This is a genomic window from Ectothiorhodospira haloalkaliphila ATCC 51935 (genome assembly GCF_000633935.1).
Classification (GTDB): Bacteria; Pseudomonadota; Gammaproteobacteria; order Ectothiorhodospirales; family Ectothiorhodospiraceae; genus Ectothiorhodospira; species Ectothiorhodospira haloalkaliphila.
In genome coordinates this window covers 94,356-152,026 of sequence record NZ_KK214996.1, presented here as the reverse complement: position 1 = coordinate 152,026, position 57,671 = coordinate 94,356, and the positions used below count along the sequence as shown (strand labels likewise).

The window sequence follows — 57,671 nt, the reverse complement described above, 5'->3', positions numbered from 1 at the left end:
GTAGACTGTGATGAATCACCCGTTACGTGCCGGCGGTGCCATGAACTCAGGCCCTACCGGGTCGGTGATGTGGGTGTCGAGGATGCGATCGATCTGATCGCGGTCTTCCCCGGTCAGCGCGATGTCCATGACCCGATGCACGGGGGCGCCCTGCTCGGGGCGGCGGGCACCCCACAGGGCGCTCGTGCCCCTCAGTCCCTGTCCTCTTCCCGGTCATCGCCAGGACAGTATGGTACCCACCGTCGCTGAGTCGACACACGGTCGACGTTACTTTTGTGCGGCTGTGTAGGAGGCTTGCAGCATGGCGCGCTCCCGACTGATCCGATGCCAATGGTCAAGGGCGTGCGAGCACGACGATCAGCATGGGGGTGCACGGTGGCGAAGAACGATCCGTTGGGGCAATTGTGCCGGTTCACTGCGGTCGGTTTGTTGAGCCTGATGGTGCTGTTTGGGCACTCGGCGATCCCGGCTTTGGCGGCGGGGAATGGCACCGCTGACGATTCGATTGAATCGCTGTCGGATGACCAGGTCCATGAGATGGCAGCGCTCTATGTCGAGGGTCGACTCACCCTGCGAGCGCTGCGCGCCTGGGGCGCATTGCCACCGCGTTTTGATCGTCTCGCCCTGGAGCTTCGCGACCAGGGCGTGGATCTGATGGGGGCGGATCCCGAACAGGTGCTGGCCTGGTTCTGGCAGGCCCATACCGGCGAATCCGATGCCCTGAGCCGGCGGGTGGGTGACCTCGAGGAGCTGACGGCCTTTGTCGATGCCCTGGTGGAAAGACTCGTCAAGGCCGATGCCGACGTGCCCGTCGATCCCGAATTGGCAGCGCTTTGGAAGGCCGCGGTGGTACATGAGCCGGTGTTCCCGGAATACCCGGAGCCGGCTCCCGAGCGGGTACATCTGGGCCAGGAGGCAACCGAACTGCTCACTGACCCCTGTCGGGGCCTGGAACTGGCGGAAGAGGACCGTGAAGCGGACTCCTCACAATGGCCGGAGCATCCACACGACCTGCTGCACACGCCCCTGGCTCAACAGGTGCAAGGCCTCAGTCAGGTACAGCTGGATGCCACGGTGAGCGTTACCCGCGAGGTCATGCGCCAGTTCATGCCTCCCATGGATCCCTCACAGGCCATGGCCTACGAAGAGTCCTGGGCGCAGGTGATGGACTTTCCATCCATGGCACTGCTGCACTGGCTGGACCGCATGAACCCGCTGCTGGTGGAAGCCCTGGCTCATGCACGGGCCCTGGATGTGCTCTTTGAGATGTTCGAGGAGGCCCTGTTCGAGGCCGAGATGGCAGCGGCGTACGATGCCGACGAAACAGTGGAAAGCCACATGAGGGTGATCGGCGCCATCCACCAGCGTGTGCAGTCCCACGGGCAGCGCCTGACAACCCTGGGGGATCACATGGAAGCCCTGGGGCCCCCGCCGGATCCGCGCATGGACGCCTGCGCCGCTCAGCAGCGTTTTGCTCGCCGGCTCAATGACCTGATGCCATCCCATGAACTGGAAGGGGCCTACATGCAGGCACCCATCTCCATCCGACTGGAAGAGAGCGAGGAGCACCCTGACGGCTGGACGCGGCACCGGCGCGCTGAGCGGCATGCCATTCATCAGGTCTATGAGCGCTTGAGTACCGAGCCCGATGGCGTTGTCATGTTTTACCGTTTTGAAGAACGTGAACGCGATCGTTATGCCTCCCATGACGAAGACGTGATGCCCGAACTGCAGGGCGTGATCGACCAGGTGGGTGAGCGCATCCGGGCCGATATGGGCAGGGACCGTGACTGGTGGGAGGTGATTCATGCCGATCCCCTGCCGGATGGCTGGGTGACTTACGACTACGACGAAGACAGGGGCCAGAGGCTCGGGGTGACCTTTTATCGACCCACCCCGGAACGCTTGTTCGTGGATCACTATCGGGTGGTGGGAGGTGAGGTCACCAGCGCACGGCGCACGGTGCATCAGCGCCAGCCGGAAGGGCTGGTCGTGCAGCGCTACGTGACCGGTGAGTCCCGGGCAAGCATTCAGCAGGCAATCCAGGAGAACCGTGAAGAACTTCGGGAAGCCCTCGCCCAGCATCGCCGGAGTCGACAGGCCTATTAGGACTTCCCGCGCGCGGGCGGGGAACTGCCGCCACTGCCGGATCCCGAGGAGCTGCACTGGGTGCTGGTGGACGTTTCCCATGATCAGGATATGGAGCGTCGTGAACTGACCGGTCAGCCCTGGGGGTACCCGGAAATGAACCCCAACCTGGAAAGGCATTGCGTACCCGTGGACCTGGAGTATTCCCTGGGGCGCATGAGTCTGGATTGGCAGGTGGAGACCACCCGACGGGAGACCCATTACCAGGCACCAACGGTGAGCGTGCCGGCCTGCGTGCAGGATGGCTCGTGCGTCCAGGTGTACAATCCGCGTGCTGGCGAGCCTGGCAGCGGCCCGCGGGTCGAGACCGAGACCGTTACCGTGGAGGAAGAATCTCGAAGGACCGGGATGAATTGGGCGTTCCCCCCTGCTGTGATGGCCGATGGCAGTGAGTGGCGACCGCGCGTGGGAGGGGAAGGAGAGTGGCGGTGGCGGGTGTACCGCACACCTTCGGGGCAGCGTCACACCAGCCTTTCCGCAGCCATGACCCAAGCCATGGCGGCGCCGCGACTGCCGGGCATGGAATATGTAGCTGGCACCGGTCCCGCAGGGCAAACACCGGTGATCCCCTTCCATAGTGGCGAGATTCGCCAGTCACAGCACGACCATGTGATGGCCGTGATTGCGCACACCGACTGTGGCAACGTTCAGGCCCGGTTTCATTATCGGCTCACCGAGCTGTCTGCCGACGAAGCCCGGCACCTGACGCGTCGCATCGAGTCACGTCTCCTGAGTGACGCACCGTTGGAGGGCGATCTGCTCATGGCGGACCACGCCGACGCAGCCGATGCCCCGCCTGAAGAAGTGCCCGAGGTGGACCCGATTGCCGCACGCATCGCCCACCATGAGAACAATATCGACCTGTTGCGCGATGACCTCGGCCATTATCGTTCCATGCTGTCGCAGGCGACCGACGCGAAAGCCCGCGAGGATCTGTCGTGGATGATTCTCGCCAAGCAGGCTGACCTGCAAGGGGAGATCGACGCCATCGCCACCCTGCAGACCGGGCAATTCACACGCACCCGCACCGGCTGGGACGACATGCTTCAGCTCCAGGCGGAGAACAACACCAGAGAGCTGGCCAAGAAGATCGCCCAGGAAACCCGGGTGGTGGACAGCTACGAGCGCGCATTCGAGCTGATGCCGGAGCAGGATCGCCTGGACGCCCGGGCTTGGGCGGAGGCCACCCTGGGCACGGATTACGACCTGGATCAGCTACGGGAGGTCACCCACGGCCTTCTGGAGCGAGCCCAGCAGGGGCAGTTGGCCGAGTTCGACCGGCATCAGGCCGACGCCGAGTGGTATGAGTGGTACGAGGATCGCCTGGAAACGGTCAAGACCGCCAGCGAGTACACCATGCTGGCGGCACCCTTCATCACCGGGGGTGGCACGGTGGCACTGGCTTACAGTCTGAGTTCGGGTTCGGTGGATGGCTATCAGACCGGCGGTGTGCTGGGCGAGGACTATCAGGGTGCCACGGGAATGATCGCCGGACTGGGAACCACCATGGTGCGCCAGTACTCCTCCAGGGCCAACCACGTCATCACCTTTTACGAGGGCTATCAGACCGGTGGGATCACGGGTGGCGCCAGCCATTGGGCCCGTTCGTACGTGCGTCAGCAGGCCATCGGTTATGCCACCAATGTCGGTCTGCACTACCAGAACAAGTACATCCGGGGGCGCGAGCAGGCGCGGCTGGGGGCCTGGCGTGAGGCACAAAGGGAGGTGGAGTTCCGCCAGCAGCGGCAATACGGCAAGGCGATGGTGCAGCGTCATCATGATCTTTACCAGGAACATCGTCACCTCAAGCGCAGTGGCGCCCCGGCCTCCCAGGTTCGGGCGATGGAGCGCCGCCTCATGGACAGCACTGCGGCCATCAAGCATGCCCCCCACGCCAAGGGCTACCTGAAGTTCGGCGATCCGGACATGACTCCGGCCCAACGCGCCCAGCACCGGCAAATGCAACGCGAGTACAACGCCACCGATCGGCTGCACACCCGGCGAGTGGTGCGGGATTATCGCAACGAACTGGCCCGCGCCGGTTACGACACCGAACAGTTATCGTTTCGACCCATTCGCAATGCGGGCAACACCTCTCCGGGCATGGATCTGGATCTGGCCGTGACGGTCAGGGATGGCCAGAACATCCGCTATCGCGACCCGGTGACGGGCCAGACCCAGGCATTGGGGCTTTACGAGGCCAATGGGCGGCTGAACAAGATATTCGAGGGGGTATATGGTCGCCACGCCGGAGGCCGATCGGCCAGTGAGTCGTTTCAGATGGTCACCACGGACGCGCATCTGGAGGCCTATCGCACCGAAGGCGGGCACACCAGTCCCTGGATACGTTTCCCCGAGATCATTGGGCGTGGGGACGTGCTGGGGGCGCAGGGTAGCGCCCTGCAGGCCATTGATCCGCGCCACGCCGCTGACGCTGGCCGCATCACCGAGTTCAAGGCCCAGCACATGGCGTCACACTACGCCCACATGGGGCGCGACAACGTCACCTGGGAGGTCTACCGGGGAACCGCCAAGGACATCAACACCAAGGTGCGCCCCTTGCTGCGGGAAAGGCTGCGCAACACACCAGATCCGGAGCACCGTGCCAAGCTGCGCGCGGATTATGACTTTTTCACCCAGTTGGCCCAAAGTATGGAGCTGGCCAATCATAACCCGGTGGAAGCGGACCGTCAGGTGCGGCGACTCACCGGCTATCACGGGTTGGACGTGGTCGACAGGATTGGGCTGACCATCACGGCCCTGGGGCAGTTTCGTTAAAGGCCACCTTTCGGAGCTTCATCATTTTTGCCGCTCTTTTGCCGACGAGGCCCGCGCGCACATAATACAGCACACTTCGGTCTGGCTCAGTCGCTTCGTGGGCAATGTCCTCGCTCGAGTCCTGAGCTCTCGGGGTGACGGTCCCCTCAAAGCAACCCGGACGACTGTCAGGCTCCGTCCCAGGCCGGCATGATGGTGAGCCTGGGAGGCGGGCAATTGCTGCACGAAGCTGGCGTATTGCCGGATGGGCCCCAATACGAGGGCGTGGTGATGCGGGCCGGGCAGGCCGGTCAACCTGGCGATCTGGGCCAGCATAGCCTGGCGGTGTGTGGGATTGAGAAGGGTCTGGGCATCCTGGATTGGTATCAGGCGCGCTGGCGATCCAATCGCGTCCGTGCCGGGCAGGCTTCGGCCTGGCTTATGGCCCAGCGAGCGCGTGATCCAGGAGGTCAGAGCGTTCATGGGGGCATGGTAGGGCGGGGGCGGGAGGTGTCCAAGAGTTTATGGTCTATTGGGAGGATGAAGGTTTTCGGATATTCCTGCGCGCCAGGAAGGTTGAGGTACCTGGTGCGTTGATGGAGAATCGGCGGGTTCCTGATGGTCTTCGAGAGCCGTGTCCTCGCGGATGGGCTGCCGCTTGGGGTCCACTTCAATAAGCTGGTTCGTATGCGGTAGGAAATCGCGTGATGATGCACCCAATCGAGGATCTGCTTGCCCAGCCGGAAGGCAAACAGCTGGAGTTCCAGCGTGCACTCGATTGAGGAAATGCAACGGCAGGTGCGCGGTACCACCTTCGACGCGCAACCCATGACAGAACTGTCGATCGAGGATCTGGACCAAGCGGCCATCCAGGAGGCCTTTGGCAGTGACGCCCCCCTGGGGGAAGCCAGGTTGCGCACCCTGCGGCTGCTGATGCCTTATCAGGGACGTTTGGTACCCAGTGTAGGCGGCATCCTGCTGTTTGGCCGTGAGCGTCAATGGCATTTCGCAGATGCCTGGGTGCAGTGCGGTCGATTTCGTGGCACGGAAAAAATCGACATCTTCGATCAGACGGATATCCATGAACCCCTGCCACAAGCCGTCAACAGCATCGAGTTGTTTCTCAAGAAGCACGCCTTCAAGAGCGCGGAGTTCGGGGCCATGCGCCGCCGCGACGTGTGGAGCATCCCGCTGACCATGCTGCGTGAGGCAGTCGTCAATGCCTTGGTGCATTGCGACTACTCGCAGCAGGGCAGCCCGATTCGGATCGCGTTTTTCGATGATCGTATCGAGATCGAAAGCCCCGGGCTGCTGATGCCGGGCATGACCATCGACGAGATGAAACGGGGCGTTTCGATGATCCGCAATCCCGTGATCGCCCGCGTGTTCCGCGAACTCGGATTGATCGAACAGTGGGGGAGTGGCGTCAAGCGTATCTTTGCCGAGGCGGCCGTCCAGGGGCTGCCGGAGCCACATATTGAAGAAATTGCCAATCGCATTCGGATGAGTGTCTGGCTGGCAGCGCCGGTGGTTGTGCCAGAAAACGCCCCAGTGACCCAGTCAGTGACCCAGTCAGTGACCCAGTCCGATGCACTCCTCCCTATGCTTCAGTTATTACGCGAGGGTTCGCAGTCACCAGGAGAACTTCGCCGACACCTGGAACTTCGGCATCGTGCCCATTTCCGCCGTCATTACCTTGTGCCCGCGTTGCAACGGGGACTCATCGAGATGACACTGCCCGAGACCCCAAACAGTCGCCTGCAGCAGTACCGCCTGACCGCAAAGGGCCAGCAATACCTCAAGGATCTGACATGAACACCGAAAACCACTCCCAGCTCGCGGCCTTCATCTGGTCGGTGGCCGATCTTCTGCGCGGGGATTTCAAGCAGTCCCAGTACGGTCGCATCATCCTGCCCTTTACCCTGCTGCGTCGCCTGGAGTGTGTGTTGGAGCCCACCCGGGCCAACGTGCTCGGCGCCGCCCAGGAACACCGCAGCAAACCCGACGCGGTGCGCGAGAAGCTGCTGCTGCGGGCGGCGGATCAGCCCTTCTTCAATGCCTCACCCCTGACCCTGGGCACACTGTCCGATACCCAGACCGGCGATGACCTGATGAGCTACGTGCAGTCGTTCAGCGGGGATGCCCGGGAGATCTTCGAGCACCTGGAATTCGAGGGGTTCGTCCAGCAACTCACCGCCAACAACCTCCTTTACCAGGTGGTGCAGCGCTTCGCCGCCATCGACCTGAGCCCGCAGCGGCTCTCCAACTACGGCATGGGGCTGGTGTTCGAGGAACTGATCCGCAAGTTCGCGGAAAGCTCCAACGAGACCGCCGGGGAACACTTCACTCCCCGGGACATCGTGCACCTGACCACCTCCCTGATCCTCACCGATCAGGAAGACCGGCTGCAACCGCACCGGATCGTCACCGTCTATGACCCAACGGCAGGGACGGGGGGCTTTCTCTCCGAGAGTGACGAATACATCCAGCAGGTCAGCCAGGACGTGACCGTCTCCCTGCATGGCCAGGAACTCAACCCCGAGTCCTACGCCATCTGCAAGGCCGACATGCTCATCAAGGGCCAGGCGGTGGAGCAGATCAAGCTGGGCAACACCCTCTCCGACGACCAGCTGGCGGGCGAACGCTTTGACATCATGCTCTCCAATCCCCCCTTTGGCGTGGAATGGAAGAAGGTCCAGAAGGCGATCACCGACGAGCACAAGCAGAAAGGCTTCGATGGGCGCTTCGGTCCCGGTCTGCCCCGGGTGTCCGATGGCTCCCTGCTGTTCCTGATGCACCTGGTGAGCAAGATGCGCCCCCGCCAGGAGGGTGGGTCACGCATCGGCATCATCCTCAACGGCTCGCCCCTGTTCACCGGTGGAGCCGGCAGCGGGGAATCGGAAATCCGCCGCTACCTGCTGCAGCACGACCTGGTGGAGGCCATCATCGGCCTGCCCACCGACATGTTCTATAACACCGGCATTGCCACCTATGTGTGGATCCTCTCCAACGACAAGCCCGCCGAGCGCCGGGGCAAGGTGCAACTGATCAACGCCACCGGTCGGGCCAGCAAGATGCGCAAGTCCCTGGGCAGCAAGCGCCAGTATGTGGCCGATGGCGACATCAACGAGATCGTGCGCCTGTATGGTGCCTTCGGGGAGACGGAGGAGAGCCGGATCTTCCCGGTGGAGGCCTTCGGCTACCGGCGCATCACCGTGGAGCGTCCGCTGCGGCTGAGTTTCCAGGGCAGCCCGGAGCGCATCCAGCGACTGCTGGAGGAAAAGCCGATCCAGAAGCTCGATGGCACCACCCGCCTGGGCGTCCAGGCCGCCTGCGAGCGGCTGGATGCCGAACGTCTCTACACTAACCGCGAAGCCTTCCTGAAGGATCTGAAGGCGGCGCTGAAGGCGCTGGACCTGAAACTGGGCGCCCCCGTCATGAAGGCCATTCAGGGTGCTCTGTCCGAGCGCGACCCCCAGGCCGACATCTGCACCGACGCCAAGAGCAACCCGGAGCCGGACACCAGCCTGCGGGACAATGAGAACGTGCCCCTGGGTGAATCCGTGTACGACTACTTCGAGCGGGAGGTGAAGCCCCATGTCCCCGATGCCTGGATCGACGAGAGCAAGCGCGACCCGCTGGACGAGGAGATCGGCATTGTCGGCTTCGAGATCCCCTTCAACCGGCACTTCTACAAGTTCATCCCGCCCCGCCCGCTGGAGGAGATCGACGCGGACCTGAAGGCTTGCACGGATAGGATCAAGCGGATGATTGAGGAGCTGTCGGCGTGAGGCGGTCGCAGGGAATAGTGGACGAGGTTTGCCTTGCTCTTTCTGGGTTGACAACGGACGTCAATGCTGGTAGCGTCCGCCTTAACAACACCCCCCAAGCCTATTCCGCAGTCCGCTGCGGTGACGCTCAAACCGGGGGGTTACTTTTTTTCGGGTGGTGGTAATGCGTTACGACAAGCCACCCACATCTATAGACGAGCAGATCGCGCTGTTGGTGGACAGAGGCATGTATGTGCCCTCTGCTGAACGTGCCGCACACTATCTTCGCCATATCGGCTACTATCGCCTCAGCGCCTACTGGCTGCCCTTCGAACATCCCCCGGTCACGCAAGGCCAGCGGTCTCACCGATTTCTGAATCAAGTCTCGTTCGATGACGTACTGGACCGGTACGTCTTTGATCGGAAGTTGCGATTGCTCTGTCTGGAGGCGCTGGAGCGTATTGAGGTCTCCATCCGCGCATCCTGGGTCAATGCGCTCGCTTTGAGGCATGGTCCCCATGCCTACCTTGATTCTAACCATTTCAAATGCGCCTATGAACACGCCGGGCAGGTGGCCAAGGCAGCCAGCGATATGGGGCGGAGCAGCGAAGTGTTCATTGAGCACTACCGGGGCATGAGGCCATTGTGACTCGGATTGCGAATATTATTCCGAACATTGACAGACTACTGCTTGACGCAAATAAATCAGTGTTGCTCCTCCAAGAACGCCGCTCCGCCCTTATCTCCGCCGCCGTCACCGGCAAGATCGACGTGCGCAACTGGAAGCCCCCGGCGGCCACGTCCACCACCAAACCCACCCAGGCAGAGACGGCATAGCCCCAGGACGCACCCGTCACCATCCTCAAGGAGACCCCATGGCCGACAGCCGCGAAACCCAGTTTCAGCAGGACATCATCAACGCCATGGAGTCGGGCGGCTGGACAGTCGGCACCGCCAGCGGCTATGACCGGGCCTCGGCCCTCTATACCGAGGATCTGCTGGGGTACATCCAGGACGCCTGGCCCGAGCGCTGGGAGAAGTTCTGCAAGGCCAACCCCCAGGCCCCGGACAAGGTGTTGGTGCAGAAGGTGGTCCGTGAACTGGAGCGGGCCGGCACCCTGGAGGTGCTGCGCCATGGCTTCAAGGTGCCGGGGGTCAAGTTCGATCTGTGCAGCTTCCAGCCCGACCACGGCATGAACCCGGATTCCCTGGCCCGCTACCGGGCCAACCGCCTGCGGGTGGTGCCGGAGGTGTCCTATTCGCCCCATGCCCGCGAGAAAGGGCAGGTGAGCGAGAGCTATAACCCGCGCCTGGACCTGGTGCTGTTCGTCAACGGCATCCCCACCGCCACCCTGGAACTCAAGAGCCAGTTCAAGCAGACGGTGGAGAACGCCAAGCGCCAGTATCGAAAAGACCGGCCGGTGAAAGACCCGGTGACCCGCAAGCCCGAACCCCTGCTCACCTTCAAGCGCGGCGCCCTGGTCCATTTCGCCGTCAGTCAGGCGGAGGTGGCCATGACCACCCGGCTGGCCGGCAAGGACACCGGTTTCCTGCCCTTCAACCGGGGCACGGAAGAGGGCGGGGCCGGCAACCCGCCACCCGCCGATGCGCAAAGTTATGCCACCGCCTACCTGTGGAACGATGTCTTCGCCCCGGAGGCCTGGCTGAAGATCATCGGCCGCTTCCTGCACCTGGAGCAAAAGACCGAGGAGGATTTCCATGGCCGCCGCCAGACCAAGGCGTCGCTGATCTTCCCCCGTTACCACCAGTGGGAAGTGGTCAACCGGCTGATTGAGGCCACCCGGGCCGAGGGGCCGGGACGGCGTTATCTGGTACAGCACAGCGCCGGATCGGGCAAATCCAATTCCATCGCCTGGACCGCTCACCAGTTGGCCAACCTCTACGCCGAGGACGGCGCAAAGCTGTTCAACTCGGTGATCGTGGTCACCGACCGCACGGTGCTGGACAGCCAGCTGCAGGAAACCATCTACCAGTTCGAGCATGCCCACGGCGTGGTCTGCCCCATCACCCGGGATATGGGCAGTCGGAGCAAGTCGGAGCAACTGGCCGAGGCCCTGGCCAACCACACCCGCATCATCATCGTCACCCTGCAGACCTTTCCCGCCCTGTTCGATGCCCTGGACAAGCGCCCCAAACTGGCCCAGGGCCACTATGCAGTGATCGCCGATGAGGCCCATTCCTCCCAGACCGGCAGTGCCGCCAGCAAGCTCAAGGCCCTGCTGGCGGCGGCGGGAGAGGTGATGGAGGACGATGCCGGAGAGATCAGCGCCGAGGCCATGCTGGACGCTGCCGTGGCCTCGCGTCGCCCCAGTGAGCGCATCAGCTATTACGCCTTCACCGCCACCCCCAAGGCCCGGACCCTGGAGCTGTTTGGCCGCCCGCCGGACCCGGACCGCCCCCCATCGGCCGACAACAAGCCCGAGGCGTTTCACCTGTACTCCATGCGCCAGGCCATCGAGGAGGGCTTCATCCTGGACGTGCTGCGCAACTATGTGACCTACAGCACCGCCTGGAAACTGGCCCATCCCGATGGGGAAGACCATGAGGTGGATTCCAAAAAGGCCTCGCGCACTCTGGCCCGGTGGGTACGCCTGCACCCCTACAACATCGCCCAGCGGGTGGAGGTGATCGTCGAGCACTTCCGCGACAAGGTGCGTCATCTGCTGGATGGCCAGGCCAAGGCCATGGTGGTCACCGCCAGCCGTCAGGAAGCGGTACGTTACCGGTTGGCCATGGGCCGCTACATCCAGGACCAGGGCTACGAGGATGTTCACCCCATGGTGGCCTTCTCCGGCAGCGTGCCCCCTGATGAAGAAATCCCCGAGGAGGTCACCGAGACCAGCACCCTGCTCAACCCAGGGCTGAAGGGCCGCGACCTGGCCAAGGCGTTCGACACCGACGAGTACAACGTGATGATCGCCGCCAACAAGTTCCAGACCGGCTTCGATCAGCCCAAGCTGTGCGCCATGTATGTGGACAAGAAGCTGCAAGGGGTGGACTGCGTACAGACCCTCTCCCGCCTGAACCGACTGTTCCCCGGCAAACAGACCTTCATCCTGGACTTTTTCAACGATGCCCAGGAGGTGCTGGAGGCCTTCGCCCCCTATTACCGCAAGGCCGAACTGGCGGACGTGTCCGATCCCCAGGTGGTGTTTGACCTGCAGCGCAGCCTGGATGCCAGCGGCATTTACCAGTGGCCTGAGGTGGCGGGCTTTGCCCGGGCCTTTTTCGATTCCAAAGCCCCGGCAGCCAGCCTCAGCTACCACTGCCGCCCGGCCCAGGAGCGGTTCCGGCAACGCTATCAGGCCATTCTCGACCAACAGCACACGTGGCGGGAGGCTCGTGACCAGGCCGAACGCAGCGGCGACGACAAGGGGCTGAAACGCGCCGAGCAGGAGCTCAAGGATGCCGGTACCACCCGCGATGAACTGGACCTGTTCCGCAAGAACCTGGCCAGTTTCGTGCGCACCTATGAATTCCTCAGCCAGATCGTCACCTTCGACGACACCGAATTGGAACAGCTGTGCGTATTCGCCCGTCACCTCCACCCGCTGCTGCGCCTGGACCGACTGCTGGATGATGACGCCATCGATGTCAGTGAACTGGAACTGACCCACTACCGCCTGACCAAGCGGGAGGAAAAGCGCCTGCGCCTGGAGGATTCAGACGGAGATTACGGCCTCAAGCCTGTCAGCGAGGTGGGATCGGGCAAGCCCCACGACCCGGAGAAGCAGCGCCTGGACGAGATCATTGAAAGGCTCAACGACCTCTACGGCGCCGAAGTCAGCGACGACGACAAGCTGCACTTTGCCAATGGCATTGCCGATCGCATCGAGCGGGACGCGTCGGTGATGGCCCAGGTGCGTAGCCACAGCGAGGATCAGGTGATGCACGGTGAAGTGGTTCAATTGTAGCGGACACCCCGTTAAGCCTCGTAGGCTATGCATCGGAGGTGTTCATGAGCAAGAAGGCACGACGTCGATACACGGCGGAATTCAAGGCTGAGGCAGTGGCATTGGTTGAGCGCCAGGGATATGGGGTGGCCGAAGCTGCCAGGTCTCTGGGGATCAATCGCAGCCTGTTGGATCGGTGGCTGCGCAAGGAACGTGAGCGGCAATCTCACCAGCATGACCAACAGGAGGGCCAGGCCGAGGAGTTGGAACGACTTAGGGAAGAGAACCGTAAGTTACGGATGGAAAAGGAAATATTAAAAAAGGCGGCGGCCTTCTTCGCCAAAGAGTCGAACTGAGGTATGAGTTCATCAAGGCGGAGAAGGCCAACTTTCCGGTGATGGATTTGTGTCGGGTCATGCAGGTCAGCCGCAGCGGTTACTATGCCTGGTGTCAACGGGGGCCGGATCCGGACAGAATCCGGCGGCTGGACATGGTCAAGAGCATCCACAATCGTAAACGGGGCAGTTATGGGAGCCGACGGATGGCGAAGGAGCTGCAGCGGCGTGGAGAGCCTGTAGGACGCGCTCAGGCACGCAGCCTCATGCGCGAGGCCGGAGTGGAAGCTCGGCAGCGGCGACGCTGGCGGGCCACCACGGATAGCAACCATGGGTACCCGGTGGCGCCGAATCGGTTGGAGCGGTGTTTCCAGGTGTCGGAACCCAATTGCGCTTGGGTGGCGGATATCACTGCCGTGTGGACGTTTCAGGGCTGGTTGTATCTTGCCGCGATCCTGGATCTGTACGACCGGCAGGTGGTGGGCTGGGCAATGGCCGATCACATGCGGGCTGATCTGGCACTGTCGGCCCTGGAGATGGCTGTGGGGCGCCGTCAGCCATCCTCGGGACTGATCCACCACAGCGACAGGGGTAGCCAGTACGCATCGCGCGTGTACCGGCAGCGCCTGGAGAAGCACAAGCCGGTGAAGTCCACCTGGACAGCGGTCATGGTCGAGTCACGCCAGGCGACCGTGATCACGGACCTTGATTGGCTTCAGAGCGTCCACCAGTGGCCAGGCCTGAAAGCTGTAGGCCGCATCACGCGCCGCCGGGAACTTGCCGACAAGACCACCGAGGACGTTGCTTACTACCTGCTGAGCGACGCACTGTCCCCGGAACAACTCGTTGAGGTCACACGCCAGCACTGGGGAATTGAGAATCGCCTCCACTGGGTGTTGGACGTCACGATGCAAGAGGATCAGAGCCGTCAGCGCAAATACCATGGCCCTGAGAATCTGGCACTACTGCGTCGCCTGGCCCTCAACGTGGCCAAATTGGAACCCTCCAAGGGATCCATGAAAGGCAAGCGCAAGAAAGCAGGATGGAACGACGACCTCCAGACCAGCGACGGCAGGCTGACCCTGTCGGTGCCGATCCAGATCAAGCGGCGCAGCGGGCGCAAGCTGGTCACGCTGCCGAACGGCGAAACTGCCCCCGTGAGGCCGTGGGATATGACGCCGACGCCGCTTCAGTTGGCGCTGGCCAGGGGGCACCGATGGCTGGCCATGCTGGAGTCGGGGGAAGCGAAATCACTGAAGGAGGTCGCCGCGCGGGAGGGGATCGACAACAGCTACGTGAGCCGGATGGTCAACCTGACCACCCTGGCGCCGGACATCGTGGTCGCAATCCTGGACGATACGCTGTCGAATCATGTCACCCTGTTCGATCTGGCGGTTGATCCGCCGGCCCTGTGGGAGGAGCAGCGCGCGGATTGGGCTTGGAAGTGCCTGACCTCACGCCAGCCGATTGACCTTGTCCTGTATGGCGGCGCAGGTTTCCAGAATCGCATCGAACTCCGGCTGATCTGACAGCAGCAGGCCGTCCTCGCTCATCGCCGCAAAATCCTGTGCCAACGCTGTGCGTGACGGGCCTTCGGGTACCAACGTGAGCGAGCCGCTCACGGCCTCGACGTAGTCGATCTTGCCGCCGTTGGCATCCTTCTCGGCGAAGAACATCGACTTGTGCTCGGCCACCTGATGCGCCAGTTGCCGATCGGCGGCCGCCTTGTCGAAATGCTCGCTTCGCGCCAGCGCCGCCAGGTCGTACCAATGACGTGAATACCGCTCACCGCGCAGCCGTTCCTGGCGGCAGTAGACGTGTGCGGCCGTGGCCTTCTCCCAGAACGTGCGCTCGGCGGCCATCACCAAAGGGCGTGCTGTCGGGAAGGTCACGCCTTCGATCCAAGGCGCGATGTCGCAGGCGACTTCATGAAAGTGGTGCGGCTCCCCGGTGGCGCGCGCTCCGAACTCCAGTTGGACCGTCGCGGAGACATAGCCCGTGCCGGTCTTGACGGCGGGATAGGCGATGATCAGCTTGTCGCGCTCCTGGCCGGCGAGACTCAAGCCCGCCTGCAAGCCGTTCGCGGCCAAGGCGTCATCGATTACGGGGCGTACCGTCTGCTCGATCCAGTCGGGAAGCCGTGCGCGCACTGCGCGGGTGATCTTCTTCTCCTGGCTCGCAGACGCTGGAATCGGATTGCCTTCGCGCAGCAGATCCGGCACCAAGGCGCGGATGTCGTAGGTCAGATCGATGTCTTCCGAGAACCGCTCGATGACCTTGTAAACCTTGGAAAGCGACGTACCACCCTTGAAGGTCAGCGTGTCGGCGATGGGGGAGGCGTAGATCGCCGCGAGCGTCCACACCACCCAGATGTCTTTTTCCAGCAGATGTGCCGGGCGGCCGCTCTGGGCGGCCGCGTATTCCAGGGCCTCGACCCGATCGGCCTGGCTGAGCGCGAGCCAGGACTCAGCCATGTGCATTCACCTCGCTGACGGCGCGGGCCATCCAGCCGGGCAGGGCCGCGCGAGCTGCCTGCAGGGCGGCCCATTCTTCCGCGGGCAGTTGGGCATGGAGGATGTGCAGGGCGGAGGGCGCCTGCTCGGGCCCCAGCCAGGACAGGGCGCGAATGGCTTTGCCGGCCGCGCGCTTGCCGAGCGCGAGCTGCCAGCGGCTGCCGTGCTTGAGCTCGACGATGCGGTTGCCCAGGCGCAGCTTGCGCGTGGGTCCCGAGGTCAGAAAGATCTCCCGGGTCGGCACTTGCGTGGTCAGCCCCAGCGCATTGGCTTCCGCCGCGCCATTGGGCACGACGACTTCACCGTGGGTGGACGCGATGGCTTCGACAACGGCCTCGGTCGAGGGCGGGCGGGAACCGAAGCGGCTGGCTACCGGCAGGGCGTAGGCCCCCCGTCCCACGCGCAGCAACTTCCCCTCGCGGGCCAGTCGGGCCAGCGCCTGATCCACCGCCGCCCTAGACGCCAGATGCAGAAATTCCTTGGGCGAGACCAAGCCTCCCTCCGGGAGGGCCTGGGCGGCGGACAGAATGGCTTCGCTGAGGTGGCTCATGGGACGTCTCCGTTTGTCAGAAGTATATAAACGTTTCTGACATTCTTCAAACCGCGTCGGCACCAGCGTGAACGATGTGGTTTCCTTTGGTCGGGCGATGCTGCAATCCAACCGCTTGATTCGTCCGCGCGTAACGCATTGATTTGCAATGGCCGTGTTCGCGGCCTTTGCGGACTTCGGGCGTGTCCGGGGGAGCGAGGCCGGAGAGAAAAATGGCCGGGAGAGAGAGGAAGGTGGCCCTGGGCGGGGCCAGGGGCCGGACGCCGAAGTCCGCAGGCTTCCGCACGAACCCCCGCGAACACGCGGGAGTCGGCGCGATCGGGCAAGAAAAAAGGCCAACAGCGAACTGTTGACCTTTTGGTACTGGTGGAGGCGGCGGCTATCGAATTGGATCTTTAAGTAATTGATTAATAAATTAAAAATAATTTCATTTTTTTGAGTGTTGCCCCCGGTGTTGCCCCCGGAATTTTTCACTTGAATTCGAAATCGAACCGAGGTCCGAGACAAAATATTGGGGCTGATTTCATGTCCTTCAGCGGCGCGAAATCGGGCTGCCCGATAGGCGATGACCATGCCACATGGCCCTGGTATCCGTGCTGGGTTACCGGGATGCCTGCAGATGCGGATTCACCAGTGCCACCTCGACGCCCTCGGAGAATACCATGGCGGTATCGGGCAGCAGGATCCCCTTGACCACTGACTGACGCCGCGCTCCCTTCACGAGATACCGGTGGACATTGGTCCCATCCGGCCGCTTCTGGTGGACTCTCAGCTTCATGAATCGCTTCTGTACATACTCCCAGCTGCCGTGATCCGGGTTCTGGCTGGCGTAATCCTTGAACACGGCCGGACTCACCAGCAGCACGCCTTCTTCGACGACGTGGATGCGCGCGTGCGGTGTATTGACGTCCATGCGGCGCGCGAGGGCCTCTCGCTGTAACCATTGAAGGAAGCGTGATCCGGCATCAGTGGGGCCATCATCATCTCCGCGGGGCTCGTCCTGGCGTGAGTCTGAGGCGGATGCGGGCTCCAGGCCCGGCACGTATTCGTTGTCTGGCCTTGGGGCCTCCGGTTCTATCGGAGGGGTGTTGTCTGTGGCGATCGGCGCTGCTGGGGTAGGTGAGGGAAGATCACCGACCGGATCCCGCTGGGCATCGTTTTGGTCTGGCTCAGTCGGTTCGTGGGCATTGTCCTCGCGCGCTTCCGGGGCTCTTGGGGTGACCGTCCCCTCAAAGTAACCCGGACGATTGTCCGGCTCCGCCCAGATGCGCCGCACAGGGATCCGGATCAGGGTCAGTTCATGTGACCATCCGGCACCGGCCACCGTGGTATGCCAGATGGCGCGCTCCCCGTAGGGTTCCAGTATCCCGTGCTCCTGAAGCGTGTCGTAGATGCGGTCGTTGGAGGAGGGGATGCCGGAATGACCCTCGGCGATCAGGTGGGCCCGCAGGGCATCGATGGCTCGTTTCGAGACCAGCCAGAGATCATCCCCCACCAGCCATCCGGCAGCCCCATTGCGGTTCAGCGGCAGTTCTCCCTGATCAAGCAGGTATCTCAGGCCGGTCAGCAGGCGTTCCCAGAGTGGTCTGGTTCTGGCAGGCGCCACCCGGGGTGAATCACCGGCGCCCAGATTTCTTGCCACAGAGAGTCCATCCGCCTCCTGGATGATTTCACCCAGGGCTCCTGCTTCGTTCATGTCACCGGCCAGGGTCGCCACCCATTGGGCGAAGAGTGTCTGGTCCGATGCCAGCCAGCACAATCCGCGAGCCGGCATGATGTGATGGACCAGCAAGGAGGTGACCCGCTCATGAAAGCCATGACGCCGCCGTGGCCGGTAGGTCACCGTGTAGGCATGGCAGTGCGGCACGTCTGTCATGGGGCCGGCCAGAGGATCCCAGATGCCGACCGATTGGCCATCGGCCCGATGGAGGGTGACCCGCTGATCCACCGCCGGTTTGCCCAGGTCATGGAGCAGGGCGGCCATGGCTACCGCATAGGTCCACAGATCATGCTGCCTGGCGATGCGCTCAGGCTCACCGCCGATCGGCAGCAATCGCCCCCGGCGGATCAGCAGCGCCTGGTGGATTACCTCCAGGGTATGATCCAGCAACCCTCCCAGGCCGGCATGGTGGTGAGCCTGGGAGGCGGGCAATTGCTGCACGAAGCTGGCGTATTGCCGGATGGGCCCCAATACCAGGGCCTGGTGATGCAGGCCGGGCAGGCCGGTCAGCCTGGCGATCTGGGCCAGCACGGCCTGGCGGTGTGTGGGGTTGAGAAGGGTCTGGGCGTCCTGGAGTGGTATCAGGCGCGCTGGCGATCCAATCGCGTCCGTGTCGGGAAGGCTTCGGCCTGAGTAGCGGCCCAGCGAGCGCGTGATCCAGGAGGTCAGAGCGTTCATGGGGGCATGGTAGGGCGGGGGCGGGGGCTGCCCAAGTGTTTATCGTGTGCTGGGAGTATGGGGGTTTTCGTTACCCCTCATTACCGGTCATTATCCCCGAGGGTGCCAGGAGCGGGCCCGCTATGGCGAGCAGGTGATGGCCACCTTGGCCGGTGAACTTACCCGTACCTACGGGCGGGGTTGGTCGAAGCGCAATCTGGCCAACATGTGCCTGTTTGCTCAGTGCTCTCCCAGAGTCGAGATGGTGCAGACGCTGTCTGCACAGATGTGCGGACAGGTTCCGGTTCTGGAGTCTCGCGTTTGCCAGGCACTTGTCCATTGATTGCGTTTATATGATGATGCAGTCATTGAAATCTTGGGAGTGAAAGGATGGCAAACGTGACTGTAAGAAATTTGCCAGATGAGGTACACCGTGCGATTCGCGTGCAGGCTGCCCATCACGGCCGCAGCACCGAGGCGGAAATACGCGCCATTCTGGAAGCCGCCGCCCGGCCACCCGAGCGCGTCAAACTCGGTTCCATGCTGGTATCCATCGCCCGCGAGGCAGGTGAAATGACCGATGCCGAAGTCGAGCACCTCAACCAGCTCCGCGACAAGACGCCGGCCGAACCGATGGGTTTCGAATGATCGTCCTGGATACCAACGTCATTTCGGAGTTGTGGAGGGTCGAGCCGGATCCCAACGTGCTGGCCTGGATCGACGCACAGACGGTGGAAACGCTCTATCTTTCGGTCATCACCGTGGCCGAACTGCGCTATGGTCTTGCCACGATGCCAGAGGGCAGGCGCCGCACGATCTACCAGGAGCGTCTGGAGCACGAGGTGTTGCCGATCTTTGGGGACCGCGTACTGACCTTTGATCTGGCTGCTTCTCAAGCCTATGCTGACCTGATGGCACGGGCGAGGGCAGGAGGGAAGGCGATTGGCCAGGCAGATGGCTATATCGCCGCCACAGCGGCTGCTCACGGTTTGATGGTCGCAACACGGGACATCAGTCCTTTCGACGCGGCACAGCTGAAAACCATCAATCCGTGGGAGGCAACGTCCTGAACATCCGCTCTCGGCGATACTGAGAAGATGACAGTGAGCAACGAAGACATGGCCACTCAAAGAAAGCCTTCTTTGGATCCGGAAACCCTGTTGGATGAGATCCTCATCGATGCGTATGGCGACGATGAGCAGCTCTGTGCGTTGCATGCAGGGATCGAGGATGGCCTGGATCTGCCGATGGCTGTGCACGTCATTGGTGAGCCCCTCTCGCTCATCGCCATCGACTATGATGGCAATGCAAGGCGGGGGCTGATGGCCCGGTGCCGTGGCGCTGACGGGACCGAGCATCGAGTCGCCTTGGCCGATATCCAGCTTGCCCCTGACGCCGCCGGCTATGCGTATCTGGCTGCTTATTGCTGTTGGCTCGGTGTGCAGCCGGCCAGCCCCCGACCACAGCGCGCTGCAGGGAGGAGGGGACGGCACCACACGGCGGGCGAAGAAGAGATCGATCTGGCGAAGCCCGTGGATCTCATCGTGCTTGCGGTGAAACAACGGGCGGCGCGCTGTCGGCTCATCGGGAGCGGACGGGTGATCACCCTGCGCACGGCATCCCTGTTGGGGATCGTGCCCGGCCAGGTGATCACGGTGCAGGCAAACAAGCATTGGCGCTTCAACGGACACCCCTACCTGTCCGGGCAGATCACCTCCAGCCGCATCGATGCGCTCGCGCTAGGACTTACCCCGCTTGCCTTGAACGCGTTTGGGGCCTGGGATCCCGCCGACGCGTACGGGGTCGAGGTCGACGAACCCGTCGAGGAGTGGGCCAGGCCGATGATAGCGCGGGGACCCCGGCCGATGTTCGAGATGGAGCAGGTGCTACCGGGCCACAATCCAGATGATTTCGACTCGGACCCAATCCTTGAAGCGAATGACCTCAAGGAGGCTGGCGATACGGAAGCAGCGCAGGACATTCTCACCCGGCTGCTTGAGGCCGATCTGCGCTGCCTTGATGCCCATGCGCATCTGGGCAACCTGTTTTTCCAGGCCCGCCCGGACTGGGCACTCCACCACTACGAGGTCGGTGTGCGCATCGGCGAGCTGTCACTGGGTCCAGATTTCGACGGTGTGCTTGCCTGGAGCCTTATCGACAACCGGCCCTTCCTGCGCTGCATGCAGGGCTATGGGCTGTGCCTCTGGCGGTTGCAGCGCTGGGAGGAGGCTGAGCACGTGTTTGAGCGCATCCTGCTGATGAACCCGCTGGACAACCAGGGGATCCGTTTCCTCCTGCCGGCCGTGCGGGGGCACGAGGCATGGGTGGATGATGAAGACTGAGAACCGACTGAGCGGCCCATGACCCGGAAGAAAAGCACCCCGACCTCCAACAAGGCCTCGACACGCCGACCCATGGCCGACAAGGTCATCAAGAAGATGCGCAGTCATGCTACGAACGGCATATGAAGTGGGGACCCGCGCGAGATTACTGGACTGAGTTCGTGTTTGAGGCCTACGTCAACCACCGCCAAGATATGATCTTCCTTACGGGCTTGCCGGATGTGCCCGAAAGTCGACCGCATTCCCGGGTAAACAGTTGACGCCTCGATAATCGCTGGCGGTTGCTGACCATTACCCCTTGTAACGCCGGATGGCGGTCTTCGCCTACCGGCCCCCATGTGCTACCGGGCAGAGCCGCTATGGTGTGGAAGGCACCCTCTGCCGCGACAGGGAGCGAGCGCCATGACACGGCTTAGCGTTCAACATCTGGCCCAGATCGACCGTGCCCAGGTGGATTTTGGCGATCTCACCTTGTTGGTGGGACCTCAGGCCAGTGGCAAGAGTGTCTTCCTGCAACTGTTCAAACTGCTGAAGGACCATGGTCCCATCACCCGCACTCTCAAACGTTATGGCTACAGTTTTGAGGCCGACGTACCGAGCCATGTGGGTGATGCCTTGCTGGTGCTGATGTTCGGCGAGGGAATGGGAAATATCTGGACGGATCGAACCCAGGTGCGGATGGATGGTCGGTCCGCCGAACTGGAAGCCCTGAGGTTGGGGAATGGCCGCGACGAGGAGTCGGTGTTCTTCGTCCCCGCCCAGCGGGCCCTCACCCTGGACCAGGGCCGCCCACGCAGCTTCGAGAGCTTCGAGGCGCTCGATCCCTTCGTGGTGAAGAGCTTCAGCGAGAAGCTGAGACGCCTGATGGAGCAGGGCCTGGGGGGCAAGGACAACCAGCTGTTTCCGATCAAGAGTCGCCTCAAGGAGGTGCTGCGCGATCGCATCGACGAGAGCATCTTCCATGGCGCACGTGTGTCCCAGCAGGTCCACGATCTCAAGAAGCGCATCGTCATCAACGTGGGTGAGGCCACGTTGCCCTACATGGCCTGGTCGGCGGGGCAGAGGGAGTTCATGCCGCTGCTGTTCAGCTTGTACTGGCTCATGCCCTCCGCCGGCGCCGACCGTCGCAAGGGAGTGGACTGGGTGATCATCGAGGAACCGGAGATGGGCCTGCATCCCCAGGCCATCCAGTCGGTGCTGCTGATCTGCCTGGAGTTGATGCATCGCGGCTACCGAGTGGTGATTTCCACCCATTCCCCGCTGTTCCTGGAAGCCGCTTGGGCGATTCGCACCCTGCAGAGCCATGGCCGGCCGGGGGAGGACCTGATGGCCCTGTTTGATCTGCCCAACTCACCCGGCATGCGTGATGTCTTTGCCTCGGCGCTCAAGGAAAAATCCCTGCGCAGTTTCTACTTCCATCCCGGCGAGGGTGGCGGTGTCAGCACCCGGGATATCTCCTCTCTGGATCCCCTGGATGACGACGAACGGGTTGCTGACTGGGGTGGCCTGACACTGTTCAGCAGCCGTGCCTCGGAAGTGATCATCGCAGGGGACAGCAACAAGGACGATGAATTCTCCGCCAGCGCCTGCGACTGTTGCGGTACTCGGTTGGCGGGGGCCCGGCATCACTGCGTGATTCTTGGGAAGTCAGCCTCAGAGTGAACCCGGTGGCATGACCTGCGCCGCCTACTTACCCGACATTTTCCTGGCGGCTTCGTACTCGGCATCCAGACCCGACTGGGAATCGAGCGAGGGATCGATCTGCTTCAGGCCCACATGCATCATCGACAGCAGCTGCAGGCCAGAGAAATCGCCCGGGAGTGACTTCAGCGTGTAGCGCTTGGCAGGGTCGTTGATGGAAAGACCGCTCTCGCCGAGCTTGGCGATCTCGAACACGGTGGTGGTCAACTGCTGCTTGTCCATCTTCTCGAAGGTTTCCAGCGCCCCGGTCATGTACATCACCACATCCATGCGCAGGCCTCCATCAGCGCTGCGCCTCATGCTGTCCTGGGCCAGGCGGCTGATGGCCTTCTTGGCCTCGGCGGTGATTGGGGAATTCGGCTCGAGCTCGATGATGCGCTGATAGATGCCGATGGCCTGTTCGTGGTTCTCGGGCCCCAGTTCCTCCAGGTTCAGCGCCATGCCGTACAGTGTGCCCACATCCTGGGGATTGGCCGCCAGGGCCCGCTCGAAATGCGGCTTGGGTGAGGCAGTCCGGTGCTGGCGGGGCGCAGCGGGTGATCGGGAACAAGCCGAAGGCACACTGAAGTCAAGGGCGTTGAGGAAAAAATACAACAGTGGCATAAAGGATCGGTGGACCGTCGCCACTTTGCCGGACCCTGATGCCAAAAAATTCCACCCGCACAAGGACTGTTACCCGTTGCGTTTCCTCCCACGTGTTCCCTCAGTGCTCATCGGTACACCCCAAGGGTGCCCGATCTTGATCGCGCGATGGAGGAGCCCATCCCAAGCCATGGAGAAGGTGCCATGCTGAAGCTCGAAGATATCCAGAAAGATGCCCAGGTCCGAGGCCTCAAGCCCGATGAAGTGGTCCGCGTCGTGGCCGTGGTACCCGTGGGTACCGATGCGCTGACGGTCTACTACAAGGACGGTCAGGGCACTGTTCATGAGCAGATGCTGTTCCGTGATAACGAGCCCAACCTGTCCCTGGCCCAAGCCGGTCGAGCCTGGGCATTCGATGCCCCGGGGGCAGACTTCAAGCTGGGCCTGGAGGCCTACCGCATCAGCCAGGCGGCGTTGTTCGACCCCATGATGGCGGTGCACACCTCCAATGTGGAGCCGCTGCCCCACCAGATCTCTGCCGTCTACGAGGCGATGTTGCCCCGTCAGCCGCTGCGCTTCGTGCTGGCCGACGACCCCGGCGCCGGCAAGACGATCATGGCCGGCCTGTTGATCCGTGAGCTTTTGATGCGCGCCGACGCCAAGCGCATCCTGATCGTCTCTCCGGGTGGGCTCACCGACCAGTGGCAGGACGAGCTGCTGGAAAAGTTCGGGGTGCAGTTCGAGATCTTCAGCCGCGAGAAGCAGGAGCAGTGCGCTTCCGGCAACTACTTCAACGAGCAGAACCAGCTGATCTGCCGCCTGGACCAGCTCTCGCGTAACCCGTTCTACCAGGAGAAGCTGGCCAGCACCGAGTGGGATCTGATCATCGTCGATGAGGCCCACAAGCTGTCCGCCAACTACTTTGGCAACAAGATCAACAAGACCAAGCGGTTCCAGCTCGGCGAGCTGCTCGGCTCAGTCACCCGCCACTTCCTGCTGATGACCGCCACGCCGCACAACGGCAAGGAAGAGGATTTCCAGATCTGGCTGTCGCTGATCGACAGCGACCGCTTCTACGGCAAATTCCGCGAAGGCGCCCACAAGGTCGACGTCTCCGACATGATGCGACGCATGGTCAAGGAGGAGCTGCTCAAGTTCGACGGCACCCCGCTGTTCCCGGAGCGCCGGGCCTACACCGCCAATTATCACCTCTCCGACGCCGAAGCCTCGCTCTACGAGCAGGTCACCGACTATGTGCGCAACGAGATGAACCGCGCCGATGCGCTATCCGGCAAGCGCAAGGGCACCGTGGGCTTCGCCCTCACACAGCTGCAGCGGCGACTGGCCTCCAGCCCCGAGGCGATCTACCAGTCGCTCAAGCGCCGCCGGCGCAAGCTCGAGGATCGTCTCAACGAGATGAAGCTCATGGCCCGGGGACAGTTTGTTCGGGAGGGTGATTCTGCTTCTACGCTGGGCACCTATGTCGTTCAGAAGCAGATCGAGTTGCCGGAAAACCTGGACGAGCTGGATGAGGAACTGAGCGCCCAGGAATACGAGCTCTACGCCGAGCAGGTGGTGGATCAAGCCACCGCAGCGGAGACCATTCCAGAGCTGGAGGCCGAGATCCTGGTGCTCCAGGATCTGGAGGCACAGGCGTCACAACTGGTGGCGTCACGCAACGACCGCAAGTGGGAAGAACTCTCGCACCTGTTGCAGGACAGCCCGGAGATGTATACCAACGGCGGTAGCCGCCGCAAGCTGATCATCTTCACCGAGCACAAGGACACCCTGAATTATCTGGTGGACCAGATCCGCGGCATGCTGGGCCGGCCTGAGGCGGTGATCACCATCCATGGTGGCACCAACCGAGACGACCGCCGCAAGGCCCAGGAGCAGTTCCGCAATGACCCGGATGTGCTCGTCCTGGTTGCCACCGATGCCGCTGGCGAAGGGGTGAACCTGCAGAACGCCAATCTGATGGTCAACTACGACCTGCCCTGGAACCCCAACCGTCTGGAGCAGCGCTTTGGCCGCATCCATCGCATCGGCCAGACCGAGGTCTGCCACTTGTGGAACCTGGTGGCCAACGAGACCCGCGAAGGCGCGGTCTTTCAGAAACTGTTCGACAAGCTGGAGGTGGAGAAAAGTGCCCTCGGCGGCAAGGTCTTCGATATTCTCGGCGAGGCCTTCGAAAACACCTCACTCAAGGAACTGCTGGTCGAGGCCATTCGCTATGGGGAGTCCGCCGAGGTGAGAGCACGCCTGGAGCAGGTGATCGACGGTGCCCTGGATACCGACCACCTCCGGGACATCATCCGCCGTAACGCCCTGGTCGAGCAGCACATGGGGCTGGAGGAACTCTATGCGGTGAAGGAGGAGATGGAGAGGGCCGAGGCGCGAAAGCTGCAGCCCTACTTCATTCGGGCCTTCTTTACCGAGGCATTTCAGACGCTGCGTGGCGAGCTGCGCCCCCGGGAGCCAGGCCGCCATGAGGTACGCCATGTGCCTGCCGCCATCCGCGAGCGTGACCGCGTCATCGGCGAGAGCCGCACCCCGGTGCTGCGCAAGTACGAGCGCATCTGCTTCGAGAAGGAGCACGTGCGTCTGCCCGGCAAGCCCATGGCCGACCTGATTCACCCCATGCACCCGCTGATGCACGCTACCACCGACCTAGTGCTGCAGGCCCACCGCGGCAAGCTCAAGCAGGGCGCTGTGCTGGTGGACCCCAACGACGACAGTGAAGACCCCAAAGTGCTGTTCATGGTCGACCACTCGGTGCGCGAGGTGCAGAACCAGAGCAACGGCTCGCCCCGGGTGGTCTCGCGTCGCCTGCAGTTTGTGGAGATTGACGAGCAGGGCAGGGCGACCCATGCCGGCTGGGCGCCGCATCTGGATATGCAGCCCATCGACGAACACGACCTGAGCCTGGTGCAGGACGTACTCAAGGCCCCCTGGATCACTGGCGACCTGGAGGCTCTGGCGCTCAACCATGCCGTACAGGCCCTGGTGCCCGAGCACTTCCGCGAAGTGAAGGGGCGCCGCGAGCGCCACGCCGGCAAGGTGCTCAATGCCGTCAACGAGCGGCTGGTCAAGGAGATCAGTTACTGGTCTGACCGCTACATCAAGCTCACTGATGACATGAAGGCCGGCAAGCAGCCGCGCATGCAGCCGGAGATGGCGCGTCGGCGCGTGGATGAGCTCACCGAGCGCCTCAACCAGCGCCGCCGCGAGCTGGATGCCATGAAGCAGGTGGTTTCCAGCACCCCCGTAGTGATCGGCGGCGCCCTGGTGATTCCCCAGGGTCTGCTGGCGCAGCGCCGGGGCGAGACCCAGTTCAGCATCGATGCCCAGTCCCGCGCCCGCATCGAGCAACTCGCCATGCAGGCAGTGATGGACGCCGAGCGTGCCATGGGCCACCAGGTGTTCGACGTGTCCGACCAGAAATGCGGCTGGGACGTGACCGCCCGCCCGCCGGCCAACCCGGACGGATCGATCCTGCCCGACCGACACATCGAGGTGAAGGGCCGCGCCAAGGGGCAGAGCACCATCACCGTCTCACGCAACGAGATCATCTACGGCCTCAATCAGGCCGACAAATTCTGGTTGGCCATCGTTATCGTGGAGGGTGAGAGCGTGGAAGGGCCCTACTACGTGCAGAACCCATTTACCAGCGAGCCCGACTTTGGTGTGGCCAGCATCAACTACGATCTGGGGGATCTGCTTGCCAAAGCGGTCGCCGCTGGGGAAAAAGATTGAAAAACAATATGATGAAACTCAATAGCCCGAGAGTCGGGCAATCCCTGAGTGCAGGCGGCAGCAGGCGGGTAAAGCCCAAAAAAGAGACGCCAGCACAAGGCTGGCGTCGGGCCGGGGATGCTATCCCCGGTGGGGTCTATGGCCATGACGATAGGGCTGGCACCTCTGTCTGTCAAGCTCCAACACAGGGCTTGGGAGCAGGGGGTGTGAGTCGTGTCATGAGCGATATCGATGGCTTCAACCTCTTCCATCTGGTCAAATCCGCTGCGCATGGACATCTGAGTTGCGGTGCCCGTGCGCAGCGCAACGACCTGCCACCCGAAAAAATCGCCACTGAGACTGGGTATGTGCTAAAGCATCCCAGCCGCTGGTACTAATGAAGGATCGACCACTGTGCACCCCGTGAAATCCCCCAAAAAGCTCATCGAAGTTGCACTGCCGCTGGACGACATCAACGTCGCGGCCGCCCGCGAGAAGTCGATTCGGCATGGGCACCCCAGCACCTTGCACCTCTGGTGGGCGCGGCGCCCACTTGCCGCGGCGCGTGCGGTCCTCTTTGCACAGCTGGTCAACGACCCCGGCTATCAGCGGGAGCTGGGTTACGGGGTGAACAAGCAGGAAGCCGAGATCAAGCGAGAAAAGCTTTTTCAGATCATCCGCGACCTGGTGAAGTGGGAGAACACCAACAACGAGAAGGTGTTGAACCGCGCTCGCGAGGCCATCTGGGAGAGCTGGCGGGAGACCTGCCACCTGAACCGCAACCACCCCCAGGCGGCTGAGCTCTTCAACCCCGAAAAGCTGCCCGCCTTCCACGATCCCTTTGCTGGTGGAGGAGCAATACCCCTGGAAGCCCAGCGCCTGGGGCTGGAGAGCTACGCCTCGGACCTGAATCCCGTGGCGGTGATGATCAACAAGGCCATGATCGAGATTCCGCCCAAGTTTGCCGGGCAAAGGCCGGTGGGGCCGCTCCCCAACGGGGAGAAGCAGCTGCGCTTCGAGCAGGATTGGCCCGGGGCCACAGGGCTGGCCGAGGATGTACGCCGCTATGGGCACTGGATGCGGGAGGAGGCTTTCAAGCGCATTGGCCATCTGTACCCCAAGGTGGAGATCACGCCGGAGATGGTGGCCGAACGGCCCGATCTGAAAGCCTATCTCGGTGAGGAACTGACGGTGATTGCCTGGTTGTGGGCAAGGACAGTGAAAAGTCCGAATCCGGCGTTCAGTCATGTAGACGTGCCGTTGGTATCCAGCTTTGTGCTGTCGAGCAAGAAGGGGAAGGAAACCTATGTGCAACCGGTGGTGGAGGGGGATCGGTATGTATTCGAGATCAGAGTAGGTGCGCTGCCAGACGACGCTAAACAGGGTACAAAACTGGGTCGTGGTGCGAATTTCAATTGCCTGTTTTCAAATACTCCTATTCAGCCGAAATACATTTATGAACAAGCTCAGAGCGGAAGCCTGGGGCAAAGGCTGATGGCCATTGTTGCTGAGGGAAAATCGGGGCGTGTTTATCTATCGCCTGATATCCTACATGAGGAGGCAGCTAATCAAGTCCAGCCTGAATGGAAACCCGCAGCATTGATGCCAGAGAACCCCCGATGGTTCTCTCCACCCATGTATGGCATGAAAAGTTATGGCGACCTCTTCACCCCCCGTCAACTGGTAGCCCTCACGACCTTCTCCGATCTGGTGCAGGAAGCCAGGGAAAAGGCTATTAACGACTATCGTGCAGCAAACCCCAATCCCTCCACCCGAAGCGGGACAGGTTTGGATGAAGGCAGTCTCGATCCCGATGATATTCCACTGGCCCAAGGTGGATCGGGGGCGACAGCGTATGGGGATGCGGTGGTGGTCTATTTGGGTTTTGGTGTTAGTCGATTATCAGATATATGTAATTCGCTATGCCGTTGGGAGATTACAAAAACCCAAGTTCGGAATCTTTTTGGCCGTCAAGCAATCCCAATGATTTGGGATTTTGCAGAAAATAATTTATTTGGTGATGCGGCTGGTGATTTTCAGACCAGTCTAAAAAGTATTGTTCGTGTAATTGAACGTCAAACTATGTCAGATTTGCCTTCCTCGCACGCTTGTCAAGATGATGCGGTAAATCAAAGTGTTACTCGGGGTAAAGTTATATCGACTGACCCGCCTTACTACGACAATATTGGGTATGCGGATCTGTCCGATTTTTTCTATGTCTGGATGCGCCGGTCCCTGCGTCGTATCTATCCTGAGTTGTTTGGCACTATGGCTGTACCCAAGGAGCAGGAACTGGTGGCTACGCCCTACCGCCATGGCAGTAAGGAAAAAGCCGAAGCCTTTTTCATGGGGGGCATGAGACGAGCTATTCATAATTTAGTGGTACAGGCTCATTCCGCCTTCCCAGTCACGATCTACTACGCCTTTAAACAACAGGAAACCAAGGAAGGCAGCACTACCAGCACGGGATGGGTGACGTTTCTGGAAGCGGTTATTCAGGCTGGGTTTTCCATCGATGGCACCTGGCCGATGCGTACCGAAATGGGAAACCGCATGATCGGTTCCGGCACCAACGCCCTGGCCTCCTCCATCGTCCTGGTTTGCCGCAAACGCCTCCCCAATGCTGACACCATCTCCCGCCGCGACTTCCAGCGCCAACTGCGGGAGGAAATGCCCGAGGCCCTGGAAACCATGATCGGCGGCGAGACCGGCCAGACCCCTATCGCCCCGGTGGACCTGGCCCAAGCGGCCATTGGCCCAGGCATGGCCATCTACTCCAAATACGAAGCAGTGCTGAACCAGGATGGCTCCCGGATGAGCGTCCACGACGCTCTGGTGCTGATCAACCGTGCCATTACCGAGTTCCTGAACCCCGACTCCGGCAACTTCGACGCCGACACCCAGTTCTGTGCCAGCTGGTTCGACCAGTACGCCTGGAACTCCGGGCCCTTTGGTGAGGCCCAGGTGCTGGCTCAGGCCAAGGGCACGACCGTGGATGGGGTCAAGGAGGCCGGGGTAGTCGAGTCCGGCTCTGGCAAGGTCCGCCTGCTCAAGTGGGGCGAGTACCAGTCCGACTGGGACCCCACCACCGACAAGCGCACCCCGGTGTGGGAGGCATGCCACCAGATGATCCGCCGCCTGCAGAACCGCGGCGAATCCGCTGCCGGCGAGCTGCTGGCCAAGATGCCGGAGAAGGGTGAGGCGATCCGTCAGCTGTCGTACCACCTCTACACCCTCTGCGAGCGCAAGAAGTGGGCTGAGGAAGCACGTGCCTACAACGAGCTGATCGGCTCCTGGCATGCCATCGTGGCGGCGTCTCATGAGATCGGGCATGTTGGCGAACAGATCGGCCTGGATCTCTAGGAGGCGGCATGCTGAAGTGGCTGGAACTCGACAACCTCACGCTTTTTCCCCAGGCACGGCTGGATTTCTCGCCGGGGCTCAACGTCATCGTGGGCGAGAACGGCACCGGCAAGTCGCATCTGCTCAAGGTCGCCTACAGCGTGATCGCCAACGCCTATGAGCAGGGCAATGAGCCGAGCGTGGCCGACCCCACCAAGGCGCTGCTGCAGAAGGGGATCGCCGACAAGCTGATCAAGGTATTTCGGCCCGAGTCGCTGGGTCGCCTGGCCAGCCGCCGCCAGGGTGCGCAGACCTGCAAGGTCTCCGTCGCCTTTGAGCAGGCCGTGCTGGATACCGCCTTCAGCTTCAGCACCCGCGCCCAGACAGAGGTCAAGATCGACGGGCTGCCCGGTGCCTGGCAGGATAAAGCGCCGGTCTTCATGCCCACCCGGGAGTTGCTCAGTCAGTACCACTGGCTGCTGCCGCTCTACGAAAGCCGCCATGTGGATATCGAAGAGCACCACATCGACCTCTGCAAGCTGCTGGGTGCGCCAGCGATCAAGGGGGCGCGTGAAAAGGCCGTGGCCGAGCTGGTAGCACCCCTGGAGGAGGCCATGGGCGGCAAGGTGGTGCTGGACAAGAACGGACGTTTCTATCTGAAGATTCCCGGCCAGGGCAACCTGGAGATGCCACTGGTGGCCGAGGGGCTGCGCAAGCTGGCGATGCTCGCGCGCCTGATCACCACCGGCTCGCTGCTCGACAAGGGCTACCTGTTCTGGGATGAGCCCGAGGCCAACCTGAACCCCAAACTGATCAAGCTGGTGGCACGGGCCGCCTTTGCGCTGAGCCAGCAGGGGATTCAGGTGGTGATCGCAACCCACTCGCTCTTCCTGCTCAAGGAGCTGGAGCTGCTGGCCCGCGGCGCCCAGGGTGATGATATCCAGCAACGCTACTTTGCCCTGGTAAAGGGCCCCGAATGTGTCCAGGTGGAGCAGGGCAGTCGCGTGGATGACCTGCAGACCCTGGTTCTGCTGGATGAAGAGCTGGCCCAGTCGGATCGCTACCTGGAGTTGGCATGACCACCACGCTGATGGAACAGCAGCTCACCTTCACCTTCGCGGAGGGCGTCGAGGCTACGCAGTATGATGACTGGGCCTTCTATCGCAACCAGTTCAATGCGGTCTGCGGTGGTACCAAGGCCGTGGATTTTGTCTGCCTCGATGGTGACCAACTCTGGCTGATCGAGGTCAAGGACTACCGGCACCACCGACGCACCAAGCTGGTCGACCTTGGCGATGAGGTTGCCGCCAAGGTGCGCGATACCCTCGCCGGTCTGGTGGCGGCCAGCTGCAATGCCAACGAGGCAGAAGAGCGGCGCGTGGCCCGGCAGGCAGTGGGGCGTTCACGGCTGAGGGTTGTGCTGCATCTGGAGCAGCCCCGCCATCCATCCAGGCTGTTCCCGCGGGCAGTCGATCCGGACGATGTAATGCTCAAGCTGAAACAGCGCCTCAAGGCCGTTGATGCACACCCCAGGGTCGTTGACCAGTCCACCCTGGATGCCCGGATGCCCTGGGCGGTGAGGGGACTGGCAGGCGGGTCAGCCAGAGAGTGAGCTCAAATTCATCGCAGAAGCAGACGTGGAGTCGTCATAATGTCACTGAAAGCCTGGCGAGATGTCGTCACGCCACACAAAGACGTGTTGGGGGGCACCTTCAAGCAGTCGGAATTTGCTGCGGATATCACCCAGGTGGCAACCGGCACGGCACCCGAGGAGTATCAGGACGCCGAGAAGTTCTTCTCACGCACCTACATCACCGAAGGCATGCGCCTGCTGCTGATCTCGGTGGCGCAGCGCCTCTCCGGCAATGGCGGCGACCCGGTCATCCAGCTGCAGACGGCCTTTGGTGGCGGCAAGACGCACACCATGCTGGCGGTCTACCACCTGGCCTCCCGCAAGACCTCCACCGACAAGCTCCACGGCATTCCCCCCATCCTGGATGAGGCGGGCATTCACGAGCTGCCCAGCGCCCGGGTGGCGGTCATCGATGGCATCAACATGGCGCCGAGCCAGCAGTCGGTGAAAAAGGAAGGGCAGAAGGTCACCACCCTCTGGGGGGAGCTGGCCTGGCAGTTGCTGGGCGAGGAAGGCCTGACCATGGTGAAGGACTCCCACGAGCAGGGCACCTCTCCCGGCAAGCAGGTGCTGGTCGAGTTGCTGCAACGCGCCTCGCCCTGCGTGGTGCTGGTGGATGAGCTGCTGGCCTATATCCGGCAGTTCGAGCTCGGCAAGTCCTATTCTGCCGGCACCTACGACAGCAACATCAGCTTTATCCAGGCGCTCACCGAGGCCATGAAGGCGGTGCCCAATGCCATTCTGCTCGCCTCCCTGCCGGAGTCGGAGCTCGAGGTAGGCGGCACCATGGGCCAGCATACCCTGACCGCGCTGGAGAAGTACTTTGGCCGCGTGGAATCGGTGTGGAAGCCGGTCGCCACCGAAGAGGCGTTCGAGATTGTCCGCCGCCGGCTATTCGAGAACGCCGGGGAGCGTGCCGAGGTGGAAGGCATCAGCCGACAGTTCTCGGACTTTTATCGGCAGCATGCCGAGAAGTTTCCCACCGAGACTCAGTCCAACGAGTACTTCGAGCGCCTGTGCCGTTCCTATCCGATCCACCCCGAGGTGTTCGACCGTCTCTACGAGGACTGGTCGACGCTGGATAAATTCCAGCGTACCCGCGGCGTGCTGCAGTATATGGCGATCGTGATCCACAACCTGTGGGTGTCGGGTAACCGGGACGCCTTGATCATGCCGGGCTCACTGCCGCTGGAAGACAGCAGTGTGCGCGACAAGAGCATCCATTATCTGCCCCAGGGATGGCAGCCGGTGATCGAGCGGGAGGTGGACGGCCCCCGCTCTGCTGCTCAAGCATTGGATAGCGAGGTCGCCCTCTTTGGCGGGGTCCACGCCGCTCGTCGCGCAGCGCGCACCATCTTCCTGGGCAGCGCGGCCTCCAGCAGCACCCAGGCGGCCCGTGGCATCAAGCAGGAGCGCATCCTGTTGGGCACCGTGCAGCCCGGGCAGGCGATCGGCGTCTTCGAAGACGTGCTCAAACGCCTGCGGGACCGGCTGCACTACCTCTACTCCGAGCAGGATCGTTTCTGGTTCGATACCAAGCCCAACCTGCGTCGGGAGATGGAAAGTCGCAAGCAGAATATCAACGAGCGGGATGCCTTGATTCCGTTACTCAAGGAGCGCACCGCCCGCCTGATGGGGCGTCAGCACCACTTTGCCGGCATCCATGTGTTCACCGCCTCCAGCGACGTGCCTGACGAGTATGGCTGCGGGCCTCGCCTGGTGGTGTTGCCGACCGGTGCCGCCTACAGTCGCACCGAGAGCAACCAGGCCTACAGGGCCGCCGAGGAAATCCTGCGCAACCGTGGTGAACAGCCGCGTCAGAAACAGAACCGGCTGATCTTCCTGGCGGCCGATTTCGACGTGGTCAGTCGCCTGAAGGACCAGGCACGGACCTTCCTGGCCTGGAGGTCGATCGTGGCGGATATCGACAGCGGCGCCCTCAACCAGGACCTGACCCATCTGCGGCAGGCCAAACAGAGCCGCGATTCGGCCGAATCCTCGCTGTCGCAGCTGATTCGAGAGACCTACAAGTGGCTCATGGCTCCGGTGGAGGAGTTCATCAAGGGCAAGCCGACACTGAGGTGGGAGGTCGTCCAGGTGTCGACCACTACCCCGAACCTGATCGAGACCATCGAGAACAAACTGCGCGAAGAGGAGTGGCTGATCTACGAGTGGTCACCGATCTTCCTGCGCAACATCCTTGGCCAGTGGTACTTCAAGGACGGTGTGACCGAGGTCAGCGCCGTCAAGGTGTGGCAGGACAGCTGCCACTACCTCTACCTGCCGCGCCTGGTGAACGACGGCGTGTTCAGGAACGCCATGAACCAGGGGGTCGCCTCGGAGGATTTCTTTGGCTATGCCTCCGGCAAGGAAGGGGACACATATCTTGGCTTCACTTTTGGCCAGGGCAGCATCGGTGGGCTGGATAGCGAAGCGCTCATCATCGAGCGCGAGGCCGCCAAGGCGTACCGGGACAAACTGACAGCCGAGGCTGCACGACGCGCCAATGAGCTGGCGGATCGTAATGCGGACAAGTCAGGTGACCCGGGTGGTGCAAACAACCCTGCAGACGCAGGGCAGGGCGCTGCCCACCCCGTGGATCCAGGCTCCGGCGGCGTGGCCGTTGCCCCAGGCGCAGCTTCTCGGAGCGTGGCCAAAAAGCAGTTTTACGGCACCATCACTCTCGACCCGGTCAAGGCCAAGCTGGATTTCGCCAACGTGGTCGACGAGATCGTCCAGCAGTTCACGCTTCGCACCGGGGTCGAGGTGAAGATCTCGGTCGAGATCGAAGCCACGAGCCCCGACGGCTTCGACGAGGCGCTACAGCGGACCATCAAGGAAAATTGCAATGTGCTGAAGTTCAGCAGCTCGGAGTTCGAGGGGGAGTAGACTGAGAGGCGCCGAGGGACGATGGCCGTAGTACCTGGGTGGACTGGGGCCGCTCCTTCATGCAGAACGTGGGCTGCATGTGCGAAAACAACTCGGAGTACGCGCTTGTTGCGCACTGAAGGGGGATCATTCCAGGGAGGTTCTTGAGCCGATGGCTTTTCGTTTCCAGCGCCGGATCCGCATTGCCCCGGGACTGCGGCTGAATGTGAGCAAACGGGGTGTGGGGCTGTCGGCCGGTGTGCCCGGCGCCAGCATCAGCCTGGGGCGGCGGGGTGCCTACGGTAATGTGGGGATTCCGGGTACAGGGCTGTCCTACCGAACCAAACTCCGGAAATCGGCCTCGGGATCAACCGGGAGGCACCGCAAGGGCCGCGCGCAGCGCTTTTTCCAGGGGGAGGGGCAGGGCGGGATTTTCCGGGGGATCGAGCCTTTTAATCCGGGCGCCTTATGACCAGCCGACCACCTGGTTGTCAGGATGGGCGACCGCTTGATCCTGCTGAACCACCCGATAGACACCGCGGCGCACCTGTTCAAGGTGACCCTGGCGCCTGAGTTGAGCCAGGCGTTGCGGGAGGTTGTGGGTCGGTAGACCTTCCCGGGTTGCCCGTTCACGGATGTCCGCCAAGGTCATCTCCGGGGCCTGAGCGATGATCTGCAACCACTGCTCGGCGGCCTGGGGGCGCTGGGTGGATCGGCCCTGCTGGAGGGGGCTGTCCTTGGGCAGGCGTGCACCAAGCTCGAGGAGTTTGCCGTCCAGGTGGGCCAGTTCCGCCCGCTGGGCTTCCTGCAGACGTCGCTGGGCCTCTCGGTGGCTGCTCAGCAGTTCCCGACGCTCGGCCTTCAGGGCCTGGAGTTGTTCGCGGCGGGTGGCTTCCTGCTGTTCATATTCTTCGCGCGCTTTTTGCTCTGCCAGTTCGTAGATTTGCTGGGCGGTGAGGTGGTTCAGGGTGTGGGTCATGGATGGATCGTCTGGTGTCGTCTTGATATCGAAAGGTGAATGGGGACGTTCCAGGTCATCAGGCCGCCCCTGCCGGGCCGTCATTGGCCGGATACCGGTCCAGGCATCCATAGGCCGGTCACTCCGGACCCGGCGGCAGGCTGCTGCGAAGCGTATGGGGCGGGGTGGATCACGATACCGGGGGTGAATGCCATGACGTGATCCGTGTGCTGGTCGCTTGGGGAGATTCCGACGACAGCGGTGCGGCATCTTAGCGCAAGACGTGGGCTCACCGTAAACCCTTTTTGGCTCCGGAATGGAGCCAGTCAAGCGCAGCGCTGGCGCGCAGCCCTTTGGGATAGGGCCCTTCCCCTTCGTGGCCCCTTCCATTCCTGCCCTTGGTGCCCCTTTGGGCCCTTTCCCATTTTCTGTTGGGGTGTCCACAGAATCCGTGGATAAGCTTGTGGATAATTCCTGGAAGAACATCTGCTGGGCTTGCGGTGCGAAGGCCACGGAACAGATTGGACACTTTTTAACCAGTCCTGGGCGGGGAGGCCGGGGATGGGGCGGTGACACGACAGGTCCAGGGGCTGGAGCTGATGTCGCAGGATGTGCGCAGAGTGACTGTTCGACCTGGGATGGCGGGCTATACTCGCCCAATTGGGCGAAATCAAAGCGGGTGCCGGGGTGATTCAGCCCCGGTTCATGGACGGCCGTTAGCATCGGGGCCTGGCGGGGTTCCGCAGGAGGTCGTGTGATGAGGGTGGAAATCTGGGGTTCACAAGTCCACGTGGTGGACCTGGTATCCGGCTCGCTGTTGCTGATCGTGGTCGGTTTCCTGCTCTGGAGTGTCTGGGTCATCCGCCGCAAGGGATTCACGCGGTACTGGGGTGGTGTGTCCAAGGTCAGCTTGGCGACGATGGGTGTCTCTATTGCCATACTCGGGGCCGTGTTTCAGATGTTGGGGGTGGTGGCGAAGGCGATTCTCGATGCATTGGGACGTTCCGATTCAGGTGTGTACTACGCAGGTTTGGAACCTGAAGACCCATCAAGGATGCGTATAGATCCTCCTTTTTCCGATTCAAATGATAAGGATTGAGGGCTGTTCTATCTGCCTTTGCCCTTAGTCGCCACTCTGTTGGCTAAGTTACCTCCCTGTTGACCGGCTTGCTTGCTGGAGCTGCTCAACTCACTGGTGGCACTGTTGATAGCCCCCACCGCCTTGAACCCCACCCACCCCATCATCGCACTCCAGATCACCGGCAGCCCCAGGTACAGGCCGGCGATGATGGTGGTGAGCAGGATGGATTTCAGGTCCGGGCCCACCCGTTCCAGCAGCGAGGTGCCGGTGTACAGGGACTGCAGCAGGTTGTTGTCCACCCACAGGGTGATGTGCCAGAGCACGGCCCAGAACTTGACCGTGAAGATGGCGATGGCGCCGACCAGCAGGATGGAGGGCTGGTACATGCCGAACAGCAACACCAGGGGCAGCATGGCGTAGATGCCCATCAGGGTCAGGGCCTGGATGAAGGGCAGGGCCTGCAGGATGAGAGCAAGGGTCGGCTCCATGAACAGGGTGTAGAACGAGACCAGGCCGATGGCGGACACACCCTGCGTGAACAGTTCATTGCCCGAACCCACCATGCCGAGCACCGAGAAGCTCAGCGGCCCGGGCAGGTCCATGCCGCCCGTGTCGCGCTCGCGCAGTGAGGCCACCGAGTCCACGTAGGATTGGGGCGCCTGCTCCAGAATGTTGCGTGCCAGGGTGTCCTGGCGTTCCTCGACCGTCAAGCCCGGGAACCGGGATTGCACCCAGGTCACCACGCGCTGCGTGCGGCTGTTGTCCTCGAGCAGACGCTGTCGCAGGCCATGACTCGCGTCTTCCCACCATTGCTGGCAGGTGGGGATGCCGTGAGACAGGCTGCCGGAGGTATCCATCCAGTATTGGTCCGTCTCGCGGCTCATATCGACCGGGAACCCGGGCACGGGATTGCCGGCATTGAGGCTGTCGTAGTAGCCAGGCAGCTGGCGGTAGACATGGGAGCCGATCCAGTCGGGATCATCCCGGCCCTGGTTGGCCAGGATGGGGGCGGCCGCCGAGGGCTGGTCGCGCTGGAACTTGGACCGGGCCGGCACGTAGCAGCGGCTGTAGAACTGGTTCACCTCATGGCGCAGGTTGGCATCTTCGATGTAGAGGCTGCGCATGGCCCGCTCGATCTCGCGCAGTTCGTTGGTGGCCGGAAAGCCGGTGATGATGGCCTGGTTGATGCCGCTGCTGAGCGCCATCACCCCATACCACCAGACCGGCACGGGCACACTGCTGGGTGCGCCGGTAAAGCCTCCATCGGGATGCCCGAAGGTGGTGCCGGTACTGCTGGGGTCCACGGCCGTGGGGGCGGGGTTGTCGAGGGTGGCCGGTGGCGTGAAGCTCAGGTCATTCATGTGCAGGTTGATGGCCGGCTGCCCCGCCAGGACCACCACCGTCAGGGCCAGCACGATGTCGATCTCCATGCGCCGCACCAACGCCGCGCTGCCGGCATTGGCCTCCATGCTGGTGTTCACCGAGACGAAGTTGCGGATCAGGATGACGATGAAGGGGATGAATACCAGGCCGGTGGCCATGAGGATGCCCCAGATGTTGTTGTACAGCTGCCACCCATAGAGGGTGGTGAACAGTTCCAGGTAGCTGTCGACACCCATGATTTGTCCCCTATGCGCCGGGGGCCATCAGGCTGGCGATGAACGCGCCCACCAGACCCTGCCCCAGGGTGATTTCCAGGATGACCAGCCATCCGGCCAGTCGCCAGCGGGCGCGCAGCAGGGCCGCGCGCCTGGCGGGGTCTACCACCCACCAGGTGACCAGGCGTGGCCAGGTCACCACGACGGCAACGATCACGTTGATGCGCATGACGGTCAGCCAGGGCGCGGCGGCTTCCAGGCGCCCCTCGATGGCGTCCAGGCTCTCGAACTGTGCCCAAAGGAGCACCGCCAGGCTGACCAGCACAAAGAGCCCGAGGAGCATCAGCATCAGCCCGAGCAGACCCTGGGAGAGTGAGCGGCGCAGACTCATGGCGCTGACACCGCGCCGCCCTCCAGCGGCCAGGGATCCGGGCGGGCCCCGGGCGCCACCTGCAGCGATGCCCCTCGGCGCTGCGCATCGAAGCGCAGCAGGGCCTGGGAGGTGCCAGACACCAGCTCCTTGCGTACCCGGCTCTCGAACAGGGTGTTGTCGATCTCCCGCTCCAGTTCCGCCACCTTCTCCTGGATGATCTTCTGGGCAGGCCCGGCCGCCTGCACCTCCGGGAGCATGCGACCGGCCAGGAAGAAGCGGCGCAGATACAGGGCCTTCTCCACATGGGCCGCCGTGGCGATCTCATCCGCCAGGCGGCCCACGGCCATGCCCTGTTCGGCCGGGGGAAGCTCACGGATGGCCCGGATCAGGTCCGGGGTCACCGTGATGCCGCCGGCGGACACTTGAGCCAGGTTGGCGGAGGAGAGCGACGTGGTGCCCTCCACCAGGTCAACCAGGTCGGGCAACCGATCCTCGCGGTCCTGCTCCACCAGGCGGGTCAGACCCAGACCCGGGCTGGATTGTTGTGGCGGGCAGTCCGCATCCCGGCAGGTGGGGATTTCCTCCTCGCCCAGTACCTGTACGGCCCACTCGGCCGCCTCGGTGGAGGTGGCCCAGTAGCGGCCCATGGGGGGCACAGCCGGATCGTTCGGGTTGTAGGGCATGCCATCATCGCCTGGCGTGCGGTTGGCGGTGACGTTGTAACCGGAGCGGACCACATCGCGCACCGGGCGGATCGGTTCCTGGCCGGCCCCGCCGCTGCGATCCAGGATCCAGGGAACGCCGTCCCGGCCGGGGTTATTCTCAATGTGATCCCGGGTGGTGATGATATTGCCATCGCCATGGACGCCGTTCGTGCCCATGGCGCGACGCCAGCTGTGGCCCTTGCTCAGAACCACCCACTCATGAAAGGGATCCTTGCCCTGGGCGATCTCGGCCTCCATCTGCTCGCAGGTCTTGGTGGCCAGCTGGAAGGTCTCCTCGGCGCGCAGCTGGGCGTTCTGGAACAGATCGTAGAGGCCGGGATTGGCGCGCTGCAGGATGTAGGCGGGCAGGGCGGCAATGGCCGCATTGGCGGCCTGGGCCATCTGGTTGGAGATCTGATCGACACCATCGCGCAGCTGGTTCATCTGGTGGGAGACGCTGGCCACCGGGTCAAAGGTGCCGCAGCTGTAGCCCAGGCTCATGTCCGCGCCAGCGCCCAGGGTCAGGGTGGTGGTGACCGGATTGGGGGCCCGGGTGAAGGCCTGGCCGCCACCGATCTCGTAGTACAGCCAGGAACTGTCCGGCGAGGAGGGCGGCTGGGCCGCAACGCCCAGGGGCATCGCACCGGTCAGTGTCAGCGCGGCGGTGACCAGGGTCTTTCGCGCCATGACAGATGGGGTTGAGACAGTCATCGCATGCGCCTCACGGGTAAGCGGTCCAGGTGATGGAGGTGATGTAGCTGCCGCGCCGGCGACAGCAGCGATAGGGCCGCCACAGGTTCCAGGCATAACTGCGGTCATCGGCATCGGCGGTGCGGCCCACCCCCCAGCTGTGCGCGAAGGTCAGGTCACTCGTGCCGAAGACGTTGCAGCTGCTGTCGGCGTTGGGAGTGAGCATCTGCCAGGTGCCCGTGCGGGCGTTGCGCTCACGCAGCGGTGATGGCCGCCAGACCCGGTAGCCGGATCGGCTCGTTGTACCGCCCGAGGCCAGACGGGTATAGACATGCGGCTGGTTGGAGCGGGTGACAATATCCCCGACCCGTTGCGCGATCACGGCCCCGGTCTTGGCGTCATCGGCCTGATTCAAAAAGCCATGGCGGGGGTAGACCGCCCCCCAGGTGTAGGCCGGGAACTGACCGATCTCGCGCTGTCCCGGGATCAGGGCCTGCGGATAGGTGGTCTCGGGGATGGACCAGCGCCAGGCAAAGGCATCCAGACCGGAATTGAAGTAGGGCTCGAAGGCATTGGCCATGGTGGGGCAGATCACCGAGAAGCCCCCCAGATCCACCCCCGAACCCAGCAGGCCGGCCGGGTGCCCGGTGGCATCGGCCTCCTTGAAGCGTTGTGTGGTGTGATGGCGGGCGAAGCGGCTCTCGGCAGCATCCCCACCGCCCTGGGTGGTGCCCGACAAGCTCTGGATCAGGCCGCTTGCCGCCGTATCAGCCACAGCACCGCTGGTGTTGCGGATCTCCACCCACGGCGTCTGTCCTGGCTGTGGAAAGGCCCCTACCACCAGGTCGGGCATGTAATGCCCCACCTTCAGCGAGGTGCGCACCCGGCAACCGGTCCAGGAGCAGTGCAGCCAGAAGCAGGTGCCCACCGGCTGCCAGTTCATGCAGCTGAGCGCTGCCGAGGCGGTGCGGCTGATGATCTGCAGGGTGTTGATGTCCTGCGCCCCTGCCAGGGTCGTGGTGACCATCAGGCCCAGGGCCAGGAGCGGGGCCAGCCCTCGCCGGCGGACGATCAAACGTGTGTCAGGGATCATCGCGCCACCTCCGATAATGACTCAGTGCCGTGGGCAGATCGGTGACGCCATAGACCACCGCCTGGCCGTCATCGAAGACCACGGCGGGCAGTCGGTCGATGCCCAGCTGGTCGGCCCGGACCAGGCCGCCGAAGGCCTCGCGCAGACGCGCCTCGATCCCGGGGCCCAGGGCCTGCAGGCGCTCCCGCACCTGGGCTTGGGCAGTGGCCGGATCGGCGGAGAGGCCTTCGCTCAACTGATCCTCGAAACGCTCGGCCGCGCCCAGGTCAAAGACCTGGATCGGCAGGCCGGGATACCGCGCCTCGATGGCACCCCGGCCGGAGACCTGGTCGACCTGCTCCGGTGCCACGAACACCTCAATCTGCGAGGGTCCCGGGTCTGCCTGGACCGGCTTCATCAGCCCAACAAACAGCGGCAGCAGCGCCACCAGGCTTGCTCTGTGCATCCCTCGCCCCGCCCGCATCACCGCGCCCCTCCCCACTGATCCCCGATGCGCCGGGCCACTTCCAGGGCGGCCTCCACATCCGTGCAGCCGGTCTCGGCCATGATCTGTGCTCGTTCGGCCTTCTCGTGCTTCTCGGTCATGGCCAGGGCCAGGGCCTCGGGGGGTGGCACATTGCGAAACAGCGCCTGCACCCGGTCGGCCAGCACGGCCCCTTCGGTGTAACGCCCGGGCGACTTGGTGGCCGAGGCAATCAGCGCCTTCTGCTCCTGGGTCAGCTCCTTGAAGCGGGACACCTGTTCCACCTCATCCCGGGTGAGGGTGAGCAGGATCCACCACTCCATGGTGGTGAGCATCTTGCGTGACTCGTCGGGGAAGTCCTCCAGGTTCTGGGTGGCGATCCAGAACCAGGCGCCCAGCTTGCGCCACATCTTGACGATCTTGATGACGTAAGGGGCCAGCAGCGGGTTGGTGGTGATGATGTGGCCCTCATCGGTGACCACCAGGGTGTGACGCGACTCGTGCTGACGGGCCTCCACCAGGGCATGGATGCGGTTCATCAGGCCGATATAGGCCACCGCCAGCAGATCCTCATAGCCCTCATTGGCGAAGATGCCCATATCGACGATGGTCACGTCCTTGTCCGGCCAGGGGCTGCCCGGGCGGTTGAAGAACTTGCCGCCCAGGCCTTCGCAGAACAGCGCCATGCCATCGGCCATCTCCTGGGCCCGGGCCTGGCGATGGGCGGGCAACTCGGGATCCCGGGACAGGGCATTCAGGGCCGCCACCACATCCTCGGGCAATACCTGCGCCTTGCCGGCCGCCTGAACCTGGCGTGCACCGCCGAGGATGCCCCGGCGGATGATCAGGCGATCCGCCCGGGTCAGGCGCTCGTCCTCCTTCTTCTCGCCGCCGGTGATCATCACCCGGGCGGCGATCTCCATCTCACCGAGGATGTCACGCTCCTTGTCTTCGACGTCATCCTCCGCTGCGTCCTCACCGTCCTGGGTGGCATCCTCCAGGTCGTCCAGTTCCTCGACGCGGGCCTCGGCCCGGTCGTCCTCCAGCAGGCGCAAGGCATCCGCGAACGGGTTCAGGGACAGATCGGCACTGGGCTTGAGGGAGACCTGATTCACCGACAGATCCCGGCTGGCGAAATACTTGCCCAGCAAACCAAAGGAATCCCCCTTCTCGATGATGAAGACGCGCGGCCGGTAGATGGCGATCAGCTGCATCAGGGCATACACCAGCCAGGCGGATTTGCCGGCCCCCATGGGTCCGACGATCAGGGCAAAGGCGTTCTTGGCCCGGTCGGCCTTGTTGAGCGGGTCGAAGGTGAGCGGATCCCCGCCGCGGTTGAAGTAGGTCAGTGCCGGATGGCCGCTGCCCCGGCCACGTCCATAGAAGGGCGCCAGGTTGGCGATCTGGTTGGCGTACATCAGCCGGGTGCGCCGGGCCCGTTGCTGGTCCAGGGCCGGGTCGAAGTTCATCGGCAGGTTGCGGATGTAGCTGTCCAGGGCCAGCAGGTCGGCCTCGGGCTCGATGATCTGCAGGCCCCGGTTGATCAGCACCGCCTGGGTGTTCGTCACCTTGCGGCGCAGGTCGTCCAGATCCTCACCGCGCACGAAAAAGGCCAGGTTCACCGGGTAGAGCTTGTTGCCCCGGGCCAGTTCCTGCTCAGCCACCTCGCACTGCTCCAGGGCCACCTGGGCCTCGGCGGTATCCACCTTGGAGGCGTTCTTGACCCGGGTGATGTGGTTGCGGGTCTCATCCTGGGGACGCACCACCAGGGTCATGGCCATGATCGTATGTTCGGGCATCAGGTCGAACACGGCGTTGATGTGCTCGCCGGTCTTGCGCTCGCCGGTCAGATGCCCGGGCTTGGGGGCTGAGCGCAGCCCCTGGACCGTCAGGCAGCGATGCGGCAGGCCATCGAACCACCAGGCGCCGGCCCGGGCCCGGGAGCGCGTGCTCTGACTGCCACCCCCGGTCAGCTTGCGCAGCCAGCCGCCGCCCTGGGAGGTATCCGGGGGCACCGAGCCCGGGGTGCCCAGGACCATCATCTCGGACAGGTCCAGGTTCAGCGGCAGGCGATCCCGGCCCGGCCAGGGGGCGGCATCCAGGGGGCGCTGACCGTCCTCGGCGCAGGCCGGTTGCGGGTTGAACCAGGGGAACAGCCATTCATAGAGGTCCTGATCATCACAGCGCCGCGCCTGCAGGCCGGCCGAGCGCAGCGATGACAGCAGACGGTTGGCCACCTCGTTGAGGGATTCCTCGACGGTGCTGGCGCCCCCGCGCAGCACGGTGTCGCGGCGGATACGCCGGTACAGGGTCGCACGCATGCGGCGCCGGCGGGCATGCCAGCGGGCGCCGGTGACCGTGGTATCGGTGAACAGGCCATCGGGCCGCCCGACCCGGGCCAGGTGCTCCTCCATGATGCGCAGATAATCCTGGGTCATGGGGTTGTCCGGCACACGCTCGGCCGCATAGGCGCGCAGTCCTTCCAGGAAGGGCTTCAGGTCATGATCGTCCTGGACGAACAACTGCAGCACCCAGGGGGCGCCATCTTCCTCGGGGATGGCCTCGGCCACCACGTTCTGCAGGTTCTCCGACAGGGCATCGAGGGTGGCCTCGGTAGCCGCCTCGGTGGGCACCGGGGTCAGCTCGAACAGGGCGGCGACACTGCGCCAGTCCTCCAGCAGAAAGGCCTGTGTCTCGGGGTCGTAGTGAGACCAGGGCAGCAGATCGGTAAACGAATCCGGACGGTCATACAGCGAGGCCCACTGGCCCTCCTTGAGCGGGCCACGCACCTCATGGATCCAGTGGCCGCCGGGCGGACGCTCCCTTTGAGTTGCGCCGCCCCCTTGCGCCTCTTGGTGACCTACCTCCGTGGCGTTCCCGTTGCTCGCAGGCTGTGCCTCAGCGGCGGGCGAAAACGCTTTCTTTAATAACCCGATCATGGTGCCTCCCCGGGCAGGGCGTAGTGGGTCTGCCGGTACATCGGGAAGGCGGTGGAATACCCGGGCACGGGGGCGGCATCCGGCCCCGCCAGGTGCGGGAACACGTACATCACCAGGGTCGGATTGGGCAGACGGGTAAAGCGCTGCTCGATCTCGTGGGCCGCGTCGCGGGTGTATCCGGCCAGGTCCCGGTCACCATGGCCGAGGGTGCGGGGGGTGCGCTGACCCAGATCCTCCCGGGCCTGATCGGCTTCATGGACCCCGGAGGCGTTCATGTGCTGCTCATAGACCTCCATCATGGTCGGTCCGTCCTGGGGCAGGATCGAATCCTTGGTGCTGGTGGCGCAGCCGGTCAGCAGGCTAATCGAGACGCAAAGTGCGATGCTGGCGTGCTTCATGGTTCAGCTTTCTCCCACGGGGTTCGGGTACGTAGTCGATGCGCAGCTCGCGCTCCACATGCAGGGTCACGTTCTCGCCGGGGGGCGTGACGATGGCATCAAAGCTCTGTTCCTGGCGCTCGATCAGCCAGCGGACGATCTCGTCGGCGCCGGTGGAGACCATCTGGCCGCCCACGTAACGGCCCTGGTCGCCGGTGATCGTGCCGATGCGGGTGCCCTCGGCGGTGATCGTGGTGGTGGTCTCGCCGGCGGCGATGGCCTCGCCGGCCGCCGCCAGGCCGGCCAGTCCGGCACGGCTGGCCAGGTATTGCGGGGCGTTGGTCACCCGCTCGCCGGTGACGCAGGGATAGCCGCGCTCATCGGAGATCCAGCCCAGGGGTTCGGTATCGCCGGTGCCATCACGGGGCTCGCCGGGGCCCACGGCCGGGTTGGCATCGGGCAGGGTGCGGATCGTGCCATCGTCGAAGATGAAGGTGACCGAATCGAGGGTGCCGCGCACACAGGAGAGGTTCCAGTCGCCAAAGGCCGTGCCGCTCCAGACCATGGCCTCGATGCCGGGGATGTGATGGCCATTGGCAGCCAGGTTGTCGCGACCCTGGATGATCTTGAAGGGCACCGGGTCATCCACGGTGCCGCCCCGGGGGATGCGCCCGATCAGGGCGGTCATGGCCGTGGAGTTCATCAGGGTGGAGTTGCGTGGCACGGTGTAGACCGCGCGGCGGCCTTCCTCGCCTTGCTCCACTCCCGGTAGCAGGCGGCTGACCGTCTGGGTGGCCCGGGCCACGGCGTCACCTGCCTGAGTCCGGCTGGTCTGTCTGGCAGAGGGCTCGGTGGTCGATTCTTCCAGCATGCGTCGCCGGGGCGGGGGTGTCTCGCTGTCCTCATCCCAACCCAACGGGTCCACCCAGCGGGTGCGCTCGGGGGGTGGGGCCGTCTCCCGCTCGGGCATCCGCTGCGGGCGATCCGCCTCCAGCCCCAGACCCACCGGGATGTCCCAGTCATCCGCCGAGGGCCGGTCGATTTCATCCACCCGACCGGCAATCTGGTCGATGCGCTCCATGATCCGCTCCAGGCCACGGGCCTGGGCGGGGTCACGCTGCTCCAGCTCCCGGGCCACCCGCTGACTCACCTCCCGGTCCAGGTGGCGGTCGCGGCGCTCCAGCTCGCGCATCAGGGCCTCGTTCTGCTGCCGCAGGCGCTCGGACTCCTCGGTCATGGCCTCCATCTGGGCGGTGACCGTGGCCAGGGTCTCGGCCGGCGAGTCGGCATCGGGGGAGGGCGCCTGGGGCACCTCGCGCAACTGCACTGCCTCATCGGGCGCATCGCCGCAGGCGCGCAGCAGCACGAACACGGCCATCAGGGCCACGACGACGCCGATGATGGGCAGGAGTCGGTTACCTTGTGCCATCGCCGCCATCAGCGCAGCCCTCCCAGGGATTCATCAAAGGCCCGCTGCGAGATCAGATACACGGCGGTGGTGTCGGCCTCATCGCCCTGGGGCAGCAGGCGGGCGTGTTGGAAGGTGGCCGCCAGCCAGTCACCGCGTAGATCCCGGGGATCGAGGGTGACGGCTTGCCCGGTAGTGTTCTGCAGGCGCACGACCGTGATATGCAGCCCGCCGTGGCGCCAGGCGATCAGCGGCCGCGCCTCCACGCCAGCGCCGCGCAGCAAGGGCAGGGGGTCGGTATTGACCGGCGCGCGGATCACCTGGCGGGGATCGGGCCGCAGACGTTCGGGGGCATACATCTGCTGCGCGGCAAAGCGCGTCAGGGCCACATAGTCCAGGTTCTGGTGGGGCTCTTCGGGGGTTGCCGGCGCCGAGGGCGCGCGCTCGCCCCGGCGCATGATCTCAAGCGGGGCCTCGGGGCCGTCCTCGCGGGCCACCAGATCGATCAGGTAGTGACCCCCGTCCTCATCCAGGCCCTTGATGATGACCCGGGTGGTCTCGAAAGGCTCATGGGCCAGCCAGTAGACCGTGCCGTCCACGCTCAGCGTGCGCAGGGGCAGCGACTCGGGCACACCCACACGCACCTGGGCCGAGGGGAAATGCACAAGCCGCTCCTCGCCCACGGGCAGCACCACGCGGATCGGGGTGCGGTCCCAGACCACCCGATCCGGTGGGGCGGGGCCGGCATCGGCGCCAACGGTAAGCGACACCAGGAGCATCAGCAGGCCCAGCAGGCCGGTCAACGTTGAGGGCTTCAGGGAGATCATGGTCAGTCAGCCTCCGGTTCCTGGGGGATGCGCTGAGGGCCTTCGCCGGCAAACCCGTCAATGGCCAGCCCCCAGGGGTTGCGTTCGCGGTCCACGTCATGGCGCACCACCCGCAGGGGGTAGCGAATCGGGGTCTGCTTCACGGCGCGGCCGCGCACGGTCTCGTTGATCTGCAGATCCAGCCAGACCACCCAGGACTGGCCATCGGCCTGCACCTGCACCCGCCGGGGTGAAAAGCCGGCCCCGGGGATCTCGACGACGCTGCGCTCACGCCCGGATAGCTCACCGCGCCGACCCCGCTGCTCCAGGTCGCGCTGCAGCTGACGACGAAACTGCGGGGTGACAAAGGCCGCCAGGCGATAGATGTTCTGGCCGTAGTCGTTGCTGCCATCCTCGGGCCAGCGATTCATCTGCTGCCAGATGTAGTAGGTGAAGGCGTAGACGTTGACCTGGGGGACTTCGTCAGCCGGCTGGGTGGAGCCTGAACGCAGGTCCGGGGGGATATGCACAGTCATCTCCCGGGGTGCCGAATACCATCCCCAGCCCATGAACAGGGCCAGGATCAGGACCACCCCCAGGGCCAGGCGCAGGCTGTTGATGTGCGCGCGGACATTCTGAATCTCGCGGTGATAACTCACGGCCAGCGCCTCCGACCCAGATCCCAGGTGCCGCCCCGGCGGATGAAGCCGGAACGACGCAGGCCCAGGTCCTCCGCCCAGAGGATCAGGCGGTGTTGGTAGAAATGATCGGGGCGTCCCCGCTTGATGCGCTGAAACAGACTGCCGGCGACCACCACCGTGGCAATGATGGCGATGCCTGAGAAACCCACCCCCATCATGGCGGTACCCACCAGGGCACCGATCAGCACGCCCATGGGCACCCAGAAGGCCGCCGCCAGGGCGGCCAGCATGACCAGCTCACTGGAAGTGCACCCCCGAAAGATCGGCGGCTCACCGTTGAGCCGGTCGGTGCGCAGCATGCGATCCGTCATGCGAACACCTCCGCCGCCTGAGCCAGCAAGAACATCACCAGCAGCAACACCACGGCGCCGGCGATGCCGAGCACACCCAGTTCGCTCCATTCCGCCTTGCCCTGGCGGCATTCGTTGAACTTGGCCAGCGCCGTGTAGGCGATCCACAGCAGCCCCAGCACGCCCAGGGCCAGCCCCAGGACGATGGCGCCATCGGCGATGTAGCCGCGCACCAGGGAGAGCCAGTCGCCATCGGTGCCACCGCCATCGGTGGGCAGGTGCATGGGCGGCAGGTTGCCGTCCAGGCTTGCCTGGAGCGGGCCCGAGACCACCAGGCCCGCCACCCCTGCGCTGAGCCGCAGCGGGTTCATCAGAAGACGTCTGCCGCCTGGCCAATGAGGAACATCACGAACAGCAGCACCACGGCACCGACAATGCCCAGTACCCCCAACTCGCTCCATTCCGCCTTGCCCTGGCGGCATTCGTTGAACTTGGCAATGGCCGTGTAGGCGATCCACAACAGGCCCACCGTGCCCACGGCCAATCCCAGCACCAGGGCCCCATCGGCGATGTAGCCGCGAATCAGGCTGATCCAGTCACCGTCATCGACGGCCCCGGATGAGGGATCCACGGGGGAGGGCAGGTTGCCGTCCAGGGCATGGGCGGCCTGGCTCATCAGGGCCATCCCGGCCACCGTCAGGGTCCTCAGACCTCGATGAACCTGGCGGGGGATGGCGCTCACTGCGTTGATCAAAGGCATGACTCAATCTCCGTTCACGGTCGGATGAAAAAGCCGAGCAACATCACAAGGATCGTTGCCCGGATCACAAGCCAGGTCATGTCGAAGAACGTCGCGCGTCCATCGTTCCAGGCCCGGTATTGGGTGAGAGCGGTCCAGGCCAGCCACAGCAGGTAGAGCACGGCGCTGATGCCGGCGATGGTGAGCACGAGGGTGTTTACCCCCACACCAGCGGCCGCCTCGAATGCGGATTGCTGATCGGCGTTCACCGCTATCTCCGGTAGTCACCACGCAGCGGCGGCACCTGACGGGGCTCGGCCCTGGGGGCCTGCAGATGCTCGCGGATGCCCTGCTTCACCCGGTCCAGATCCTGGCGAAGCCACAGGTACTGAAAGCGGATGCGGGCGTCGGGGTCGGCATGGCGCTCGGCCTCGTCGATCAGGGACTCGAGGGACGCCAGTTCCGAAGCCAGCTGGGCCAGATGCGCCCGCTCCGCGTCCGGGCTGACAGCCCCCGCATGCGCCGGGAGAGCCAGAGAGAGAATGATCAGAATTGGTGTGAACTGCATGATCCGTACTCCTGTTGCCGATGAAGCCATGGTTCCCTGGCAGGATCACCGGCGGCAATAGAAAACGGTTTATTGCTCGCGGGGGTATTTTTTTTGAAAAACCGGGGGGGGAGAGATAGCACCAAAATGGAACGAACCTATGGATAACATCCCATAATCAACTATCATCTTCATGGGGAAATAAAACAGGCATGTCATGGAACACAGGGACTACAGGCATCCCGCTGGGCTGGAACCAGCAAGGGATATAAGTCAATCTTTCAGGGCTGCACTGGGTGCAGGGCAGGGGAAGCCGGCCGCTTTAATATCGTTTCAACGGCAGAAGGGCGCTGCCGATCCTCGTTACATCACACAGTGTACGTATCTCGGCGCCTGTCTTTCCGAGCGGTGTGCTCAACCCGTGGAGCACTGGGAAGATTTATAAATAGAGTGGGAGGTGCTTCAGTATGCTCTCTCCAATGCTGTGTTTGGGTAAGTCAGAAAATCTACAATTATCATGGCGCTAAGGGTGTCAAAATGTTTTGGACTACCGTGATATCGGGGTCTGGTGAGGTGGCTCGCAGAGGTGAGAAGTTTGCTTCAACAAGAGGATATTTTAATCACACTGAAATAGGCGAATTTGACCTTAAAGATGGGGTGTTTATTTTAATTTTGGTATTCTCATTTAAATATTTACCATTTATGAATAAAGTAAGGTATGTAACAAGTATCGCGCTCGCCTAGTAAAGGCGGGGCGACTAGCGCCTACCCAAAGGAGTCTTCATGAATGAGATAATCGGGTGTCACGCAGTACGTTACAGGAGGTTATGTTATTTAGTGATGACGCTTATGCTTTTGTCTGGTGTATCTGTTACATATCAAGCAGAAGCAAGATCCGGATCTCTGAAGCTGCCTCTATATGAGGTCGGGTCTTCAGTGCATGTGCCTTTCCCGGCCCCTCCGGAATCGCTAGGTATCTTTACAGAAGATGGAAGCCGTTCGGTAGCGTATCAATATACAGATCATCAAGTCTCAATCGGCTATACCGCAACAATCATGCTTGACCGAGTTCGAAACGTTGATCCGCTAAGTTCGGAGGAATGGATAAGTAGGACAATTGACGGAATTTTGGAAGTGATTAATGGACATGTTCTTAAAGATGCGTCCATTACCGTGGATGGTCTCCCCGCACGTTACTTTTTTGCAAGCATGGGGATTGTGGAACATCAGGCGATAAGTCGCACTCTGGTAATCTATGATCATGGCCGGATTCACACATGGGCAATGCAGGATGTTCCATCTATTACAGGAGACTTTGGGGAGCGAGTATTCCTGGAGAATATTCAGCGAATTCGAGTAGATTCTAGTGCCAGTTCGAGCCTGAAATATCCGCCAAGGGGTAGCTCGCATGACGTCTATCGCTTGGGGGCAGTCTTTCTACCTTTCCCTGGAGTTCCTAGGCCCGTTGAGGTGAATATGCCCCCTGCCGCGACAGAGGCTTTGGGCTATCAGGCTTCTCCAGGGGCTCCCTTGTATATGGGTATAGTACTTACTGGGTTGCCGAGGGTTGCAGATCCGGCATATACCTTTCTTCGGGGTTCTCGATTTGAAAAAGAATTACTGGATGTCGGGGATGTCAGTGTTGCCGGTATTGAAGCGAAATACCATGTCATTAGAGAACTTGGTGCGGAGACAAGACATACTTACACGGTCGCTTGGAGCCATGGTGACGGGCTTTACGTGTGGTCAATTCATGGAGACCATTCCCCAAGAGATCGAAGCGTGCGTGACAAGTTTTTTGAATCATTGCAATATATCGAGGTCCGCTAGGTGTATCTTGATCTGAATTTTTCGAAGAGATTCAGCTGCATTGCGGTCAGAGAAATCCGGCTGGGTGTTTCATGATACCGGCAGTTGATATCAAGAACTTTGGCAGCCCTTGGTGAGAGGTTAGTGGGAGTGTTAGGTCCAGATTGCCGATGGCCTATTCGGTGCATTTGAGAATTAATCTTGGCACCCATCCACAGGCGTGCGATGACTATGCCTCGGTTGACCTCTGTCATGTCACGCCAAACGTTGCAGTTGGGCACATAGCCGGGGTCGGGTAGGGCCCGCTTGCTTGGCCAGTTCTTTCGAGCTGCTCCTCATTCAGACTCCCATAAGGGAATCTCTATTAATTCGATTTTCCGGAATTTAAAACCGATAAAATCAATCGGTTAATTGTGGTGGCAGGCAATTAATAGAGGCCCCCATAAGGCTTGGGCCACTTGCGGAATAGATCTCCCCGGATAAGAACATGAACTTTCAGTGCACAACTGCTGCATTTACCCTATCCGCTGCACCTGATGGGCTTTGTCACCTTGTGCTGACTACCCGGGGCCTGAGCCTTCTAGACGATTTTTGTCCGTTGGCTCGCACCTTTGCACTCGGGCTTCCATAAGGCCATTATTAACCCGGCAACCATTCATGCCCCTCGCGACTCCGATAAGTTGCAGATTTGTCGGCAAGTAAATGCAAAATAAAGCGTTTGGTTTGATTGCAGCGTTAATAGTGTTGTTCCGGGCCTTCGGTTTTACAGCCGATTCCTTTGTCAGGGCGTCGCTTATGGTTGCATTAGATTCTCAAGAGACGGATACGGATTCATGAGCAAAGAAAAATCAGGGACACTTTTTTACAGGCGGGTTGCATGGCTGAACGGGGCTTCTGATTTGCTGGAGAAGCATCTATCAAAAGCACACGATGCGCTAGTAACAACCCATGATCGCACATTTTCAGCCGTTTTCACCCAACACGGACCCGGCGATTCACCTTCCTTGGTTTTGAATTTTACTGGGAAGCGGATAGCAAGGGGACACCGCGCGTATGGCGGCGGACCAGTCGCAAGAAGCTGCGCAGTAGCATCCGGGCCTGCAAGGACTGGCTGAAGACACACCGGCATCTTCGTCTGCCGATACTGTTGGCGACGATGAAACGCAAGGTACGGGGGTACTACAATTACTTCCGTGCCATCGGTAACATCAGCTCGCTGTGGTGTTTTCACACCGCGGCAATCCGATTGCTCTACAAGTGGCTGAACCGTCGCAGTGAAAGGCGAAGTTTGACCTGGGAAGGTCTCAGGCGGGTGCTGGAGGCCTACGCGTTTCCGACACCGGTTGAGGCGATGCAGGGGATACGGAATCGGGGGCTTGCGTGAGGGACCGTCCTTCTGCGCGAGTGAGTATGACTGAAGAGCCCGGTGCGGGAAAACCGCACGCCGGGATCTGTGCAGGGGGCGTCGGGTAACCGGCGTTCCTACTGCAACTTGCTTAAGGGGAAGCATGAGCGAAAAATCGTACATCTCGATAAGGAACGGAACCATTGCGTCAGTTATCGCCGGAGTAATTCTGCTCGCAGTTCCTGCCCTAAGAGGATATGCCGCTAGTTTTCTAGGATGGATATGGGTAGGGGTAGTTTGGTTTTGGGAAGCACTGATTGCATCATATTCTCTTCCAGGGTGGGCTTGGCTAGGAATATTTGTTCTCGCGCTAGTTGGCCTGATCAATATTTATCTGGCGGTAAGAGGCGAAGCGGAGAAGCCGGAGTATAAATCGTATATTGAAGATTTCATTCATGGTGCCAAGTGGCGCTGGTCATGGGTAGGTAACACAATTACCAATGTGTGGTGCTACTGCCCGCGGTGCGATGCAACGCTAGTTTATGACGATAGCTCATGTCGCAGCCTCTACTCGGATGTCAATAAGACCGACTTTATCTGCGAAAACTGTGGCCATAGCGTTGTTGCAACCATTACGGGTGGGAACAAAAATTACGCAACTGGCGCAATTAAGCGCGAAATTGATAGAAGAATCAGAACAGGTGGATACAGAAAGCACTAACATGGCGCTCGTTCGGGCGCAAACTACCCTGCGCTTCGTTTGCGCCGAACAGCTTCAACGTTAGATTTTCGAAACATTCAATGCTTAACACAAGAGGTGCCACATTGAAAGGAAATGTCTTAGGAGATATTCGTGCTGAGCAAGATCGAATTATGCTTGATACGGCATTTTGGGAGTCCGCGGACTACAAGTCCTTACTGGAATCTTATGATCGACCCATTATTGTGGGAAGAAGAGGTACCGGAAAGAGCGCTTTAGCATATAGGCTTTCGAAGCATTGGGGTTCCAAGCCAAAGACTCTTGTGTTGTCAATTTCTCCGGAAGAAGAGCAAGTCATTGGGCTCAGAGATATTTTTGAGCAATTTGGTGATAAGTACCTGCACATAAAAGCAGGAACCAAAATGGCCTGGCGATACGCCATTTACATGGAGATACTTGTCGAGCTTGGAGGTCACTATAAGTACAAAAATAATTTAGACTTAAGCCAAGTGAGGGAGCACTATACATCATGGGGAAGCCGTCGGCAGTCTATATCTACAAAAATCCGAAGAAAGTTAAAATCCGTCTTAAACGAGTCAGATTCTCCGCAGTCAAGAATTGCCGATCTCTCTGACAATCTAGAGCTTGACCTTATCGAAGAAGTCTTACTGGAAGCCTTAGAAAAATCTAATGCCCAGTGTGTCGTTTTCGCAGACCGCTTGGACGAAGGGTACAGTCCCGACAATCTAGGGGTGGGCATAATTGATGGCTTTATTCAGGCCGCGATTGACATCAAGTTTCGATTGAAAGAACGAGTAGTTGCATTTGCCTTTGTTCGTGACAATATATATCGAGCCATATCGAAACTTGATCCAGATTTCACTCGAAATATTGAGGGGCAGACTTTACGTCTTCATTGGGATGAATACAATCTATTTAATCTGGTTTGCTTCAGACTAAAGTCTGCTTTTACATGTGAGCATGAAAATAGTGTTCGCATATGGAATCAATACGCTGTAAAGGAACTCAAGGGACGGGAAGGATTTAGGCTCGCATTAAGACTCACGCTATATCGACCCCGAGATATTCTGGTCCTTCTCAATGAAGCTTTTTTAAAGGCAAACTCGAATGATAGAGAACAGATAATTTTGGATGATATAGAGTATACAGCCAAAACCATATCCATAAATAGATTGAACGATCTCCACAAAGAGTATGAATATATATTCCCCTCTATAGAGGAGTTTACAAAGTCATTTTACGGTCGCGAATCTGAAATGGCAGTAAAAGATACGCAACCTCTCATAGAGTCAGTTCTTAATCAGGATCGATTTGAAAGAAATAAACAACAAGATATTTTTCTTTTTAGTGATTCTCGTCAAGTTCTTCAGAGACTATATAGCGTTGGATTTATAGGTGTTCATAACCAACAATCTGCATCATTTGTTTTTTGTCATGACGGAAAAGATCCAGATAAAGAGTTTTCTGGAGAAACCAGAATTCTGGTTCACCCATGCTATTGGTTGGCTTTAGCAATAGGAAAATCTGGAATTAACCTGGAAGAAGCTGAAGAAATTAACGATGAATATGAGATTGAGGTTACTTCAGAATCTAAAGAGATAAGAAGTAAACGAATAGAAGTCCTTATTCAGGATCTTAGTGAAATAAAGGAAGGTAAAGAGGGCGCTTATGATTTTGAAACTTGGTGCGTTAACGTTATTAAAATATTATTTGCTGGGACATTGTGCAATGTTGAGGCGCATCCTAATAAAAATTCTCTTCAGCAACGTGACATCGTAGCCACCAATCTGGAAGAGAGCCGGTTTTGGAAGAGGATTCTTAATGATTATAAGACTAGACAAATAATATTTGAAATTAAAAACTACAAAGACCTAAGCGCTACTGAGTATAGACAGCTACATTCGTATTTGTGCCATGATTATGGCTCATTCGCTTTTATTGTGACTCGCGCTATAAATAACAATTTGGAAAAAGGAAAGGAGCTAAATTGGGCAAGAGAACTCTATTCTGAACACAAGAAGTTTGTGGTCGTATTGTCATATAAGTTCCTTGAAAAACATCTTAAAAAGCTCAGAAACCCTCAGAAACATGATGCCTTGGATAAAGAGCTTAATTCTCTCCTTGATACCTATGTGAGAAGATACTTTCCGAACAAGTGCAAGTAGAATCTACCAAAAAGCTGCGCATGGACTCATACTCGGCGGCTGTCAATGAAATTGTGTGTGCCGCAGCAATGCGGTTTCGGTTGGTGAAAGCTGACCGGGCAGCATGAGAAGCTGCCGAAGTGATGGCGGAAGCGACCCGCCGGAGTCTGTCTGCAGGGATTGGCTCCAAACCACCCTCGAGCGGCATTGGTTGGAGACCGTTGTCGTGAGCGTCGGGGGAGAAGGCACATCCACGTGGTGTGTCAGGTATGGATCGAGAAGACGAGTGCAAACGAATCACTGTTGACGTGTCGAAAATGATTAGGCGACATCAAGACCAGGGGCGACTTTTACCCTCGGGACAAATCCACCGGAAGCCTGCTGACTGGGTGGGTGGTGTCCGGCATAGAAGTGGTGTGATCTCGATCTGGGCGCTTCGGCGGAACTGCGGGAACTCAAGTCGTGATGCCAAGGGAGACTGCCAAGTGACACAAAGCAAGGCACTGAGTACCGATGCACGGCTTGAGGACGGACTGGCCCGTATGAGCGATGAGGCGGCTGTAATGGCTGCGGAGCAAAGGGGCCGGGTTGTTCTGGTCGATCCGATGGTCAACTCCGCTTCTGGAGGATGAGCCCTTGATGTCGACAAAACCGTTTGTGATTCCAAAGCGGCTGATATGGGAAGCCTATCGCCGCGTGAAGGCCAACCGCGGCGCAGCGGGGGTCGATGCGGTTTCCATCGAGCAGTTTGATGAAAACCGGAATGGCAATCTCTACCGGATCTGGAACCGGTTGTCCTCCGGCAGTTATTTCCCGCCTGCGGTCAAAGCGGTCCCGATCCCCAAGAAGTCTGGTGGGGAGCGGATGCTGGGTGTACCGACTGTCAGCGATCGGATCGCCCAGACCGCCGTCGTCCTGGCCCTGGAACCCGATCTGGAGCGGGTGTTTCACCCGGACTCCTACGGGTACCGGCCGGGTCGCTCGGCCCACGACGCACTCGCGCGGGAAATCCACCGGCTTTTGTTCCAGTCGGTCTGGTCCACGCTGAGTGCCTTCGGGCAGGATCCCAAACGCCTGGGCGGCGAGTTGGGGATGACTGCGGTCCTACATACCTGGGGTCAAACCCTGACGCAGCATGTTCACCTGCATTGCCTTGTCTCTGGTGGCGCCCTACGAAACGATGGCCAATGGGCGCCCAGCAAAGGCAATTATCTGTTCCCGGTCAAGGCGCTATCGGTGCGTTTCCGTGGTTACATGGTGGCCGCCTTGAGGCAGGCGATCGACCGTGGTGAGCTCTCTCGGGTGACACACCCCGGGGAAGTGGACAGAGTGCTTGTTGACCTGATGCAGGTCTCGTGGAACGTCTAGACCCAGGCCTGTCTGAACCACGGCGGGAGGGTGGTGGACTACCTGGGCCGCTATACCTATCGCATTGCCATCACCAACCGGCGGATACTGGGAGTGGATGATGATGGGGTTCGGTTTACCTACAAAGACTATCGGACCGAGCAACGCAAGGTCATGACCTTGACCGGGCAAGAGTTCGTGCGCCGCTTCCTGCAGCACATCCTGCCGAAAGGTCTCATGCGCGTGAGGCACTACGGTTTTCTCGCCAACCGCTGCCGACGGCGCAAGCTTGACCTGATCAGGGTGGCATTGAAGGCCCCGGCCCCGAGAGCGCCGGTGGTCCACCCGGCTGCGGACCCGCCTCACTACCCTTGTCCCAAATGCCGCGCCGGCCAGTTGCATGTGGTTGCGGAAATCCCGAAGGCTGTATCTCCCTTCCCTTTCCTGGAGCGACGATGCTAAGTCACTGAAACATCGCTGACGATAAGCCGCTGTGAAGACGGCCTTGGAACAGGCCTGGTTCGACTGCGGCCGAGACATTGAAACCATGCATTAAATCGGGCTATGTTGAGCCTGAACCGACTGTCAGGGATGCCTCCGAAATGGATGAAATTGTCTGGAAGGAGCCGATGAAGGCCTGTCATGCTGATCACAGGGCCGCAAACACCCTCCCTGGCCCGCTGCGGCCAATACAATTCCCATTATAGAGTATGTGCACGCACGGCTTCGTCCAACAGACGTTTATCGGCCATGCTGCGTGTTGTTTCCCAGATTATTCCACGCCCCTTTTCCCACACAGATCCTGGCTACAGGCCGAGTGTTTTCCCGGATTATGCCCTCGGGTGGAAGATTCCTGGAAGGTGAACGGATGCGGGAAGCTGGGGGCGCGAGCCTTGGGTGACTCGCGCCCGGGGGCAAGGACTCAGAAGGGATCCTGCTCGTCGTCGAACAGGGAGGTCTGGCGGGTGTCG

At 61.5% G+C, this 57,671-nt stretch carries 45 protein-coding genes and 2 pseudogenes; 26 read left to right on the top strand and 21 right to left on the bottom strand.

Going from position 1 to position 57,671, the window contains the following annotated elements:
- Positions 1-537: 537 nt before the first annotated feature.
- Both ECTHA_RS0102490 and ECTHA_RS0102485 read left to right on the top strand, forming a co-directional pair.
- Complete coding sequence (locus tag ECTHA_RS0102490) at positions 538-2,109, top strand: hypothetical protein (RefSeq protein WP_128571840.1); 1,572 nt, start codon at positions 538-540, stop codon at positions 2,107-2,109.
- Between the two features lie 60 nt (positions 2,110-2,169).
- Positions 2,170-4,926 carry a hypothetical protein gene (locus ECTHA_RS0102485; protein WP_025280520.1) on the top strand — a complete coding sequence of 919 codons (2,757 nt, stop codon included), beginning with the start codon at positions 2,170-2,172 and terminating at the stop codon, positions 4,924-4,926.
- Positions 4,927-4,947: 21 nt separating this feature from the next.
- Here the strand turns inward: ECTHA_RS0102485 and ECTHA_RS20650 are convergent, their stop codons facing one another.
- Complete coding sequence (locus ECTHA_RS20650) at positions 4,948-5,388, bottom strand: TraI domain-containing protein (RefSeq protein WP_084306656.1); 441 nt, start codon at positions 5,386-5,388, stop codon at positions 4,948-4,950.
- 285 nt (positions 5,389-5,673) lie between these two features.
- Here ECTHA_RS20650 and ECTHA_RS16805 point away from each other — a divergent pair, with 285 nt between their 5' ends.
- The 7 genes and pseudogenes from ECTHA_RS16805 (at position 5,674) to ECTHA_RS19265 (ending at position 14,453) form a co-directional block, all read left to right on the top strand.
- A complete protein-coding gene (locus ECTHA_RS16805) occupies positions 5,674-6,720 on the top strand; it encodes an ATP-binding protein (RefSeq protein ID WP_203225292.1) in 1,047 nt (348 codons plus the stop codon).
- Positions 6,717-8,696, top strand: a complete 1,980-nt coding sequence (locus ECTHA_RS0102470) for a type I restriction-modification system subunit M (RefSeq protein ID WP_025280517.1) — start codon at positions 6,717-6,719, stop codon at positions 8,694-8,696. Before ECTHA_RS16805 ends, ECTHA_RS0102470 begins: the two co-directional genes overlap by 4 nt.
- 163 nt (positions 8,697-8,859) lie before the next feature.
- A complete protein-coding gene (locus ECTHA_RS16800) occupies positions 8,860-9,324 on the top strand; it encodes an Abi family protein (RefSeq protein ID WP_025280516.1) in 465 nt (154 codons plus the stop codon).
- Between the two features lie 59 nt (positions 9,325-9,383).
- Entirely contained in the window at positions 9,384-9,512 is a 129-nt protein-coding gene (locus tag ECTHA_RS20495) for a restriction endonuclease subunit S domain-containing protein (protein WP_275259731.1), read from the top strand.
- A 38-nt stretch (positions 9,513-9,550) separates the two neighbouring features.
- On the top strand, positions 9,551-12,610 hold the full coding sequence (locus tag ECTHA_RS16795) for a type I restriction endonuclease subunit R (RefSeq protein ID WP_025280514.1): 3,060 nt from the start codon (positions 9,551-9,553) through the stop codon (positions 12,608-12,610).
- A 44-nt stretch (positions 12,611-12,654) separates the two neighbouring features.
- A pseudogene (locus ECTHA_RS20315) lies at positions 12,655-13,562 on the top strand (IS3 family transposase); the annotation flags it as partial.
- Positions 13,563-13,592: 30 nt separating this feature from the next.
- Positions 13,593-14,453 carry an ISAs1 family transposase gene (locus ECTHA_RS19265; protein WP_238984838.1) on the top strand — a complete coding sequence of 287 codons (861 nt, stop codon included), beginning with the start codon at positions 13,593-13,595 and terminating at the stop codon, positions 14,451-14,453.
- On the opposite strand, the gene ECTHA_RS0102435 is transcribed toward ECTHA_RS19265, so the two are convergent.
- The 3 genes from ECTHA_RS0102435 to mobH all read right to left on the bottom strand — a co-directional run bounded on the left by ECTHA_RS0102435 (position 14,379) and on the right by mobH (position 18,385).
- Positions 14,379-15,398, bottom strand: a complete 1,020-nt coding sequence (locus ECTHA_RS0102435; protein WP_025280512.1) for a nucleotidyl transferase AbiEii/AbiGii toxin family protein — start codon at positions 15,396-15,398, stop codon at positions 14,379-14,381. The genes ECTHA_RS19265 and ECTHA_RS0102435 overlap by 75 nt on opposite strands.
- The gene (locus ECTHA_RS0102430; protein WP_025280511.1) at positions 15,391-15,987 is read right to left on the bottom strand and encodes a DUF6088 family protein; all 597 of its coding nucleotides are present in this window, start codon (positions 15,985-15,987) and stop codon (positions 15,391-15,393) included. Before ECTHA_RS0102430 ends, ECTHA_RS0102435 begins: the two co-directional genes overlap by 8 nt.
- A gap of 601 nt (positions 15,988-16,588) precedes the next feature.
- On the bottom strand, positions 16,589-18,385 hold the full coding sequence (mobH, locus tag ECTHA_RS16780) for a MobH family relaxase (RefSeq protein WP_025280510.1): 1,797 nt from the start codon (positions 18,383-18,385) through the stop codon (positions 16,589-16,591).
- 46 nt (positions 18,386-18,431) lie between these two features.
- Here mobH and ECTHA_RS20645 point away from each other — a divergent pair, with 46 nt between their 5' ends.
- From ECTHA_RS20645 to ECTHA_RS16770, 5 genes are all read left to right on the top strand, one after another.
- The gene (locus tag ECTHA_RS20645) at positions 18,432-18,707 is read left to right on the top strand and encodes a DUF1016 N-terminal domain-containing protein (protein WP_419398023.1); all 276 of its coding nucleotides are present in this window, start codon (positions 18,432-18,434) and stop codon (positions 18,705-18,707) included.
- 47 nt (positions 18,708-18,754) lie between these two features.
- Complete coding sequence (locus tag ECTHA_RS0102415) at positions 18,755-19,012, top strand: FitA-like ribbon-helix-helix domain-containing protein (RefSeq protein WP_025280508.1); 258 nt, start codon at positions 18,755-18,757, stop codon at positions 19,010-19,012.
- Complete coding sequence (locus ECTHA_RS0102410) at positions 19,009-19,434, top strand: type II toxin-antitoxin system VapC family toxin (RefSeq protein ID WP_025280507.1); 426 nt, start codon at positions 19,009-19,011, stop codon at positions 19,432-19,434. Before ECTHA_RS0102415 ends, ECTHA_RS0102410 begins: the two co-directional genes overlap by 4 nt.
- A 33-nt stretch (positions 19,435-19,467) precedes the next feature.
- A complete protein-coding gene (locus ECTHA_RS16775) occupies positions 19,468-20,706 on the top strand; it encodes a tetratricopeptide repeat protein (RefSeq protein ID WP_238984809.1) in 1,239 nt (412 codons plus the stop codon).
- Between the two features lie 402 nt (positions 20,707-21,108).
- On the top strand, positions 21,109-22,368 hold the full coding sequence (locus ECTHA_RS16770) for an AAA family ATPase (protein WP_025280505.1): 1,260 nt from the start codon (positions 21,109-21,111) through the stop codon (positions 22,366-22,368).
- A 24-nt stretch (positions 22,369-22,392) separates the two neighbouring features.
- On the opposite strand, the gene ECTHA_RS16765 is transcribed toward ECTHA_RS16770, so the two are convergent.
- The gene (locus ECTHA_RS16765; protein WP_025280504.1) at positions 22,393-23,010 is read right to left on the bottom strand and encodes a tetratricopeptide repeat protein; all 618 of its coding nucleotides are present in this window, start codon (positions 23,008-23,010) and stop codon (positions 22,393-22,395) included.
- Positions 23,011-23,193: 183 nt separating this feature from the next.
- Between ECTHA_RS16765 and ECTHA_RS0102390 the strand changes: the two genes are divergently transcribed.
- The 7 genes from ECTHA_RS0102390 to ECTHA_RS20640 all read left to right on the top strand — a co-directional run bounded on the left by ECTHA_RS0102390 (position 23,194) and on the right by ECTHA_RS20640 (position 35,039).
- Positions 23,194-26,745, top strand: coding sequence for a helicase-related protein (locus ECTHA_RS0102390; RefSeq protein WP_025280503.1), 3,552 nt, complete (start codon positions 23,194-23,196; stop codon positions 26,743-26,745).
- A 218-nt stretch (positions 26,746-26,963) separates the two neighbouring features.
- A complete protein-coding gene (locus tag ECTHA_RS19815; protein WP_156946801.1) occupies positions 26,964-27,122 on the top strand; it encodes a hypothetical protein in 159 nt (52 codons plus the stop codon).
- 16 nt (positions 27,123-27,138) lie between these two features.
- On the top strand, positions 27,139-30,087 hold the full coding sequence (locus ECTHA_RS0102380; RefSeq protein WP_025280502.1) for a DUF1156 domain-containing protein: 2,949 nt from the start codon (positions 27,139-27,141) through the stop codon (positions 30,085-30,087).
- Between the two features lie 8 nt (positions 30,088-30,095).
- Positions 30,096-31,145 (top strand): AAA family ATPase, encoded by a 1,050-nt coding sequence (locus tag ECTHA_RS0102375; protein WP_026623476.1) that lies wholly within the window; start codon positions 30,096-30,098, stop codon positions 31,143-31,145.
- Positions 31,142-31,678 (top strand): hypothetical protein, encoded by a 537-nt coding sequence (locus ECTHA_RS0102370; RefSeq protein ID WP_025282663.1) that lies wholly within the window; start codon positions 31,142-31,144, stop codon positions 31,676-31,678. Before ECTHA_RS0102375 ends, ECTHA_RS0102370 begins: the two co-directional genes overlap by 4 nt.
- Positions 31,679-31,717: 39 nt before the next feature.
- Positions 31,718-34,588 (top strand): ATP-binding protein, encoded by a 2,871-nt coding sequence (locus ECTHA_RS0102365; protein WP_025282662.1) that lies wholly within the window; start codon positions 31,718-31,720, stop codon positions 34,586-34,588.
- Between the two features lie 151 nt (positions 34,589-34,739).
- Positions 34,740-35,039, top strand: coding sequence for a DUF4236 domain-containing protein (locus ECTHA_RS20640; RefSeq protein ID WP_025282661.1), 300 nt, complete (start codon positions 34,740-34,742; stop codon positions 35,037-35,039).
- Here ECTHA_RS20640 and ECTHA_RS0102355 read toward each other — a convergent pair.
- Positions 35,034-35,546: a type IV toxin-antitoxin system AbiEi family antitoxin domain-containing protein gene (locus ECTHA_RS0102355; protein WP_128571959.1), complete on the bottom strand. Its 513-nt coding sequence runs from the start codon at positions 35,544-35,546 to the stop codon at positions 35,034-35,036. The genes ECTHA_RS20640 and ECTHA_RS0102355 overlap by 6 nt on opposite strands.
- A 736-nt stretch (positions 35,547-36,282) precedes the next feature.
- On the opposite strand from ECTHA_RS0102355, the gene ECTHA_RS0102350 reads away from it, so the two are divergent.
- Positions 36,283-36,624 (top strand): hypothetical protein, encoded by a 342-nt coding sequence (locus ECTHA_RS0102350; RefSeq protein WP_025282659.1) that lies wholly within the window; start codon positions 36,283-36,285, stop codon positions 36,622-36,624.
- An 8-nt stretch (positions 36,625-36,632) separates the two neighbouring features.
- On the opposite strand, the gene ECTHA_RS0102345 is transcribed toward ECTHA_RS0102350, so the two are convergent.
- The 15 genes from ECTHA_RS0102345 to ECTHA_RS0102275 all read right to left on the bottom strand — a co-directional run bounded on the left by ECTHA_RS0102345 (position 36,633) and on the right by ECTHA_RS0102275 (position 49,355).
- The gene (locus ECTHA_RS0102345; protein ID WP_025282658.1) at positions 36,633-38,225 is read right to left on the bottom strand and encodes a conjugal transfer protein TraG N-terminal domain-containing protein; all 1,593 of its coding nucleotides are present in this window, start codon (positions 38,223-38,225) and stop codon (positions 36,633-36,635) included.
- A 10-nt stretch (positions 38,226-38,235) separates the two neighbouring features.
- Positions 38,236-38,595 carry a hypothetical protein gene (locus ECTHA_RS18820; protein ID WP_025282657.1) on the bottom strand — a complete coding sequence of 120 codons (360 nt, stop codon included), beginning with the start codon at positions 38,593-38,595 and terminating at the stop codon, positions 38,236-38,238.
- Positions 38,592-39,992: an integrating conjugative element protein gene (locus tag ECTHA_RS0102335; protein WP_158407580.1), complete on the bottom strand. Its 1,401-nt coding sequence runs from the start codon at positions 39,990-39,992 to the stop codon at positions 38,592-38,594. The genes ECTHA_RS18820 and ECTHA_RS0102335 overlap by 4 nt, the downstream gene beginning before the upstream one ends.
- Positions 39,993-40,002: 10 nt before the next feature.
- Positions 40,003-41,064: a TIGR03756 family integrating conjugative element protein gene (locus tag ECTHA_RS0102330; protein WP_025282655.1), complete on the bottom strand. Its 1,062-nt coding sequence runs from the start codon at positions 41,062-41,064 to the stop codon at positions 40,003-40,005.
- Complete coding sequence (locus tag ECTHA_RS0102325) at positions 41,054-41,509, bottom strand: TIGR03757 family integrating conjugative element protein (RefSeq protein WP_051582547.1); 456 nt, start codon at positions 41,507-41,509, stop codon at positions 41,054-41,056. Before ECTHA_RS0102325 ends, ECTHA_RS0102330 begins: the two co-directional genes overlap by 11 nt.
- A 17-nt stretch (positions 41,510-41,526) precedes the next feature.
- A complete protein-coding gene (locus ECTHA_RS0102320) occupies positions 41,527-44,316 on the bottom strand; it encodes a conjugative transfer ATPase (RefSeq protein WP_025282653.1) in 2,790 nt (929 codons plus the stop codon).
- A 146-nt stretch (positions 44,317-44,462) separates the two neighbouring features.
- Positions 44,463-44,864 (bottom strand): TIGR03751 family conjugal transfer lipoprotein, encoded by a 402-nt coding sequence (locus ECTHA_RS0102315; RefSeq protein ID WP_026623472.1) that lies wholly within the window; start codon positions 44,862-44,864, stop codon positions 44,463-44,465.
- A complete protein-coding gene (locus ECTHA_RS0102310) occupies positions 44,827-46,272 on the bottom strand; it encodes a TIGR03752 family integrating conjugative element protein (protein ID WP_026623471.1) in 1,446 nt (481 codons plus the stop codon). The genes ECTHA_RS0102315 and ECTHA_RS0102310 overlap by 38 nt, the downstream gene beginning before the upstream one ends.
- 8 nt (positions 46,273-46,280) lie before the next feature.
- Complete coding sequence (locus tag ECTHA_RS0102305; protein ID WP_025282650.1) at positions 46,281-47,078, bottom strand: TIGR03749 family integrating conjugative element protein; 798 nt, start codon at positions 47,076-47,078, stop codon at positions 46,281-46,283.
- Between the two features lie 2 nt (positions 47,079-47,080).
- A complete protein-coding gene (locus ECTHA_RS0102300; RefSeq protein ID WP_025282649.1) occupies positions 47,081-47,716 on the bottom strand; it encodes a PFL_4703 family integrating conjugative element protein in 636 nt (211 codons plus the stop codon).
- Positions 47,713-48,069, bottom strand: a complete 357-nt coding sequence (locus ECTHA_RS0102295) for a TIGR03750 family conjugal transfer protein (protein WP_025282648.1) — start codon at positions 48,067-48,069, stop codon at positions 47,713-47,715. The genes ECTHA_RS0102300 and ECTHA_RS0102295 overlap by 4 nt, the downstream gene beginning before the upstream one ends.
- On the bottom strand, positions 48,066-48,419 hold the full coding sequence (locus ECTHA_RS0102290; protein WP_025282647.1) for a TIGR03745 family integrating conjugative element membrane protein: 354 nt from the start codon (positions 48,417-48,419) through the stop codon (positions 48,066-48,068). Before ECTHA_RS0102290 ends, ECTHA_RS0102295 begins: the two co-directional genes overlap by 4 nt.
- Positions 48,419-48,808, bottom strand: coding sequence for a TIGR03745 family integrating conjugative element membrane protein (locus ECTHA_RS0102285; RefSeq protein WP_238984767.1), 390 nt, complete (start codon positions 48,806-48,808; stop codon positions 48,419-48,421). Before ECTHA_RS0102285 ends, ECTHA_RS0102290 begins: the two co-directional genes overlap by 1 nt.
- A 14-nt stretch (positions 48,809-48,822) precedes the next feature.
- A complete protein-coding gene (locus ECTHA_RS0102280; protein WP_025282645.1) occupies positions 48,823-49,056 on the bottom strand; it encodes a TIGR03758 family integrating conjugative element protein in 234 nt (77 codons plus the stop codon).
- 2 nt (positions 49,057-49,058) lie between these two features.
- Positions 49,059-49,355, bottom strand: a complete 297-nt coding sequence (locus ECTHA_RS0102275) for an integrative conjugative element protein, RAQPRD family (RefSeq protein WP_025282644.1) — start codon at positions 49,353-49,355, stop codon at positions 49,059-49,061.
- A 762-nt stretch (positions 49,356-50,117) separates the two neighbouring features.
- Between ECTHA_RS0102275 and ECTHA_RS19810 the strand changes: the two genes are divergently transcribed.
- From ECTHA_RS19810 to ECTHA_RS20305, 4 genes and pseudogenes are all read left to right on the top strand, one after another.
- Positions 50,118-51,164, top strand: coding sequence for a hypothetical protein (locus ECTHA_RS19810; protein WP_128571958.1), 1,047 nt, complete (start codon positions 50,118-50,120; stop codon positions 51,162-51,164).
- A gap of 1,487 nt (positions 51,165-52,651) precedes the next feature.
- Complete coding sequence (locus ECTHA_RS18815) at positions 52,652-53,209, top strand: hypothetical protein (protein WP_203225278.1); 558 nt, start codon at positions 52,652-52,654, stop codon at positions 53,207-53,209.
- An 80-nt stretch (positions 53,210-53,289) separates the two neighbouring features.
- The gene (locus ECTHA_RS16750; RefSeq protein ID WP_035369047.1) at positions 53,290-55,374 is read left to right on the top strand and encodes a P-loop ATPase, Sll1717 family; all 2,085 of its coding nucleotides are present in this window, start codon (positions 53,290-53,292) and stop codon (positions 55,372-55,374) included.
- A gap of 987 nt (positions 55,375-56,361) precedes the next feature.
- Positions 56,362-57,162, top strand: a pseudogene (locus tag ECTHA_RS20305) (IS91 family transposase); the annotation flags it as partial.
- Positions 57,163-57,671: the final 509 nt, after the last annotated feature.

Bases quoted from the DNA above. Each gene is read 5' to 3' on its own strand.
- ECTHA_RS0102490 (WP_128571840.1), top strand. From the start codon at position 538: ATGGCAGCGCTCTATGTCGAGGGTCGACTCACCCTGCGAGCGCTGCGC.
- ECTHA_RS20650 (WP_084306656.1), bottom strand. From the start codon at position 5,388: ATGAACGCTCTGACCTCCTGGATCACGCGCTCGCTGGGCCATAAGCCA.
- ECTHA_RS0102470 (WP_025280517.1), top strand. From the start codon at position 6,717: ATGAACACCGAAAACCACTCCCAGCTCGCGGCCTTCATCTGGTCGGTG.
- ECTHA_RS16800 (WP_025280516.1), top strand. From the start codon at position 8,860: ATGCGTTACGACAAGCCACCCACATCTATAGACGAGCAGATCGCGCTG.
- ECTHA_RS16795 (WP_025280514.1), top strand. From the start codon at position 9,551: ATGGCCGACAGCCGCGAAACCCAGTTTCAGCAGGACATCATCAACGCC.
- ECTHA_RS19265 (WP_238984838.1), top strand. From the start codon at position 13,593: ATGGTCGAGTCACGCCAGGCGACCGTGATCACGGACCTTGATTGGCTT.
- ECTHA_RS0102435 (WP_025280512.1), bottom strand. From the start codon at position 15,398: ATGGCTGAGTCCTGGCTCGCGCTCAGCCAGGCCGATCGGGTCGAGGCC.
- ECTHA_RS0102430 (WP_025280511.1), bottom strand. From the start codon at position 15,987: ATGAGCCACCTCAGCGAAGCCATTCTGTCCGCCGCCCAGGCCCTCCCG.
- mobH (WP_025280510.1), bottom strand. From the start codon at position 18,385: ATGAACGCTCTGACCTCCTGGATCACGCGCTCGCTGGGCCGCTACTCA.
- ECTHA_RS0102415 (WP_025280508.1), top strand. From the start codon at position 18,755: ATGGCAAACGTGACTGTAAGAAATTTGCCAGATGAGGTACACCGTGCG.
- ECTHA_RS0102410 (WP_025280507.1), top strand. From the start codon at position 19,009: ATGATCGTCCTGGATACCAACGTCATTTCGGAGTTGTGGAGGGTCGAG.
- ECTHA_RS16770 (WP_025280505.1), top strand. From the start codon at position 21,109: ATGACACGGCTTAGCGTTCAACATCTGGCCCAGATCGACCGTGCCCAG.
- ECTHA_RS16765 (WP_025280504.1), bottom strand. From the start codon at position 23,010: ATGCCACTGTTGTATTTTTTCCTCAACGCCCTTGACTTCAGTGTGCCT.
- ECTHA_RS0102390 (WP_025280503.1), top strand. From the start codon at position 23,194: ATGCTGAAGCTCGAAGATATCCAGAAAGATGCCCAGGTCCGAGGCCTC.
- ECTHA_RS19815 (WP_156946801.1), top strand. From the start codon at position 26,964: ATGAGCGATATCGATGGCTTCAACCTCTTCCATCTGGTCAAATCCGCT.
- ECTHA_RS0102375 (WP_026623476.1), top strand. From the start codon at position 30,096: ATGCTGAAGTGGCTGGAACTCGACAACCTCACGCTTTTTCCCCAGGCA.
- ECTHA_RS0102370 (WP_025282663.1), top strand. From the start codon at position 31,142: ATGACCACCACGCTGATGGAACAGCAGCTCACCTTCACCTTCGCGGAG.
- ECTHA_RS0102365 (WP_025282662.1), top strand. From the start codon at position 31,718: ATGTCACTGAAAGCCTGGCGAGATGTCGTCACGCCACACAAAGACGTG.
- ECTHA_RS20640 (WP_025282661.1), top strand. From the start codon at position 34,740: ATGGCTTTTCGTTTCCAGCGCCGGATCCGCATTGCCCCGGGACTGCGG.
- ECTHA_RS0102355 (WP_128571959.1), bottom strand. From the start codon at position 35,546: ATGACCCACACCCTGAACCACCTCACCGCCCAGCAAATCTACGAACTG.
- ECTHA_RS0102350 (WP_025282659.1), top strand. From the start codon at position 36,283: ATGAGGGTGGAAATCTGGGGTTCACAAGTCCACGTGGTGGACCTGGTA.
- ECTHA_RS0102345 (WP_025282658.1), bottom strand. From the start codon at position 38,225: ATGGGTGTCGACAGCTACCTGGAACTGTTCACCACCCTCTATGGGTGG.
- ECTHA_RS18820 (WP_025282657.1), bottom strand. From the start codon at position 38,595: ATGAGTCTGCGCCGCTCACTCTCCCAGGGTCTGCTCGGGCTGATGCTG.
- ECTHA_RS0102335 (WP_158407580.1), bottom strand. From the start codon at position 39,992: ATGACTGTCTCAACCCCATCTGTCATGGCGCGAAAGACCCTGGTCACC.
- ECTHA_RS0102330 (WP_025282655.1), bottom strand. From the start codon at position 41,064: ATGATCCCTGACACACGTTTGATCGTCCGCCGGCGAGGGCTGGCCCCG.
- ECTHA_RS0102325 (WP_051582547.1), bottom strand. From the start codon at position 41,509: ATGCACAGAGCAAGCCTGGTGGCGCTGCTGCCGCTGTTTGTTGGGCTG.
- ECTHA_RS0102315 (WP_026623472.1), bottom strand. From the start codon at position 44,864: ATGAAGCACGCCAGCATCGCACTTTGCGTCTCGATTAGCCTGCTGACC.
- ECTHA_RS0102310 (WP_026623471.1), bottom strand. From the start codon at position 46,272: ATGGCACAAGGTAACCGACTCCTGCCCATCATCGGCGTCGTCGTGGCC.
- ECTHA_RS0102305 (WP_025282650.1), bottom strand. From the start codon at position 47,078: ATGATCTCCCTGAAGCCCTCAACGTTGACCGGCCTGCTGGGCCTGCTG.
- ECTHA_RS0102295 (WP_025282648.1), bottom strand. From the start codon at position 48,069: ATGACGGATCGCATGCTGCGCACCGACCGGCTCAACGGTGAGCCGCCG.
- ECTHA_RS0102290 (WP_025282647.1), bottom strand. From the start codon at position 48,419: ATGAACCCGCTGCGGCTCAGCGCAGGGGTGGCGGGCCTGGTGGTCTCG.
- ECTHA_RS0102285 (WP_238984767.1), bottom strand. From the start codon at position 48,808: ATGCCTTTGATCAACGCAGTGAGCGCCATCCCCCGCCAGGTTCATCGA.
- ECTHA_RS0102275 (WP_025282644.1), bottom strand. From the start codon at position 49,355: ATGCAGTTCACACCAATTCTGATCATTCTCTCTCTGGCTCTCCCGGCG.
- ECTHA_RS19810 (WP_128571958.1), top strand. From the start codon at position 50,118: ATGAATGAGATAATCGGGTGTCACGCAGTACGTTACAGGAGGTTATGT.
- ECTHA_RS18815 (WP_203225278.1), top strand. From the start codon at position 52,652: ATGAGCGAAAAATCGTACATCTCGATAAGGAACGGAACCATTGCGTCA.
- ECTHA_RS16750 (WP_035369047.1), top strand. From the start codon at position 53,290: ATGCTTAACACAAGAGGTGCCACATTGAAAGGAAATGTCTTAGGAGAT.